This is a genomic window from Carboxylicivirga marina (assembly GCF_016612505.1).
In the GTDB taxonomy this organism is placed as follows: Bacteria; Bacteroidota; Bacteroidia; order Bacteroidales; family Marinilabiliaceae; genus Carboxylicivirga; species Carboxylicivirga marina.
Genome location: NZ_JAENRR010000038.1, coordinates 1 through 47,258, shown reverse-complemented (window position 1 = coordinate 47,258; position 47,258 = coordinate 1). Strand labels below are relative to the sequence as shown.

The 47,258-nt window shown below is 37.8% G+C and carries 47 protein-coding genes; 17 read left to right on the top strand and 30 right to left on the bottom strand.

What is annotated here, in order from left to right; all coding sequences use genetic code 11:
• Positions 1-299 precede the first annotated feature (299 nt).
• Positions 300-1,340 (bottom strand): WD40/YVTN/BNR-like repeat-containing protein, encoded by a 1,041-nt coding sequence (locus JIV24_RS15025; protein WP_200465883.1) that lies wholly within the window; start codon positions 1,338-1,340, stop codon positions 300-302.
• 356 nt (positions 1,341-1,696) lie between these two features.
• A complete protein-coding gene (locus JIV24_RS15020) occupies positions 1,697-2,338 on the bottom strand; it encodes a hypothetical protein (protein WP_200465882.1) in 642 nt (213 codons plus the stop codon).
• Between the two features lie 199 nt (positions 2,339-2,537).
• On the opposite strand from JIV24_RS15020, the gene JIV24_RS15015 reads away from it, so the two are divergent.
• The 10 genes from JIV24_RS15015 (at position 2,538) to JIV24_RS14970 (ending at position 10,442) form a co-directional block, all read left to right on the top strand.
• A complete protein-coding gene (locus JIV24_RS15015) occupies positions 2,538-2,873 on the top strand; it encodes a hypothetical protein (RefSeq protein ID WP_200465881.1) in 336 nt (111 codons plus the stop codon).
• A 90-nt stretch (positions 2,874-2,963) separates the two neighbouring features.
• Positions 2,964-3,197 carry a hypothetical protein gene (locus JIV24_RS15010; protein ID WP_200465880.1) on the top strand — a complete coding sequence of 78 codons (234 nt, stop codon included), beginning with the start codon at positions 2,964-2,966 and terminating at the stop codon, positions 3,195-3,197.
• Complete coding sequence (locus JIV24_RS15005) at positions 3,160-4,200, top strand: MFS transporter (protein ID WP_200465879.1); 1,041 nt, start codon at positions 3,160-3,162, stop codon at positions 4,198-4,200. The genes JIV24_RS15010 and JIV24_RS15005 overlap by 38 nt, the downstream gene beginning before the upstream one ends.
• Positions 4,182-4,691: a DUF6155 family protein gene (locus JIV24_RS15000; protein ID WP_200465878.1), complete on the top strand. Its 510-nt coding sequence runs from the start codon at positions 4,182-4,184 to the stop codon at positions 4,689-4,691. Before JIV24_RS15005 ends, JIV24_RS15000 begins: the two co-directional genes overlap by 19 nt.
• Before the next feature lie 17 nt (positions 4,692-4,708).
• Positions 4,709-5,008, top strand: a complete 300-nt coding sequence (locus tag JIV24_RS14995) for a hypothetical protein (RefSeq protein ID WP_200465877.1) — start codon at positions 4,709-4,711, stop codon at positions 5,006-5,008.
• Between the two features lie 49 nt (positions 5,009-5,057).
• Entirely contained in the window at positions 5,058-5,651 is a 594-nt protein-coding gene (locus JIV24_RS14990; RefSeq protein ID WP_200465876.1) for a DUF1287 domain-containing protein, read from the top strand.
• 254 nt (positions 5,652-5,905) lie between these two features.
• Positions 5,906-6,988: a radical SAM protein gene (locus tag JIV24_RS14985; protein ID WP_200465875.1), complete on the top strand. Its 1,083-nt coding sequence runs from the start codon at positions 5,906-5,908 to the stop codon at positions 6,986-6,988.
• 115 nt (positions 6,989-7,103) lie between these two features.
• Positions 7,104-8,102, top strand: coding sequence for a tocopherol cyclase family protein (locus tag JIV24_RS14980; protein ID WP_200465874.1), 999 nt, complete (start codon positions 7,104-7,106; stop codon positions 8,100-8,102).
• Positions 8,103-8,421: 319 nt separating this feature from the next.
• Positions 8,422-9,912, top strand: coding sequence for a hypothetical protein (locus JIV24_RS14975; protein ID WP_200465873.1), 1,491 nt, complete (start codon positions 8,422-8,424; stop codon positions 9,910-9,912).
• Positions 9,913-10,001: 89 nt separating this feature from the next.
• On the top strand, positions 10,002-10,442 hold the full coding sequence (locus tag JIV24_RS14970) for a hypothetical protein (protein WP_200465872.1): 441 nt from the start codon (positions 10,002-10,004) through the stop codon (positions 10,440-10,442).
• 201 nt (positions 10,443-10,643) lie between these two features.
• On the opposite strand, the gene JIV24_RS14965 is transcribed toward JIV24_RS14970, so the two are convergent.
• The 10 genes from JIV24_RS14965 to JIV24_RS14920 form a co-directional block, all read right to left on the bottom strand.
• Positions 10,644-11,666 carry a sugar-binding domain-containing protein gene (locus tag JIV24_RS14965; RefSeq protein ID WP_200465871.1) on the bottom strand — a complete coding sequence of 341 codons (1,023 nt, stop codon included), beginning with the start codon at positions 11,664-11,666 and terminating at the stop codon, positions 10,644-10,646.
• 2 nt (positions 11,667-11,668) lie between these two features.
• Entirely contained in the window at positions 11,669-12,739 is a 1,071-nt protein-coding gene (locus JIV24_RS14960) for a beta galactosidase jelly roll domain-containing protein (RefSeq protein WP_200465870.1), read from the bottom strand.
• 78 nt (positions 12,740-12,817) lie between these two features.
• Positions 12,818-13,180, bottom strand: a complete 363-nt coding sequence (locus JIV24_RS14955; RefSeq protein WP_200465869.1) for a hypothetical protein — start codon at positions 13,178-13,180, stop codon at positions 12,818-12,820.
• Between the two features lie 426 nt (positions 13,181-13,606).
• Positions 13,607-14,302, bottom strand: a complete 696-nt coding sequence (locus JIV24_RS14950; RefSeq protein ID WP_200465868.1) for a response regulator transcription factor — start codon at positions 14,300-14,302, stop codon at positions 13,607-13,609.
• A complete protein-coding gene (locus JIV24_RS14945) occupies positions 14,299-15,858 on the bottom strand; it encodes a sensor histidine kinase (protein ID WP_200465867.1) in 1,560 nt (519 codons plus the stop codon). Before JIV24_RS14945 ends, JIV24_RS14950 begins: the two co-directional genes overlap by 4 nt.
• 51 nt (positions 15,859-15,909) lie before the next feature.
• Positions 15,910-16,134, bottom strand: coding sequence for a hypothetical protein (locus tag JIV24_RS14940; protein ID WP_200465866.1), 225 nt, complete (start codon positions 16,132-16,134; stop codon positions 15,910-15,912).
• A gap of 43 nt (positions 16,135-16,177) precedes the next feature.
• A complete protein-coding gene (locus tag JIV24_RS14935; protein ID WP_200465865.1) occupies positions 16,178-16,633 on the bottom strand; it encodes a GNAT family N-acetyltransferase in 456 nt (151 codons plus the stop codon).
• 87 nt (positions 16,634-16,720) lie between these two features.
• Positions 16,721-17,611, bottom strand: a complete 891-nt coding sequence (rarD, locus tag JIV24_RS14930; RefSeq protein WP_200465864.1) for an EamA family transporter RarD — start codon at positions 17,609-17,611, stop codon at positions 16,721-16,723.
• 337 nt (positions 17,612-17,948) lie between these two features.
• Positions 17,949-18,671 carry a LytR/AlgR family response regulator transcription factor gene (locus JIV24_RS14925; protein WP_200465863.1) on the bottom strand — a complete coding sequence of 241 codons (723 nt, stop codon included), beginning with the start codon at positions 18,669-18,671 and terminating at the stop codon, positions 17,949-17,951.
• Positions 18,672-18,713: 42 nt separating this feature from the next.
• Entirely contained in the window at positions 18,714-19,772 is a 1,059-nt protein-coding gene (locus JIV24_RS14920) for a sensor histidine kinase (protein WP_200465862.1), read from the bottom strand.
• A gap of 221 nt (positions 19,773-19,993) precedes the next feature.
• Between JIV24_RS14920 and JIV24_RS14915 the strand changes: the two genes are divergently transcribed.
• A complete protein-coding gene (locus JIV24_RS14915; RefSeq protein WP_200465861.1) occupies positions 19,994-22,231 on the top strand; it encodes a DUF5916 domain-containing protein in 2,238 nt (745 codons plus the stop codon).
• A gap of 159 nt (positions 22,232-22,390) precedes the next feature.
• Here JIV24_RS14915 and JIV24_RS14910 read toward each other — a convergent pair whose 3' ends face one another.
• The 3 genes from JIV24_RS14910 to JIV24_RS14900 all read right to left on the bottom strand — a co-directional run bounded on the left by JIV24_RS14910 (position 22,391) and on the right by JIV24_RS14900 (position 23,957).
• Positions 22,391-22,708 (bottom strand): hypothetical protein, encoded by a 318-nt coding sequence (locus tag JIV24_RS14910; RefSeq protein ID WP_200465860.1) that lies wholly within the window; start codon positions 22,706-22,708, stop codon positions 22,391-22,393.
• 56 nt (positions 22,709-22,764) lie between these two features.
• A complete protein-coding gene (locus JIV24_RS14905) occupies positions 22,765-23,379 on the bottom strand; it encodes an NUDIX hydrolase N-terminal domain-containing protein (protein WP_200465859.1) in 615 nt (204 codons plus the stop codon).
• Between the two features lie 338 nt (positions 23,380-23,717).
• A complete protein-coding gene (locus JIV24_RS14900) occupies positions 23,718-23,957 on the bottom strand; it encodes a hypothetical protein (protein ID WP_200465858.1) in 240 nt (79 codons plus the stop codon).
• 308 nt (positions 23,958-24,265) lie between these two features.
• Between JIV24_RS14900 and JIV24_RS14895 the strand changes: the two genes are divergently transcribed.
• Positions 24,266-24,565 carry an RNA recognition motif domain-containing protein gene (locus JIV24_RS14895; RefSeq protein ID WP_200465857.1) on the top strand — a complete coding sequence of 100 codons (300 nt, stop codon included), beginning with the start codon at positions 24,266-24,268 and terminating at the stop codon, positions 24,563-24,565.
• A gap of 266 nt (positions 24,566-24,831) precedes the next feature.
• On the opposite strand, the gene JIV24_RS14890 is transcribed toward JIV24_RS14895, so the two are convergent.
• The 5 genes from JIV24_RS14890 to JIV24_RS14870 all read right to left on the bottom strand — a co-directional run bounded on the left by JIV24_RS14890 (position 24,832) and on the right by JIV24_RS14870 (position 31,430).
• Complete coding sequence (locus JIV24_RS14890; RefSeq protein ID WP_200465856.1) at positions 24,832-26,286, bottom strand: MFS transporter; 1,455 nt, start codon at positions 26,284-26,286, stop codon at positions 24,832-24,834.
• Between the two features lie 66 nt (positions 26,287-26,352).
• Entirely contained in the window at positions 26,353-27,810 is a 1,458-nt protein-coding gene (locus JIV24_RS14885; RefSeq protein ID WP_200465855.1) for a M28 family metallopeptidase, read from the bottom strand.
• 106 nt (positions 27,811-27,916) lie between these two features.
• The gene (locus JIV24_RS14880) at positions 27,917-28,501 is read right to left on the bottom strand and encodes a hypothetical protein (RefSeq protein ID WP_200465854.1); all 585 of its coding nucleotides are present in this window, start codon (positions 28,499-28,501) and stop codon (positions 27,917-27,919) included.
• 48 nt (positions 28,502-28,549) lie between these two features.
• The gene (locus tag JIV24_RS14875; RefSeq protein WP_200465853.1) at positions 28,550-28,960 is read right to left on the bottom strand and encodes a hypothetical protein; all 411 of its coding nucleotides are present in this window, start codon (positions 28,958-28,960) and stop codon (positions 28,550-28,552) included.
• Between the two features lie 58 nt (positions 28,961-29,018).
• Entirely contained in the window at positions 29,019-31,430 is a 2,412-nt protein-coding gene (locus JIV24_RS14870; RefSeq protein WP_200465852.1) for a DUF5916 domain-containing protein, read from the bottom strand.
• A gap of 245 nt (positions 31,431-31,675) precedes the next feature.
• Between JIV24_RS14870 and tyrS the strand changes: the two genes are divergently transcribed.
• The gene (tyrS, locus tag JIV24_RS14865; protein ID WP_200465851.1) at positions 31,676-32,968 is read left to right on the top strand and encodes a tyrosine--tRNA ligase; all 1,293 of its coding nucleotides are present in this window, start codon (positions 31,676-31,678) and stop codon (positions 32,966-32,968) included.
• Positions 32,969-33,019: 51 nt separating this feature from the next.
• Here the strand turns inward: tyrS and JIV24_RS14860 are convergent, their stop codons facing one another.
• The 10 genes from JIV24_RS14860 to JIV24_RS14815 form a co-directional block, all read right to left on the bottom strand.
• Complete coding sequence (locus JIV24_RS14860; RefSeq protein ID WP_200465850.1) at positions 33,020-34,252, bottom strand: PP2C family protein-serine/threonine phosphatase; 1,233 nt, start codon at positions 34,250-34,252, stop codon at positions 33,020-33,022.
• Between the two features lie 155 nt (positions 34,253-34,407).
• A complete protein-coding gene (efp, locus tag JIV24_RS14855) occupies positions 34,408-34,974 on the bottom strand; it encodes an elongation factor P (RefSeq protein ID WP_200465849.1) in 567 nt (188 codons plus the stop codon).
• Between the two features lie 111 nt (positions 34,975-35,085).
• Positions 35,086-35,895: a DUF3108 domain-containing protein gene (locus JIV24_RS14850; RefSeq protein ID WP_200465848.1), complete on the bottom strand. Its 810-nt coding sequence runs from the start codon at positions 35,893-35,895 to the stop codon at positions 35,086-35,088.
• Between the two features lie 79 nt (positions 35,896-35,974).
• Positions 35,975-36,676 (bottom strand): tRNA (adenosine(37)-N6)-threonylcarbamoyltransferase complex dimerization subunit type 1 TsaB, encoded by a 702-nt coding sequence (tsaB, locus tag JIV24_RS14845; protein ID WP_200465847.1) that lies wholly within the window; start codon positions 36,674-36,676, stop codon positions 35,975-35,977.
• A gap of 140 nt (positions 36,677-36,816) precedes the next feature.
• The gene (locus JIV24_RS14840) at positions 36,817-38,088 is read right to left on the bottom strand and encodes an efflux RND transporter periplasmic adaptor subunit (RefSeq protein WP_200465846.1); all 1,272 of its coding nucleotides are present in this window, start codon (positions 38,086-38,088) and stop codon (positions 36,817-36,819) included.
• 150 nt (positions 38,089-38,238) lie between these two features.
• Positions 38,239-39,600 (bottom strand): TolC family protein, encoded by a 1,362-nt coding sequence (locus tag JIV24_RS14835; protein ID WP_200465845.1) that lies wholly within the window; start codon positions 39,598-39,600, stop codon positions 38,239-38,241.
• A 103-nt stretch (positions 39,601-39,703) separates the two neighbouring features.
• The gene (locus JIV24_RS14830) at positions 39,704-40,798 is read right to left on the bottom strand and encodes an efflux RND transporter periplasmic adaptor subunit (RefSeq protein WP_200465844.1); all 1,095 of its coding nucleotides are present in this window, start codon (positions 40,796-40,798) and stop codon (positions 39,704-39,706) included.
• Positions 40,799-40,812: 14 nt separating this feature from the next.
• On the bottom strand, positions 40,813-42,069 hold the full coding sequence (locus JIV24_RS14825; RefSeq protein WP_200465843.1) for an ABC transporter permease: 1,257 nt from the start codon (positions 42,067-42,069) through the stop codon (positions 40,813-40,815).
• Between the two features lie 12 nt (positions 42,070-42,081).
• Positions 42,082-43,347, bottom strand: a complete 1,266-nt coding sequence (locus JIV24_RS14820) for an ABC transporter permease (RefSeq protein ID WP_200465842.1) — start codon at positions 43,345-43,347, stop codon at positions 42,082-42,084.
• Positions 43,304-44,011 carry an ABC transporter ATP-binding protein gene (locus JIV24_RS14815; protein ID WP_234445845.1) on the bottom strand — a complete coding sequence of 236 codons (708 nt, stop codon included), beginning with the start codon at positions 44,009-44,011 and terminating at the stop codon, positions 43,304-43,306. Before JIV24_RS14815 ends, JIV24_RS14820 begins: the two co-directional genes overlap by 44 nt.
• 322 nt (positions 44,012-44,333) lie before the next feature.
• Here JIV24_RS14815 and JIV24_RS14810 point away from each other — a divergent pair, with 322 nt between their 5' ends.
• Genes JIV24_RS14810 through JIV24_RS14795 form a run of 4 tightly spaced genes read left to right on the top strand, consistent with a single transcriptional unit; the run spans position 44,334 to position 47,050 of the window.
• Complete coding sequence (locus JIV24_RS14810; RefSeq protein WP_200465841.1) at positions 44,334-44,879, top strand: RNA polymerase sigma factor; 546 nt, start codon at positions 44,334-44,336, stop codon at positions 44,877-44,879.
• Positions 44,880-44,881: 2 nt separating this feature from the next.
• Complete coding sequence (locus JIV24_RS14805) at positions 44,882-45,427, top strand: hypothetical protein (RefSeq protein ID WP_200465840.1); 546 nt, start codon at positions 44,882-44,884, stop codon at positions 45,425-45,427.
• A gap of 10 nt (positions 45,428-45,437) precedes the next feature.
• Complete coding sequence (locus JIV24_RS14800; RefSeq protein ID WP_200465839.1) at positions 45,438-46,469, top strand: hypothetical protein; 1,032 nt, start codon at positions 45,438-45,440, stop codon at positions 46,467-46,469.
• A complete protein-coding gene (locus JIV24_RS14795) occupies positions 46,466-47,050 on the top strand; it encodes a peptidylprolyl isomerase (protein ID WP_200465838.1) in 585 nt (194 codons plus the stop codon). The genes JIV24_RS14800 and JIV24_RS14795 overlap by 4 nt, the downstream gene beginning before the upstream one ends.
• Positions 47,051-47,258 lie beyond the last annotated feature (208 nt).

The following is a 47,258-nucleotide window of genomic DNA, read 5'->3' as shown; positions in this document are numbered from 1 at the left end:
AGATGGGATGGTTTTTGGAAACATTTTTCTGACGTATACTACACTAAAAATGCTGCGTAATATGAGAACTGCACCCTATCTACTTTACCCCAATGAAGATAGTGGCACTACCTAACGTTCCCCGATGTTAGCATCAGGCTCTTTTTTAACCGTCTTTAATAGTTGTCTTTTTCAATACGTTCTAAATGAATGTTGTCCTAAATATTTTATCAATTGGGCGAATAGCCCATTCAGTACCTTTATTTTGCGACAACATTATTGTCAATATTAAAATCTGGTATAAATAGTTACCTCATTAACTATTGCATTTTGATTTGCATATGAGCCAGTCGTCCATTTGAGCCAGCAGTGTAAGCGCTCAGTTGACCGGGAATCGGTCGTATAGTGTAGTAGCCATTATTGTTGCCTGCATGCCAGCTTTGTCCATTATCGGTTGAATAATCAAAACCGGTTTTGCCCATGGCAATTGCTATTGACCTAGTGCCATCGCTAAAGTGTTGTACGCAGGAACGAAAGCCCTGTGGCATTTTATCGCATTGTTGCCAGTTACTACCTCCATCATTGGTAAAGGCAGCAATGCTGTCGTTTCGCTCGGGATGCTCATAATTGCCACCAACCATTATTCCATGCAGCTGGTCATTAAAAGCGATTGAATATATGCCATCCGCTTCATGCTGCACTTTTATAGGGGTATTGTAAGCCGTCCATGTTTTGCCATAGTTGTTGCTTGAATAAACTCTGGCCGTACTTCCGCCACTGGCCATCCAGGCTTTACCGTTTGGTAAAAACTCAATACAGGTGTTAGAAGCAGCAAAATTACTTTCGCCGGTAAGCGCCATTGGAATCGTTTCGCACTTTGTCCAGTTCATACCACCGTCTTCTGTCCTGATTATTAAAAAACGACCATCAATAGGATCGGAAACCGCCAGACCGTGCAAGTCATCGGCAAATTTTAGGGAGTTAAAAAATAAGCCATCGGCAACCAAAGTGTCCATGGTATTCCAGTTTGTACCACCATCGGATGTTGAATAAATTACAGCCGGGTTATTAATGCCAATTACAATGGCACGCAGCGAATCAAAGGCATGTATGCTTCGGAAATCATTTTTTGCTTCTGAAGCTATTGAACAATCCTTCCAGTGTTGTCCGCCATCCATGCTTCTAAGAACTGTGCCACCCGATCCCGACAACCAAAGGCACTGCTCATCAACAACGCATAAACCTCGAATGGAGGCCTGGGTAGGTGTTTCTATTTCGTTGAAGACAAACCTTGGATGCGATTGCTGCTTGCAACTATAAAATAGCACTATGCTAAGCAGAATATAAAAGAAGTGTTTCATAAAGATGGTGTCATTGAATAATCGTACCGTATAAAGGTGGTAAAAAAAAGCACAACACGAAAAGCAACTGCCAACCCGTCAGTTCAATCAGCCAACCCGTTAGGTTGATTGTACGATCCGCTATAAGTAATGTTCAATCCGTATACTTTGGTGGCTAGTCCGCCTTGTTGATTGTACAACCTGGTACTCGCGGGGTTTAATCCGTCAAGTGTTTTGTTTACCCCGTAATAAATGTTGGACGTTCCGGCGTTTTAATTGATTAATCCGTAAAGTTACTTGTGTAATAGTGCACTAAAAAACACCCGCAGAGCATCGTCTTTGGGTGTTTGTGTACTGTAATCGTTTAGAAGTCTGGTTTAGTTGACTATCACACGGGCACGCGTGTATAGATCGAAAAACTTAGGGTTGTTAATTTCAAACAGACGCATCACTTTATCCATTCGGTTACGAAGCAAGTTATTGGCTTCGTCAAATAGCTGGTCGGCCTCTTTGATGTTGGCGTATACATTGTTACGCACGTTACGCGCCTGGCCAATCAATGCGCTGAAATCATCCAGTGAGGTTTCAAGCTCAGTAATTTGCGGCTCTGCCACTGCAAAAGGCGCTAAAGCTTCCCGGTTTTCGTTAGCCGCTTGTATAATGGACTGAGTCGTTGATACCAACTCTGTTTCCTTCATATTATCAAGGTTCCACTTACTTACCTTTTTAAAGCTCTTTAGCACCTCATTGTTTGTCATGTCGCCATATACATAAAGCGCAGCTGCCAGAATAGAGGCTTTCATCATCAAGGCTTCTTTAATGTTGGCTTTATTACGGGTAATGGCGTTTGCATCAGCATGGTTATTGCCATATACCCCTTCAATGCGCTGGATGAGTTCATCCAGCAGGTTCTTCTGTTCCGTTATAATCGGAACCGGTGTCCAGACAGCACTGTTTTCATCCAGCACCGTCTCCACATTATTAAACATCCGCCAGTAGCGGTCGTGAGATTTGTTCATGAAAATTGTTTTTAGGCTAAACGATTACAAGGCGGCAAATTATGGGAGTTAATTGTGAATGTCAATATGATAAATGTCATGGTTTTATTGGGTGTGAAAAAGTATTCATAATATTTTAATACGTAAGAGGCTTGGTTAAGTGTTTGGTATTGTGCATTTTTAAGAAAGAGAAAAATCAGTTAGCTAAATTTATCTACCTATGCCATTTATCTATCTACCAGCCATTGCCATTATTGCCTACACGGTATTAGAATATTTAAAAAACAAGAAATACAATCAGTCAACCTTACTTAAGATACTGGCTATTTATGACATGCTCAACATCAACGCTTTTATAATCTATGGTTTTGTATTCGATGGCTATTTTGAGTTAATCGATGATGGGTGGAACACCACCGCCTTGATTGCAGGTTTGATTCTATTGGGTATTCCAAGTTCGATATACCATTATCACTTAATTAAGGTAAAGAGCAATTGGGTGGGTTTATTGACCTGGGGTATAGCACTGTTTCTGTTAATTAGAGCAGTCATGTAATGAAAATAATCTGGCATATCATACATCTTGCATTGAGCAACTTTTTGTTGTGCATCATTGTAATACATACATCTTTTTAATCGACCCATAATGAAGACAACAACAACTTTTTTAGTGTTTCTTTGCCTATGTATTATTCCAATTCTACAAGGATTTGATAATAGCGCATCCATTTTATACCGTCACTTATTATCTGATGAAGGTACATATATGTGGTATCAACAGCTTTTTAATTTAACCACTTTTTTAGCGAGTGCTATTGGAGTTTTAATTGGGGGCTTAGCCATTGATAAATGGAATTTTAAAAAAAATCGCCTTAGTTGATTTAATAGGCCTATCTGTTGTTAGCTTAATATTACAGTTTAATGATTCGTTCATTTTAATTATTCTTCAACGCTTCGTACTGTGTTTTACTTTTGGTTATCTGATGATTGGTTTCAAGGTTTTAATTACCGAAGTTGCCAATCCATTGCACCGAGGAAAGATTCTGTTTGGATTTCTTAATATCTCCATTGTTGGTGTATTGATTTACCGTTATTGGTATGGTTCATTCGAAATCAACATCGCTGAATTGGATATTACATATGCACACCTTCAAATACCCTATTTTATCCTGCCATTATTGATTTTGTTGGTGATAAAGTATCTGCCAGGTTCACGAATAAATGAGTCAAGAAACGCTTTAACATTTAGCTACTTTTTTAAGCCAATTAGGAAAAAATTATTACTTGCTATGATTGTATTGGCTATTCTGTTATCATTCGCTAATTCGCAACTGTTTTTTCTGATGTTACTCCAAAAATCCATAGATGTTCAAAGAAACTATATAGATACCATCTCTCTTGCTATTTGGCTTGTCGCCGCTATAACAGGCGTTTTATCGATAGATTATTTTGGTAGAAAAGGGCTTTTACAATTTGGAATGATTGCTCTTATGATATTTGCTGCCATAATTATTGTGGTCTCTTTGGTAGCAAATAGTCCGATGGTAGTTTGGGTCTCTATATGTTTATATTATTTCTTATCAATTTATACTATCACCACAACTGCAACAATCATTATATTAGAGTATCTGCCAAATGCGATTAGAGGACGAGGTATGATTTTATTTGCATTGATTTGCTGGGTGCCGAATACGATAAACAATGCAGCTATATACCCTTCAATTTTTGATTCAGAATACCTGGTTTATATTGTGTCCATTACTAGTTTAGTAGTCTTAATCACGAGTTATTTTTTATTTGAAAACCGATTGGTTGAAACCAAAAAAATGTCGCTTGATAAAATAGAAACCGCAATTATAGATCAATGGGATTCAGAGAAGTGAAATCAGAATTAAACAAACTGGATAAGGCTGAGCTAATAAAGCATATAGGTGAGCTCTATAAGAAATACAAACCCGTTAAAGAGTATTTTGATTTTTATGCCAATCCGGATGAAGAAGGGCTGTTGGAAGAGTATAAAATAAAGGTGCATGAAGCCTTTTACCCTAAACGTGGTTATGGTTACAAACTGTCTACTGCTCGAAATGCTATCACTGCATTTAAAAAGTTAGGTGTTTCGGTTAATGCGCAAATTGACTTATTGCTTCAGTATGTTGAAAGTGGAGTAAAGTTTACTTGCGAATTTGGAGATATTGATGAAGCCTATTATACGAGCCTGGAAAATGCCTATGTAAAAGCATTACAGGAAGCAGATAAGAATAGTATACTTGATAAGTTTCACGATAGAGCCTTAGGGATTGTTGATGATACAATTCATATGGGGTGGGGTTTTCATGATTATTTGAGTGAAGTGTTTTATCAGTATTATGAGTAAAATATAGTTATTGCCAGTTGATTACATCATGTGATATTGCATATACATTAAATGCCGAAGCTATGGAAGTGAATGAAGAATTAAGAGAGCAGATTTTTGAGATTGTTAATAACCAGCTCACTAATGATGATCCTCCTGAGACAAAGTTGACATACGACCGGTTAGTAAATCAAGGGTTTGATGATTTTCAAACCAGGCAGTTAATAGGGCAGTGTCTGGTAGTTGAGTTATTTGATGTGTTGAAATACAAAAAGCCCTATAACAATGAGCGCTATGTTAAAAACTTGAAAGCCTTACCAAAAGAACCATTTGAATAAAACCATTTAAGGAAAGGCTTTTTATTTCAATTCTTTAGAAATACAAATTATGAACATAAACACTATACTGGTTTTATTTCTCATTGTTATTGGCCAGAGTCTGTGTGCCCAATCTGCTTTTCAACAGCTATTAGCCGACTCCACTTTAACACTCACAAAGCAAAAAGTCATCTACGATCCTTCGTATTTTCGCCTCGACTACCCCAATGGCGATGTGCCAGCCGATCGAGGTGTGTGCACCGATGTAGTTATTCGTGCCTACCGCAAGCTTGACATCGACTTACAAAAAATGGTGCATGAAGATATGCGTGATAATTTTGAATTATATCCTCAAAACTGGGGCTTAACACGACCCGATAAAAACATAGACCATAGGCGTGTTCCTAATCTGATGGTTTTCTTTTCGCGCTATGGAAAAGAATTAGCGATGACCCAAAATGCAGCAGACTACCTTCCCGGCGATATTGTTTGTTGGGATTTGGGCCGTGGCTTAACGCATATTGGCATTGTGGTTCGCCAGAAATCAAGTGATGGCAGTCGTCATCTGATAGTTCATAATATTGGAGCCGGACAAGTTTTGCAAGACTGCCTGTTTGATTATAAGATAATTGGTCATTACAGGTATGGGGGATTTGCAAAATAGACGATTCTTCCAAGCCAAATAAATAATTTCATGAAGAAAACAGAATTGGTCTTAACCATTTTATTAACATTTGTAATACATTCAAAAGTATCACGTTATAGTTGATGTATAAATAAAGTGTTATGGCTAATTAAGTATATGTTTTTGTTAATTTCGAACTCCATTATAATCTATGGATAGGTGATTGCTGAAGCTATAATTAGCAAGTTATTAATGAATTTTGGGTTAGTGGAATGTGAACTATTGTGTCAATTATGAACAAACGTAAAGTAAAAAAAGCAATAAAAAGGCTTACGAATTTACCTAGAGGAAAATACTTCTTCTTATATGTTTTCAATAAGGTTTATCATTTATTTCTGAAAACTGTCAAGTCAACAAGAGTAGCTTATCCATCAACCATTATGATGGAATTAACTAATCATTGCAACCTAGAGTGCACCACCTGTCCTCGTGAATATGATTATGGACGGTCTATGGACAAAGGGAGAATGGATGTTGAGTCTGCAAAAAAAATAATTGATGAGGTATGGCCTTATTTAGATTCCATTGGATTGACCGGAATGGGAGAAACTTTTTTATATAATGACATTAAAGAAATTGTTGATTACATTAAAAAGAAGAATAAAGGAATAATAATTTCTGTGTCAACGAATGCAGTGTTACCTAATTTCATCGAAAGAGTTGATGATTTGTTAGGGCAAATTGATACAATTCAGGTTTCGATAGATGGGTTGTATGATGTTTATAACCAGATCCGTTTAAAATCAGATTTTAGGATTTTAGATAATAATCTTAGAATCCTTTCAAAGAAAGCAGCTAAGTCAGATACTGACATCATGTTAAATATGGTTGTAACGAAAGAAAACTATATGCACATGCCTTTGCTAGTCGAATATGCGCAAGAAATTAAAGTTGAATATCTGGATTTTACACTTTTCAACCTTGCTTCGGTTACTGATATAGAACAATCGTATTATAGTTTTTATCAATCTTCTGAGTTTAATTACGCATTAAATGAGCTTGAGGAGACAATATCAAATACCCCTGACGTTATTGTGACAAAGCGAAAATTTAGTACTGATAACAGTTTTCAAAAATGCTCATTCCCATGGACTCATTTCTATATTTGTTGGGATGGCTATATTGCACCATGTTGTGCGAAGCCTTTTCCTAAAGAATTAAACTTCGGGAATGTATTTAATACTAACGTTATCGATGTTCTTAATTCAGACAGTTACCAACGATTCAGGCAGCTATGGTTTAAAAACATTTCTCCGGAATTTTGTAATAAATGTCATTTTATCAATATAGAACCAATAAAGCAAAACTCTAAATGACTTGAAGGCATAATATAGTTTGTATGATTAGTGTCATAAGTCTATCTGCTTCAGTACAATGGTATTAGGATTATTGTTGTTGTATAATAACAGAATCTGATTACCTTTCATGTACATGATTGGCATCATTGAATTACCGAGTAATATGTTTATAAAAAAACTAAAAGCCTTATTTCACCCCGAGCGTTACCACGGCTGGGGTATTAATCGTAATTATTTTGAGGGCTGGTATTACAAAGTTATCAGTGCTGATGAGTGTCATGCCTTTGCTTTTATTCCGGGTATTGCCATGGATAAGCAGGGGCAAAAGCACGCCTTTGTACAAGTACTGGATGGTAAAAATTGCGAAGCCAATTATTTTCGTTTTCCGGCAGATAGTTTTGTGCCACGCTCAGATAGCTTTGATGTTCTTATTGATGATAATCGCTTCCGGTCATCAGAGTTGACATTGGATTTACCTGGATTGAAAGGGCATCTGCAATTTGAAAACGATGTTCCCTGGCCCAGTAATTGGTACTCGCCGGGCATAATGGGACCTTATGCTTTTATCCCTTTTATGGAGTGTTACCATGGTATTGTAAGCATGGATCATTGTATTAAAGGCGCACTTGAAATTATTGGGCAGCTTATTGATTTTACAGGTGGACGTGGTTATATCGAAAAAGACTGGGGGCGCTCATTTCCGAGTGCTTACTTTTGGGTACAGAGCAATCATTTTTCTAAACCAGGCATTTCCTTAAAAGCATCGATTGCTAATATTCCCTGGCTGGGCAGCTCGTTCGTTGGTTTTATAGCCGGCTTGTATTTTAATGGGCAATTGATTCAGTTTACCACATATAACCGCACCAAATTGCTGCGATCGTATGCCGATAAGAAGGTGGTTGAACTGTTCATGGAGAATAAGCAATACAGACTTGAAATAATTGCTCACCGACAAGATGCCACTGAGCTGGCTTCACCAATCAATGGTTTTATGGACGGACGTATCAGCGAGAGTATGACTTCCACTGTGGAAATATGGCTAAGTAATAAAAATGGTAGTTTACTTTTGCATGATATAGGACGTAACGTGGGGCTTGAAGTAGCAGGTATGGTAGAGCAGATTATTACTTAAAACGTGTGTTGATTAATGCTTTTTCGGATTACATTGGCTGATGACCATGCTCCGACTGAAATTTTCTAGCATCGAATGCCAATAATAGAGACTCTATAGTTCTCTTTTACCATTACAAAACAGGCAGGTAAATATGGTATCTATTGACTTAGAAGCGTTATGGTAGTAACTTGTTTACAACTGAAAGAAAAAGACCTGAAATCATTTCCCCGAGATGAAGAGTTCTTTCCTAAGATATGGTTTATTTGTAAGCGTTATTATTTTTTCATTGTGCAGTAAGCGTTTTGTCTCTCACAATCTAAGAACAAATTACTCTTCAATGAACGATTTGGTGCATTTGGATTCAACACAAGTGCCGTTTATAAAAGTTCATCTTAAAAATGGGGGTGTTAGTATTTTACAGAATTGGCAAGTTTATGCTGAGCAAGATTGCCTTAAGGGCATAGGTATAGAATGGGATTATAATCGAGAAGTTAAATATGAAGGGGATTTGGCATATGTCTTTGATGAGGTAACACTGCTTGAAACAAATAATTATTCAGTATTACAATCATTGGATCAAAGTAGGTTTAGCGCTTTAGCCTTAATAACGGGTGTTAACATGGCTCTAACAATAATGTGTGCCACTAACCCAAAAGCCTGTTGGGGCTCTTGTCCTACGTTTTTTATCGGCAATAATAATAAGCTTTTGGAGACAAGGGCTGAAGGATTCTCTAGTGCTATCACCCCATCGATGGAAATGAAAGATATTGATGCTTTGAGAACCGTAACAACAGAATCATATCTTAATTTAATCATGACCAATGAGGCTTTAGAAACGCATGTAGTCAATCAATTAAGTCTGTTGGCTGTAAAGACGGCTCAGCATGAATCTGCCTTTGTAGATCAAGACAATCGTTTTTATACGGCAGAACACCCCATGTCGCCTAGCAGTGTATCTGTTAATGATCACAATATTCTACCCCAACTTTGCGCCTCAGATGGAATTGAGTACTTCTCCGAATCAGATCATGATGACCTGTCAGTAAAGGAAGAAATCATTATGCGATTCAATACGAACAGCTCAGCACCGAAAGGTATAGTGCTGCAATATAGGCAAACCCTATTAACAACCTTCCTGCTTTATACAGGCTATTCGTACATGGGAAATGAAGTTGGCGATTTTTTATCTCAGATTGAAAGAGATGAAAGTAAACGTAAAATGGTTAGTAAACCATATGAGTTGTTGGGTGGTATAGAAATAAGTTATTATTGCCTAAAGAATAAGAAATGGAAGAAAGTGGATGAAATTTATGAAACAGGCCCCATTGCCAGTAATCAGGTATTAGTTCCATTACCAGATAATATGATAATAGGTGATGATTTGCATCTGAAAATTAATATGACACGAGGGCTCTGGCGTCTAGATTATATTGGATTATCACATAATATAGTGGAAGCAGATGCAGAAATAGTACATCCATGTGCATGCCTGTCCTATGATAAAAGTATGGACAAAGAATTACTATCATTGGTGTGCGACAATGATGCCGATTATCTGGTGTCATTACCTGGTGAACGCTATCATTTTGTGTTTGAATTACCTGCTTTACCTGCCGAATATTCAAATACTGTATTCCTATTGTCAAAAGGTTATTACCTGGAGTGGATACGAAGTGAATGGATGCAGTATAAAGACCATAAAAGGTTAAAGCGGATGTTAATGAATCATGCCGGAGAATGGAAAGCTTTGGCCCGCGAATTTAAGTTGGTAGAGGATGATATGGAAAGGGCGTTTTGGAACAGTAGATTGCGAGAATCTTTTAAATAGCCATCATGAATAAGGTTTTCTTCATAATAGCTCATTGTATAATATTTATGGCTTGTTCCCCTATGTGGCACTTGCCTAAACCCAACGAGATGGAACAGTACGTTTTTGGATCTTATTTTAAAGGAACAGAAATAGAAGAACGGAGATATGTTGAAGGGGAAATTATTTGTATTGATGATAGTACAATGACACTGATGACCTTAAACAATAAGAAAAACACGATTGTATTGATTAAGAAGCACCATGTTAAGGATGGTTTGATTTATGTTGCTTTATCTAGTAATAATGCGAATAGTATTAGTATGTGGAGTTCTGCTAACATGTTACTACCACTATCACATGGTGCGTATGGTGTTATTACATTACCTCTTAATATTATTGTTGGTGCTGGTATATCATACGATACAGCTTTAAGTCCTTATTCTATAATGTATCCTTCAGATATATCCTGGAATCAAATGAATAAATTCGCTCGTTTTCCTGGTGGTTTACCTGAAGGTGTTAAAATAGAGGATATTAAATTACGATAATACCTATAAACAATTGATAATTGAATGGGTATGGATATAGTGACTGATAAACTAGCTTGCAATATTTGAATATTTGCGCCCCATCCTTATAACTGCGTTATAGAACTTCGCTTAATGGCTAAAGTGAAGACGTTTTTATATCATTCGTCTCTCTCTTTTCAATAAAATGATCCGGATTCTGGACTTTGAGCTTCAGACTTATTATCTCCTTTTCTCGTTCCAATACTCAATGTATTTATCCATGGTGATAATACCCACCGGACCTTCATAAATACCCCCTGTTTGCGTTTGATCTTGCACTCTGACAGCAATCGTCATTTTCTGGGTGTTTTTATACAGATGAGGAGGAATGGTATACCCTCTTAAAGCGCGCCAGGCTTCACCATAAACAAAGAAGAAATTTTCACTGATTTCGCCCGTCTGACCAATTAACTCACCATTGACGTATACTTCATCTACATCATCAATTTTACCCAATAATATAACCAGGCGTTCATCCTTCAACTCGTGCGGAAGTGTAATAGTGTGACGATACCAGGCCATGCCATCGTAATTGTCGTAGCCCTGTGCTTCCCAGGCACCGGGTACCATTATTTCGTCCCAGTTGCTATCGTTGTAGCTGGCTTCTTTGTAATAAGATTTATCGCCTGTTTTAAATTTCCATTTGCCTTCTAGCGAAAGGTCGGGACGTAAGGGGTTTATTTCAGCCCTGAGGCGTATGTTGCCTGAAATAACACCACCTTCTTTATAGGCATCGTATATGCGTACGGCTATAACGTTGGTTTGTCCGTATTTTAAATGTTGCTCAGGAAGCTTGTACAGTCGATGGGCGTTATAGGCCGTTTCGAATTCAGGAGGGAACTTTCCTGAGCCGTTAATGAGTTCACCATTTAGATACAATTCGTCTGCATCATCGATGTAACCCAAATCGAGCCATAAGCTTAAATTTTCAGCGTCTTGCGGTATGTTCACTTCTTTACGATACCAGGCGAATCCATCGTAGCCATTAAATCCTTGTTGCTCCCACATGGATGGTACACGTATTTCTTCCCAGTTAAAATGGTTGTAGTGATAACGTGCCCAATCAGGGTCATCACCAATAGAGAAATACCATTTACCATTTAGCGACATATAATCGCGCAGGTTTTGCGCATTTAAACCGCTCAATGCTGTTGAAAGCATCAGTGCAACGATGGTGATGATATGTAGATGTCTTCTCTTCATAATTAGTTGTTTAGCCATTCCCAGAAAACATCAAAATAATTAGGTTCTTTACGAACTATCTCCTCAAACTTCTTGTATTGCTCTTTGGTCATTATCCCAACCGGACCTTCATAAATACCGCCGTCAAGTCCAGTGTCGACCACACGTACAGCTATGGTATTTGTTCCGTTATAATTAATAGCAGAGTCAGGTATTTTATAGGCACGTAATGTTCTGTGTGATTGATATGAACCCATTAGCCCACGGGCTAACGAAGAGCGTGAGCCACTAGGTGAAACACCCCCAATGCGAGTGCCATTAAACCATGTTTTATCTTCATCATCAATTTTACCGACTAGTAAAATCAATTCTTTATCTCTTAGCTCATGTGGTATGGTAAACGATTTGCGATACCATGCTACCCCGTCATAATCGGGCCAACCGGCACTTTTCCAATAGGCAGGAACCTCGATGGAACTCCAGTTTGAATCATCGTAATTGGGTTCATGTGCCCCTGCTTGATTATGCACAGCGAATTTCCAGTTGCCGGCCAGGTTGAGGTTTAATATTTTATTAGACAGGTTTGAGTTAAGTGTAACCGGACCGCCCATGATTCCACCGTTGTTATAAAGGTCATATACTCGTATAGCGATGAGGTTGCTGCCCTTTTGCCAGTAGCTTTGAGGAATAAGGTAACGCCGTTCTTGATTATAGGCAGTTTTGGTGTGAGGAGGAAGACCGCCGGTACGACCAACAAAGCGACCATTAATATATACTTCATCAGCATCGTCGATACTACCGATGATAAGTATTAAATCTTCTGAAGGAACAATGTCGAGGCGGATAGTTTTTCGATACCAGGCGAAACCGTTGTAGTCACTGTAACCCTGTGACTCCCACGAGTCGGGAACTCTGATGTGTTGCCAATGGCTATCATCATAGTCTGGGTTTTTCCATTGCTCATTGTCGCCGATGGAGAACTTCCAGTGGCCTTCAAGGGATTGTTCTTCCTGAAGTACTTGGGAGTTAACATTTGCGAACGAGAGTAGGAGCGCACCAATAACGGTGAAATATCTTAGTGTTTTAGCTATCATGTTGTATATCGACGATTAAAAGTAAGGATAATCGGTAATTTTCCAAAAAACAGTAAAAATCCAGGCGACGGAGATTGACTATTCGACATGTTGGAAGTTAACTGGGAAACGAACCATTTTTCCTTGTAGAGATGAGTTTACAGCATAAAATTCCTTGTCTTTAAGTGTATTCTCAACATACTTCATTAATTCTTCATCTTCCCCAACAATTTTATGGAAAATCAATTTGTTGTCTTTGTCAACTCTGAATTTTACAACCAAGGTTTCGCAACAATCAGGTTTTAAATAATCAAAGCTAGGGCCGCGTAAACTCTTTCTTAATTCTTTATTCAATTGCTTACAACATTTTTTCATGGCTACCTCTTCAGGTGTGCGTGCCATAGCGGTGGTACTTAATCCGATTAAAATCACCAATACTGAAAAAAGATTTCTTGCTTTCATAACTAAAGTTTTTATTGTGGTTATTAACTTATTTACAAAAGCAAATGTATGGGGGGCATAACACCGCATCGTCAAAATGATGTCATACGTTGTCATTAATTGTCATCAAAATGTCATCGTTATAGTCGAAGCGCAGAATTGAAGAACTGGTTAACTGGTTAAAAGTATAGAAGTTGAAGAGTTTACATGTTTGGGTTTTTGTGGTTTAGTGGCTTGATCTGGAGCGTCCTGAGCTTGTTGAAGGGTAAAAAGTTTCAGGTTCTTTGTTCTATGTTTCCGGTTTCTGGTTCACCAATTCACAGTTCATCTGATATTATTTAAACTCTTCAACTTGTAGACCATCAACAATATTACGATTCACCAATTCGACGGTTTTTTAGTTCGACAAAAGAACATCAAGTAGTAAATCTATTCTGTGTACAGCTTCTAACTTCTAACCAATCGATACCCCATGCCATGTACTGTGATGATGATTTCCGGATCATTGGGGTTATCTTCTATTTTATGTCGAAGTTTTAAAATGAAGTTGTCAATGGTACGCGCTGTTGGCTGAAAATCATATCCCCAAACATTATCCAGAAGGCTGTCGCGACTGATAGTGGCATTTTTGTGTTTGAGCAGGTATTGCAATATCTCAAACTCTTTACTGGTCATTTTTACAACGTCACCATTTACAGTGGCTGTATAGGTTTCAAAGTCAACCGTAAGTTTGCCAATTTCTATCTTTTTAGAAGAATTGCTGGTTTCTTTTTTTTCTGTCCGCCTAAGCACTGCCTTTACACGGGCTAACAATTCACGCAGACTAAATGGCTTGGTTAGGTAATCGTCGCCACCTGACTCTAAGCCGATAACCTTATCGATCTCTTCTCCTTTTGCTGTTAAAAAGATGATAGGGGTATCATTATCTTCATGGCGTACTTTTTTACATACATCAAAGCCGCTGATGAGTGGAAGCATCACATCTAACAATACTAAATCAAAGCTATTCGTTAATATCTTGCCTAAACCTTCTTTTCCGTCAGATGCTGTTTCTACTTCATAGCCTTCAAACTCCAGGTTGTCTTTAATGCCTGATTGCATATCCGGTTCATCCTCAACTACTAAAATGCGCTTTGTATTCATGGTTTTGCAGAGTTATTGATTGGTAATAATATTCTAAAGGTACTGCCTTTCCCTTCTGTGCTTTCAACTTCTATTTTGCCCTGGTGCCCCTGTACCAAATGGTTAACAATGCTAAGTCCTAAGCCTGAGCCTTTGGCATGATGAGCCAAGGCACCTTTGGTAACCCGATAGAATTTATCAAATATGTGCTTGAGTTCTTTGGGCGATATGCCAATGCCTTCATCACTGACTTCAATAAATTGGTAGCTTGCTCTGACTCCGGTTCGTAGATGTATTTTTTTTGTATCCGCACTATACTTAACAGCGTTATCAACCAGATTAATGACACATTCGGTAAGTGCTTGCTTGTCGGCATTAATAGACCTTAGCTCATGGTTGATGTCAGTATCTACTGTGAAACCTTTTTCATTAAAATGGTAATTGTAGTTGTTGTTTACATCTTCCACTATGTCGTTAATATTCACATTTCCAAAACTAAGCTTTTGCCGACCGCTTTCAATGCGCGAGAAATTAAGGATGTTGTTAACGATGCCAGAAAGGCGTTGGGTTTCGCGGTAAATGATGTTGTAATATTTTTGTCGCTTGCTTTCTTCTTTTAATCGGCCTAGCTGAAGTGTTTCGGCATACATACTTATTAAAGCAAGCGGTGTTCGGATTTCGTGGGATACATTAGATACAAAGTCGGATTTTACCTTAGCGAGGTGTAGCTCTCTTTTAACATTTCGATAAAACAGCCATGCACCAGTTATCAATAATATGTCGACTAATATTAGCAAACCGATGTTTTGTGTGGCTCGCTTGTTAGCCAGCTCGCTAATGCTTATGCCAACCGGTTGAATACCCAAATAATAGTCCGGTAGTAACCAGATGGCCTGTTCTTTCACCACTTCATCAGGTGCTTCATTAAGTAAGCTGCAAGCAATAAGCTCGTTTGTTTTGTTATGTCTAACGACGATGATTAAATCGTTTCCGGCCACCATTTGAATACGTGGCGAAAGTACTTCACTAATAAATTGGCGGGCATCTAATAATAAGATGTTGAGGAAGGTTTGCGTTTGTACCTGGCTAACATACACCAGCATCGAGAGATGTTGTTGGTACTCCAAATCAATACCTATAATCTTACGGTAACCGCTTTTAATGTATCGTTTTAGTTGTTCTATTTCGTTGTTGTGAGCTAATAACTGATTCACAATCTCCTTTTTTAGGGTGTCGTTGGATATAGAAAAACTCCCCAGGTTGAGTGATATTGAATCAATCGGGTGAAGTATAAAGGATCGGATGTATGGAAAGCCAGATAATGATTCTTCAAAGGTGCCTGTTAGCTTTGAAAGATCTGTATTTGATTCATGATCATCTATCCAATTATTGGCAATGTCATCAGTGTGTTGGTTGATGGAAGATAAAACTGATTCCAGCTGCTTGGTATAAATCGATTCAATTACTTCCTCCTGATCATTCAGTGTTAGAAGCTCAATGGCCGTAAAAAGTGATGTTGGGATAACCAGAAGTAATCCAACAATCAACCATGGTTTTATAATGAAACGTTTTGACATTTAATAAATAAGTCTTTTGTCTTATGTCTAAGTTCTAACAGTCTATGAAATCTAATCCGGCACCTTAATGTGTTCTGGTTCTTCGCTCTGGAACTGGCGCATTTCATCAATGACCAATTGCATGTCATCCAGAAACTCTTTACTACAACCTTTTTGCCTGGCAACTTTAAGGTAGGCCTCCATGGCTTCAACTGCACATATATCGGTTCCAGAAATGACAAATGCCGGCCAATCATTCTTCAGGCATTTGTGTAAGATGGCTTTTTGGTCTTTCATGAAAAGTTGTTTGACTTTAAAAATACAATTTTTTAGTTGTTAGCTACTGGTTATTAGATTTTTTAAGTTCCATTTTTAAATGCGGAATGCCATCTTCGAGGTATTCGTCAGAGACAATCTTGTAGCCAAGACTAGTGTAAAAAGCTTTTAAATATTTCTGTGCACTAATGTTAATACATTCGATGTTCCAGCTTGAAAAGCAAAACTTAGCTGCCTCTTCCATAATTTTGCGAGCGTGGCCTTTAAAACGGTAATCAGCATGAACAACTAATCGTCCAATGGATGCATTTTTAAATCGACTACCTGGAGGCAACATACGCGCATAGCCCGTTAATTTTCCTTCATCAAGTACTAAAAGGTGATGGGCCAATTCATCATTGCCATCCAAATCATTATAGACGCAATTTTGTTCTACAACAAATATCTCGGCTCTTAATTGTAGTTGTTGGTATAACTCTTCCAATGAAAGTTCTTTAAACGGAATGACCTTAAACTGCATATCTTATTATCAATTAAAGTGAACAATGAAGTTAAAACCTTTTTTGATGTGGGCGTATGAATTGAAGCTTTAAAAGTAACTCTTAATCTATGCTTTTCGTCTTCTGTATCCTGTCACAACGGAATAACTATACAATGCCAGTGCCACCCAAATTGCTGCAAAAGCAATCTGTTTTTCCTGAGGAAAACCTTCGTGGTACATGAAAATACCTAAAAACAGCATAATGGTTGGGCCAATATATTGCATAAAACCCACTGATGTTAGTGAAATACGCTTGGCGCCTATTCCAAACCAGTATAAAGGCATGGTTGTGACAACACCAGCCATTATAAGTAAAAAATCAATTGTTCTGTTTTCGGCAAACAAGGCCCCTGTGCCCTGTGCCATTTTGTAGATAATAAAAGCCAATGCCAACGGGGCCAGCACAAGCGTTTCAATTGCTAACGAAGGCAAAGCTTCAACGCCACTTAGCTTTTTTAATAGTCCATAGATGGCAAAACTTGATGCCAGTAAAATCGAAATCCATGGAAAACGACCAAAGTCTATTGTCAGATATAAAACCGCCGCAGCGGCCAAAATCAGTGCCACAAACTGAACCTTATTTAAGCGCTCATTTAAGAAGAGCATACCTAATCCCACATTTAATAATGGCGTAATGTAATAGCCTAAGCTGGCTTCAATAATATGTCCGGCATTAACGGCATAGATAAATATGCCCCAGTTGGCACCGATTAATATACCTGTTATAATCAGTGTTGAAAGCGCTTTTTTGTTCTTAAATATAGGGGTGAGGTGTAATTTCTTTTTCCAAAACAGGAGCAGTAATACAAAAATAAGCGACCAAAAAATACGATGTGCCAATACCTCCATGGCGTCAATATGACTTAACATCTTCCAATAAATTGGGAATAAGCCCCAGGTAAGAAAAGCCATAAATGTGTATAAATAACCGCTCGTTTGCTCTTGTTGTGAAGCCATATTTTTGTTTTGTGGCGGTAAAGATAATATTTAGAGATGAGAAGTGAGAAATGAGCAGAGAGACCTCTGTTGCATTGGTACATCGCTGTTTAATTTATTGCACCCTGAGCCTGTCGAAGGTTAGTTAAGTTAGAGAACTATAAAACTTATCAAATGTTGTGGAGTTGCTGAATTGTAGATTAGTTTAAGAGTTTAAAGTTTATAAAGCAGTGATGAACTGGTGAACTGCAAATTGAGAAATGATCTGGCAATCTTTTATTCAGGGCCGCAAATCGCCAACATCTCCTAAGCTTATACTCCGCTCGCCTCTCTTATCTCAATTCGCCTCTCTTATTTTTCACTCATCTCCTGGATGGTAGTTTAACTGATGAAACACCTGCTGCTTGTAGTTGCGACCAATGGGTAGGTTTTTGTCGGCAATGGCAATTGTGGTAGCTGTAAAGCCACTTATGTGGTTGATGGATACAATAAATGAGCGATGAATGCGCATAAAACGTTCCTCATTCAGCATGTTCTCAATTGATGATAAGGTTTGACGAGCCGTAATGGTTCTGTCAGATGTGTGAATATTCACATAGTCTTTAAGGCTTTCGACATACTCAATGTCCTTCAGCAAAACTTTGTGCACCATCTTACCCGTACGTATGTATAGAAAATTGTTATCGTCGCAGGCTGGTTTGGCCTGGTGCAATTCAATATCGCGAGGCTGTTGCTCAAAAAACTTATTCACGGCCTTAACAAATCGTTCAAATGAAATAGGTTTCATCAGGTAGTCAACAATATCTAACTCATAACCTTCCAAAGCATATTCTTTAAAAGCTGTTGTGAGAATCACTTTAGGCGGATGACGCAAGGAGCGTAGAAACTCAAGACCTGTCAAGCCCGGCATTTGAATATCCAGAAACAGCAAATCAATCTTTTTAGTGCGTAAGATGTCAAATGCTTCGGCTGCCCGATGACATGTGTCCACTACATTCAATGAATCCAGTTTGTTAATGTGGTTCTGAATGACTTCTACAGCTAAAGGTTCATCATCTATAATCAGGCAGTTGATTCGCATTGTTGATTAGTCGTTAGTTTAAATTTGTATCGATACGTTTTGTCAATCAGTTTTCAATTCTAAGTCTTTTCCTATTTGTCTAATCTCAATCATCACGTCAAAAAAGCCTTCATCGGTATTAATCTCAAATGCATGTTGATTGGGATAGATAAGCTCTAATCGTCGTCGTACATTACTAATGCCTAATCCGTCGGTAAAGTTTTTGATGCGCTCGTTAAGGGTATTCTTAACATGCATTGTCAGTTTATTTTCTTCGATGCTTAGTAATATTTGTATTTGCACTTCCTTATCGCCTTGCGTTATGCCGTGTTTAAAGCAGTTTTCGATAATGGGTAGTAAAAGCAAGGGAGCAATGACCTTATTCCCGGGTTCGCCAATGCGTTCGTGCTTAATGTTAACTATGCTCTTATCGTGCCGGATGCTTTGTAACTCTATATAATTCGTCAGGAAAGTGAGCTCTTTTGTTAAAGGCACAAACTTTTCACCACATTCGTAAAGCATATAACGCAATAAGTCACTTAGCTTAATAACTACATCGGGTGCTTCATCGGCCTTTTTTAAGGTCAGCGCATACAGGTTATTAAGTGTGTTGAATAAAAAATGCGGGTGCACCTGAGTTTTCAGAAAGTTGAGTTCTGCTTGTTGTTTTTGTGTTATCAGGTCTTGCTTCTTATTTTGATCCAAATACCATACTTTAAATAACTTAATTGTTGCAACCAATGCCGGAACTTCATAGTTGGTTAAGGCAGCTACAATAATCTTTGGCCAATAGAAAATCGGGTAGTCGCCTTCCAATCCGTAAAGAGGAACTTTGTAGTAGACCATCCAAATTATAAAGCCATAAAATATCCAGTGAAGTGCTGTTAAACCAAAAAACTGGTAATATCTGCGTTTTAATAAAAAAGGTATTACCAGGTAAATAAACGTATACGCACCAATCATTCGAACGGGTAAAAAGTACAGGTTCGATTGAAACTCAAAAGCATAGTTGTTGTTGTATTCGCCATACGATAGCGAGTAAAACAAATACGATACTACCCAAAAGATGACGTGCCATAACCAGCGGTACTTAAATAAAATATGTGTGTTGGCTTTGTTCATTCAACCTAATTTTGATTTAAAAATATTAATAAGACAGGCCAACTCCAACTCGTATCGACAAAATGCACTATTGAAGCGACTAACAACCCGATTCTTTCACTTTGAATCACTTTTGTATGGTTTTATACGGTTTATCATCTGTAGACATACGTTTGTCTACTTCCCGAATCACAGGCGAGTTTTAACCATACATTCGCTCATGAAATTTAAAAAACGATTATATGCGTCCTGTGCTAAGCCTATTAATGTTTATGTGTATATCTGTTTGGTCATTGGGCCAGGCACCCGGTTTAAACCGGATACATATTACTAAAACAGAGCAAGCATTCATTATTGATGGTCAGCTTGATGAGGAAGGATGGCGCAAGGCCCGCTTGATTGATGAGTTTTGGCAACACTGGCCAATTGATACAATTCCGGCGATGGCAAAAACAGAAGTTCGCATTACGTACGATGATACTCATATCTATGTTGGGGCCATCTGTTACGAAGAGGATCCAAAACCTGTAACGCTTTCAATGAGGCGCGACGATGAAGGTAATTATTGGAGCAGTGATGCTTTTTGTGTTTCCCTCGACCCAAATAATAATGATAAAAACGGTTATATATTTGGCATGAACTCACAGGGTGTTCAGCTTGATGGAACGCTGGCACAGCGAGGTGCCAATCCATATCTCGATCCTTTCTGGGATGAGTTTTGGGAAGGTGAAGCGCGTATAACAGATTATGGCTATGTATACGAAATGGCCATCCCATTTACGTCCATTAAGTTTAATGAAGAAAATGCAGATTGGGGCATTAACTTCATTCGGAATGATATGAAACGTGCGGCTTATGATATCTGGTCTCGCTTTCCCATGGCTTTCTCAGGTCTCGATTTTGGCTACAATGGTGAAGTGTTTTTCAAAGATGATGTGCCCGAAAACAATGGAGGACAGCTAATCATGATCCCATCTTTATCGGGAGGTTTGGTAAATGATTTTTTTGAAGGTACAGAGCTTGAGTCAAACATTACGGGTGGCCTGGATGCCAAAATGAGTATCGGCTCCGATTTATCACTCGACCTGTCTGTTTACCCCGATTTCTCAACCGTTTATGTTGACAGGCAGTACATCGATTTCTATCGTTTTGAATATTACTTGCCCGAAATGCGCTCCTTCTTTCTTGAAAATGGTGATTTGTTTTCAAGCTTTGGATCATACTCCGACCATACAACCGTGGCCAGCGATAATCGTATTAAATCTTTGTATACACGACGTATTGGTATGTACGAATGGGATTATGTACCCATGGTTTATGGAGTTCGCTTCTCTGGTAATGTAACTGACGATGTGCGCATTGGTTTATTAAATGTTACCAATGAATCTTACAAAGACCAGGCGTCTCAAAACTATTCAGCGGCTTCTTTTCAGTGGGGCGTATTTAAGCGCTCAGCAATTAAAGGCGTTTTTACCAATCGTCAGTCGCTATATGATGTGTACAAGTTTGATAAAGATGACTATAACCGCACGGCTGGTTTGGAGTTTGATTATATGAATGCATCCGGCAGCTGGACAGGTAGTTTGAAGTATCATAATAGTTTTAATCCGGAGAACTATTCCAATGCACATTTTGCCGGAGGAGAACTCAATTATGCTTCTTCAAAACTTCGCATCAACAATAAAATTTATCAGGTAGGTGATAATTACATTGCCGATATGGGCTTTGTGCCGCGTTTGTATCATAAAAATGATGTAGATAATACTGAGTTCAGGCAAGGGTTTACAGAGTTTACTAATTTCACAAGCCTTGTTTTTTATCCTGAAAGTGATGTATTTCTCTACTTCACACCCGGGCATCGTTTTAGTGTATTTACCAACCCATCGGGTGAGGTAAGCGATTATAGTGGAACGCTCAACTTTTGGGGTGAGTTTGAAAGCCGGAGTGCTTTTAATCTGTTTTTAAATTATGAAAAAGCAAGCCTTTTAGCACCGAGAGATATTTTACACAACGATAAGCCATTGCCAGCAGGCGAATATTATTATCAGAGTATTGGTGCATATTGGCGGAGCGACGGACGAAAACGACTTCAGGTATCCTCAACCTTGGAGTACGGTTCGTTTTACAATGGAAAGAAAACATCAGCTCATATGGGCTTGAGTTATCGCATTGAGCCATGGGGCCGCTTGCTGCTTGATTATAATTATTGTCGCCTCGATTTCCCTGAGCCACAAGGATTGGAGAATTACCATTTGGCAGCTTTTACTTCAGAGCTTGCTTTAAAAAAAGATTTAAACTGGACGACATTGGTTCAGTACAATACCCAACAAGAAAATATGAATATCAATAGTATGATACAATGGCGATTCAGACCAATGAGTGATTTTTTTATTGTCGTGAAAGAGGATTTTGAAGCCGGAAACTTTCGAAATAAACGCTTTCAGGTCAATTTCAAAATCAGGTATTGGATAAATATATAGTGAACACACAAGTTATATGTGAGAAGTGGCAACGGCTACTATGTAGTTTAATTTTGACCAGTCATCTTTAGTGGATTTTGATGCTTGGTATTTGGTTAAACGTTATTTTAAATCAAAATCGAAAACCTGTTCTCGTGGTGGAGAGCAGGTTTTTTCTGTTTAAAATCCATATCGTTCATTGATGACGTTTAAATCCATAGCATTATTCAACCACAAAAAGAATACAACGATAAAACCAATTACAAGGCTCAGAACAATAACTTTCTTGACGAACAATTGCCTGTTTTCTTTAATAAGTTTAGAACGTAATGCTTCAAGCTGCTCAGCACTCATCTTCTTTTGTTGCTTTGTATGGTGACGGTAGTTTTTTGAAATACGCTTGTTCAGACCGGTAAATAGTTTATCTCGTTTATGGACAAGATTTCGGTTATTTCGCATGGTTTGAATCATTGCTAATACATGGCCGGCAAATGACATAGAGTTTGTATTTAGTTGTTAAATATTGAGCGTTTAACTTTTAAATCTTTAATAAATCAATCACACACAATGGGAAGTTCAGGGTGTTTAGCTAGTTGATACAACTCTTTAATCTGAGATTTCAATATGCGATCTTCCGATAGCGGAGGTAGTTTATCAAGGGCAAACCAATTGGCTTCTTCAATATCGAAATTGCCCCTTAGTTCTCCACCAGTTGATTTACATAGAAACATGATTTTATAAACGTACCATGGCTGTGGCGGATGTGGATGACAGCGTTTATCATAGATGGCTAGTACACGCTCAACTTTTGATTCAAGACCTGTTTCTTCTTTCACCTCTTTGACAACAACTTCTGATGGACTGTGCCCTATGTCGGCCCAACCACCGGGTATCGACCACTTACCATCCATCATTTCTTTAGCCAATAAGACTTCATCCTTCTCATTTAAAATCAATGCTCTAACATCAACTTTTGGTGTGGGATATTCCTTAGGTGGTAAATAGAATTTATCTATTGCTTCAATGGGTTTATTGGCTATGGCAGCCATTAATTCTTTACTCAGGTCAACTAGCTCCTGGTTGCGCTCTACTTCATAGCCGTTTTGCGCATAAACCAATCCGGTTTCGGCCAGCGCCTTTATTTTTTTAATCGTATTGAGGTAATCCATGTTGTGAAGGTTTATTTAAAAGTAAGTTTATTTTTTGAATGATTGACCACGACCAAGCCTAAAGTCGTTCTGCTATGAATAAAATTTTTCAATAGGCTCGCGTTGCAATCATCGCTTGTTAGGTCCTTACAGTCTTCCGACCTTCAATTACACTTAAATGAGTAGGTCGACTTTGCTCTAATATCAAAAATACATTAACCATTATTAATGCTACATCCTCCAAATGATATGAAACAATGACTAAATAGCGAGTGAAGGTCAAATAATTGACATTGACAGTTGTAATATACGTGCTTACACACAAAAAAAATGTTGCTGACGTACGATAAATCCATCCATCACATGGCTGAATCCAATGTTGCAGTCTCTGAATCACAATCTACAGTTGCAAAATCGTTGCTGACAGTCGTTAAATCGTGTCTGACATCACCATAACTCCATGTAACACTCGAAATATCGTGTCTCACAATAAATAAATCACCACTTACAATGGTTAAAACGCCAGTTACAACGCTTAAAACCACATTAACATCCAATAATGCCCATCTGACATTAGCGATTACCCATCTGACAATCACTTAAAAACCTGTTACATTCATTGATACCTATCTGACAATGCCTGAAACCAATCTGACGATTGCTTTTGCTTGCAACTACTTGCTACTGTTTTAACACTCTTTATATTACCATTTTGCTGCACTCTTGATTATTTATCTACCTTTGTTGCATATTTAAAAGACAAGTTTTTGATAAATTCCTGAATACTAGTACATTCTTCGTTTCTTCTGAAGTCAACTACATTTCAAATCTTCAATTCTCCTCTTTTTAAATACAAAATAGTATGGTGCCTGGATGGTGCCGGGGTTTAATTTTTTAAATGTAATACATGAATATTTTTATTGCTGGTTTAACAGATAACATCTGGGATGAGGATTTGGTAGACCTATTTGAAGAGTACGGAGAGGTAACATCCGCTAAAGTTATCAAGGATCGTGAGACTAAGAAATCACGTGGTTTTGGTTTTGTTGAGATGTCTGATGATCAGGCAGCTCGTAAAGCTATTAAAGAACTAGATCGTGCTGAGTACGATGGAAAAATTATCAACATTAAAGAAGCCCGACCAAAAGAAGGTGGACAAGGTGGTGGTAACCGTGGAGGAAATCGCGGAGGAAACCGTCGCCGTTAATTAAGACGATTATATTCTTATATAATAAAGCCTGAGTCATTATAACTCAGGCTTTGTTGTATCTAATACCAATCAATTACAAAATGAGCTTTAAATCATTTTGCTTATAAGAATGGTAAATGCCGTTGGTTCAATAAAGAGTGTAGTTGAAAATGAGGCTCATTTTTACTGACCAAACGGTATAACTCACTATGGCGTTATTATATTTTTTGGCATTAAAAAAGCCCAAAGCAATGTGCTTCGGGCTTAAAGTCATATGATAATTTTTATGCTTTTGATTTAAGTATGAACTTATCGTAAATAAACAAAGCAACAACAGCACTAACGGCAATTCCTGCATAAAGCATCCATATTTTTGAAGGATTGTAGTTAACCCAAATGAAGTTTGTTAACTCAGAGTTATTCATGCCCATCATTTCAGCTGCTTTATTCCAATAGTCATTCTTAGTGAACGTGTCTGAAACTTCTGGAATTTCTAAACCTCGTTTGGCAACTTCTTGCTTTAATAGGTAAAGTTTACCTGCTGCTTTATCGTAAATATCTCCTGATACAACACCTGCTAATTGGTGCCCAACAGCAATTGGTAAAAAGGATGTTCCCATATACAGTGCTTTTTTATCAGCCGGAGCAATGCTACCAACGTATTCGGTAAACTTAGGGCTACTGGCCATCTCACCAATGCTAAAAATAAGCACACCCAATATTACAAAGAAACTGTTTTGGAAAGCGAACATCATACCAACACCAATGGCCAATACAAATATACCACTCATCATAGCATTCAATGGTTTGTAACGCATTACGATGCCTGAGATCCAAATTTGGAAGATAATGATGAAGAAGGCATCAAAACTACCTATCGTAACGGCAGTAATGGTTCCTTCAGGAGTGCCAATGCTTTCGGCCAACCATGGCCACACAGCATGCAGCGCATTGTATAGGTTTGATGTATCTACCCAATCATCAACAAATACCGGGAATGCATAATAAAGCTGGTTAAATGCTGTCCAAAAGGCAACCATTATTAATAGGAACAATACATACTTGAAGTTACTTAATGTAATAACAATGTTACGAAGTGATTGCAAAAATACTTGTCCTAAGGGTTCACTATCTTTGTTATCTTCTCTACCTGGTTCTTTAAAAAAGAAGAAAACGAATATGTAGTTGATGGAGATGGTAATCATAGAAATGTAGAATACCCAATCCCAACTTTTCTGGTAAATAGCACCGGCAATAAACGGACCTATAAAACCACCAATATTAATCATCATATAAAAAATACCAAAACCTATTGAAGCAGTTTCTGCTGTGGAAGTTTTTGATATCATAGCTGAAATGATAGGCTTAAATAATGCACCTGCAACCGCTAAATAGATGTACGCAGCAAATACCATTGTAAAGCTATTAAAAGTAGCCACCATCCAATAGCCACTTACGTACATGGCATAAGATAAGATGAGTATTTTTTTGTAACCAACTCTATCGGCAATGGCACCTGTAAATAGTGGTAGCAGGTATAAAAGCATTGAACCTGTACCCATTATTGTACCTTTTTCAGCTGAAGAAAAACCTAATGCACCTGTATCTTTTGAGCCCACAAGGTAAAGAGCGAAGGCCATGTAAAATCCATACCATGCCCATCGTTCAAATAATTCCATGGTATTGGATACCCAAAATACCTTTGGAAAACTCTTAATCGTCTTTATAATTCCCGACATATTTTATTAGTTTATTTTTTCTAGAAACGGCTAAAATAGTCTCTTTAGTGTATAAACCAAATGGAATTAGTCAGTTTGTGAACTAAAAGCTGTTTTTTGAGCCGCCAGATAGGCAGTGGTGAATATTAATTTAACACGCTTTTCCATTTCCTGGTAGTCTATTTTATCAGGTGTATCACTGGGTTTATGATAGTCGGCATGTAGTCCGCTAAAAAAACCCATAACGGGTACGTTATTGCGATGAAACGCATAATGATCTGATAAGCGTAAGAAATTTCCGAAGCCTTGTGACTTATTGTATTCATATTGGATAATGAGAGGTTCCACCATATTATTAGCCACATGCAGCAAGGAGTCAAACTCAGGGTAATGATTGTTGCCTATCGTATAAATATAGTTGGCTTTGTGGGTTGAATCTAATCGCCCAATCATATCAATATTGATATTGGCTTTTAAATTAAAGTGGTGTTCATCCGCATGATCGGCAAAGTAAAAAGCGCCTAATAAACCTTTTTCTTCACCAGAGGTGGCAATAAAAATAATGTTTTTATCGAGTTTTCCTTTTAATGGGGCAAAGGCTTTAGCCAGTTCAATAACAGCTGCTGTTCCACTGGCGTTATCGTCGGCCCCTAAGCAAATGCCATTATAGTGTTCACCAATATGATCGTAATGAGCCGATATTACCAAGGCTTCTTTATCTCTGTTTTTGCCAGGCAAGTATGCTACCACATTATTGGCATTGGCTTCTTCAACAATTAGTGGGCAATATAATTTTAACTTAGGAGAAGGCAGTTGCTTAATGTCCTTGGGCCGCCTTAGGTTTATTAGACTATCTATTGATAAACCAAACAATCGCTTACTTAGGTCGGAATTAACGGCAAAAGCTTTAATGGAATTTTCTGGATACTCAGGCTTGGAAGAGCCGATGGACGCCTTTTGGTGCATTACCTTCAAACGCTCCGAAATAGTATGAAAAGATGTGGGGTCGTTCTTATGTGCCATAACAACGGCAATTGCTCCATTTTGTCTGGCTTTATTTGCTGCCGAGTACCAGCGCTTTAAATTATCAATTAAGATAAAGGCAATTTTACCATCTAGCTTAATTTTGTTTAAAATGGTGTCAGATGCATTGCCAATAAAAACACATGGTGCCTGTATGGGTTCTGCTATCGGGCTTGAGCTGAGGTAAACGAAATCGTCATAATTGCTTAAGTTCTCATCGTTAAGCTCAAAAGTAAAATCATCCCATCGCCAGCTCCATAAACCAATGTTCTGAAAATAGGATGTATCGTTGTAAGGCAACAGTCCTGCCTCAATAAATTGGTTCCTTATGAATAGAGCTGCTTTGTGTTCGCCCTCGCTACCTGTGGCACGTCCTTTAAGACTATCAGAAGCCAATGCGTATACATTTTCTTTAAGACTAACAGCACTTATTGGTTCCAGATATTTTGCTTTAAATTTTGATTGCGCAATGCATGGTATCAAAGAAACAATTACTAAAAAAGAGGTAATATGTATTCTCATAACGATGAGGTTTATGAACTAAATCAACTAAAGATACTCTTTTTTTAGACGATGAAAACTAAAAAGCCGGCTATTTGCCGGCTTCTTTTTATTGAGCAATAATTTTTTAAAATCGCTTGCCAATGGTTATACCGAAGGCGTATGCACTATATTCTTCTTTTAAATCATAGGTGAATACAGGCGTTAATTCCCATCCTTTTTCGATGGCTACTTCGAATTCAATTCCGGTTTTTAAAACGAAGAAGGTCTTGGTGTCTTTTTCACCCATTTCCCATTCAACTCCAGGTCCAGCAATTAGTCCAATGCGATGTGTTGGTTTATATTTACCCACCGCTGAAAGTACCACCACATTATTACGAGCTAATTCTTCAAAACTATCTGATTCGATGTAGTATTCGTCAAGCTCCATATCACCAATAATACCCAGCTCCCATTTGTGACTTAAAGAGTAAAAATAATCAATACCAATGGTAGGCACCCATTTCCCAGTACTTTCTTCATGTGTTTCATGCTCATAAAAGGCCGAAGGGATATGGGTAAAACCCGTGTAAACAGATAATTTGTGTTTCCCATGAGGTGCATGTTCATGCTGGTTTTGGGCATGGTGTTCAGTCCCTGATTTGTGCTCCGAGTGTTGAGCATTAGCGCTGTAGCTAAGTGCCAACATTGCTAAAATAAATAGTTGTTTCATTCTTTAATAATTAATTAGTTAAGATGAAGGGAGGGGAAGGGAGCTTGCTTAATATTTATGGCCTAGCAGAATTCCATTAATGAATCCATTTAGGAGTGCACTGCCAATGTCATCTACACCATGTGGGTTAAAGCTGTCTCTACGTCGGTTATTCCCAACGTAACTTATTATACCTGATGGGTAATAGGCCTTGTATGGTATTGTTAATTGGCTTTTATTATCTAGTATATTGTAGTGCTCATGCATGCCAGCTTGATTATATACAAATATTGGCTGCGTGGCATGATGTATCTCTAGCGAATTGATTTGTAGCTGTAGTGGTTTGTATTCCAGCTTGAGACTTAGGTTTGTGGCGGTTTTGTTTATGAGGCTATCATTTACATGCGAATATTGGGCGTAACAATGACTGTTGCTCAATGCAAATACAATCATAACCATGATTAAAATAAGTCGTGGCATAGGTTATAGTTTTACAATTAGGAGCAGCAAAGTTATGCAATAATTGTCTTAAATGATATTATATCCTGTTTTTCCGAAGCGAATTAAAATCGATGTAATACAAAACTTTGAATGAAAGAGTGTTGGTTTGTGGGCTGTTTCGTACAATCTCAATGTTATCTTTATAGTTGTCTACTACGCTATCATCTAAGTTAAAGATCGAGTTTTTCCAGCCAAAGGTCATTTCTGATCCTGGAGCAAATACCCAACGAAGCACCATGTCAACATTAAATGCATTAAAATTATTATCATGCTCGCCCTCGTAGTCATCCTCTGGTTCTAATGTGCCATCGTCTTGTAATAAATAAAATGATTTATTTTCAACACTTGACCAATAATGGCGTCCCCTGAGTTGCAAACTCAATTTGTTATTAAACGTATAGGCCATTTGCAATACATTTTCTATTGTGCCCAAATCGCGTCTTGAAAAATGGATAGAGTCCTGCTCTTCGTTTTTACTAACATAGCCATAGTCATTATTTTCACCATTATAGCTCAATTCGTAGTCAAATGCTAGCTTTTGCCCCACGCGCAGGTCAAATCCGGTACCCATCCAGTTTCCACTTTGATCTCTGTCAGGCCTTTCATACCCTCCAAAATAGGCGTAAATGCCAAATCTTTTTGTGCGATCAGAGTGAAACATAGTACGGTACATGTATCCTTGTGGCTTATAGAAGTAACGATCTTCAACACGAGGCTCGTCATAGTTGTGTTCTTCACCCATATAGGCGCCATATAACGAGAAGCCATAATTGTTCATGAATAACCAATCGGTGTCCAACTCAACTCTTTGTGATTTGACCTCAAAAGGCTCCATCACCATATCATTCTTAACCGCCAGTTCAGCTGACATCTCTCTGAAAATGCCAAAAGGTTCAACCTGATTAAACCGTAGAAAGGCATCAGTATCGAATAAATTATTACGACGAAGGTAACCCATATCGTTTGGGTTGTAATCATCGGAATAAGCTTCTTGCGAAACACCATATTGCCATTTGCCACCATTTTTGGCTAGCTCAACTTCGGCAAACCAACCCGTTTCTTTCTCTGTGGCTCCTCTGTGGCTAATTCCTCCTTTACCGGTAAAAGCATACTTCAGACTTCGATCTCTTAATTGAAATTCAGTAGCTGTTACATTGGCCATAAAAGGATTATCATACATCGACATATTGGTGTTTATCAGACTGATATATGAGTTGTTTTTTAATGTTTGGTCAATAACAGATACATTATAATTGGTGAATGGTTGAATCAATACATTACGTGTTTCTCCGGTAATTGTATCTTGCAATGTGGCGTATGAATTGATCGACATGGCATTCAAAAAACCCACCGCAAAACCATTTTTACCACGACCTGATATTTTAGTGGCATTAACTAATTGCGTTTCAGATGGACGATCGCTGATGATTTCATCTTCTTCTAATACATCGTTGGCATCACCACCAAACTTAGGGCGGCTACCAATACGTCGCGAGTAAAAAACATCACCTCTATCAAACAATTCCATCCCTTCTGTGAAAAACTGGCGTCGTTCATCATAATAGATTTCATAAGGCCCAAGATTAAGCTGCTTGTCATCTGATTGAATCTGACCAAAATCGGGTATAAGCATCATATCAAGTGTATAACTCTCATTAATACCATATTTTAGGTCAAGGCCCCCTTTGTAGATGAAATCAGTTTCGCCATTTGCTTCATTGTGTTCAAGATAGGTTGCTACGTATGGCGAAAAGGATAGTCGTGTTGGCGGTTTTATATTTTCAATACCTGTTAACTCACCTTGTTGGTGGATGAAACCGGAAATATTTCTGTCGATAAAATTCCATGAGTTATTGGAGTTGTAACGTCTGATATTTCGGAACATGTTAAGTCCCCAGGTGTGTACATCTTTTTCTGGAAAACGCAGTGCCGAGTAGGGGATACGCATCTCAAAACACCAACCTTGATCGTTAATTTTAGTTGAGCTCTCCCAAACGGCATCCCAATTGCCATCTTCCCGATCCCGATCACTTTTAATCGCTTTAATATCTGTTTGAACTCCTGCTGGCGTCAAGAAGAATCCATAAGATAGCTGGCCTTCATTATACGGATCGATATAAATACCAATATAATCAGAACCACCAATGTTATCGCGTTCCGACAGAAAATTATAGATGCTATCCGGTGCTGTGTCGTATAACATGGCACCTACGTATATCGCTGATTGATCGTAAAAAAAGTAAGCTTCTGATTTCTGCATGGCCGGTTGACCATTATAGGGCTCTAGCTGAAGAAAGTCAGTGGCTGGTGTGGCTGTCTTGTATTCTTCTTCAGAAAGTATGCCATCAATTTTTAAGGGTTCATTTATATATCGGCTGGGCACCGATTTTTTTTGTGCTAAAAGTATTGTTGATAAACAGATGAATACCAATAGGTGTATGATTCTCATGGGATAAAGGAGATCTAGTTAGTGTGTTCATTAAGAGCAATAAAAATATTCAAAAAATAATAAATAAGTGGTTAAACACTTGTTAAAATTAACATATTGATAACGGATGTGTGTTTTTGCTGTTGTTTCGCAATATTTACATTAAAAAAGTAGGTATCTAGGCATGTGGTTTTTATTATCTTTGCGTTTGCAATTAATAAAAATGTATAATAGCGTCGTAAGCGACAATAAATAAAAGCACAAGCATGAATTTTGTTGAAGAACTAAGATGGCGTGGCATGATTCACGATGTTATGCCCGGTACCGAAGAACAATTAAAGAAAGAACTGACGTCAGCTTATGTGGGTATTGACCCAACAGCAGATTCATTACATATAGGTCACCTTGTTGGGGTAATGATGCTAAAGCATTTTCAGGCCTGTGGTCATAAACCATTGGTGCTTGTAGGTGGTGCAACCGGTATGATTGGTGATCCTTCAGGAAAGTCACAGGAGCGTAATTTGCTTGATGAAGCTTCATTGCGTCATAATCAGGAATGTTTAAAAAATCAATTGGCTTTATTTCTTGACTTTGATTCATCCTTGCCTAATGGTGCCGAGTTGGTGAATAACTATGACTGGATGAAGGATTTTTCCTTCCTTGAGTTCATTCGAGATATTGGTAAGCACATTACCGTCAACTACATGATGTCGAAAGATTCAGTAAAGAAACGCCTTGGTGAAGAATCACGCGTTGGTATGTCGTTTACTGAGTTTACTTACCAGTTGGTTCAGGGTTTTGACTTTTTACACTTGTATCGAGAGAAGAACTGTAGATTACAGATGGGTGGTTCTGACCAGTGGGGTAACATCACAACTGGTACTGAATTGATACGTCGTAAGGAGCGAGGTGAAGCCTTTGCTATGACCTGCCCATTGATCACCAAAGCCGACGGTGGTAAGTTCGGAAAAACAGAAAGTGGTAATGTGTGGTTAGATCCTGAAAAAACTAGTCCGTATCACTTCTACCAGTTCTGGATGAATACTTCTGATTCGGATGCTGAGAAATACATTAAAATATTTACAATGCTAACGCAGGATGAAGTGGCAGGATTGGCAAAAGAACAAGCCGAAGCTCCACATATGCGTGCGATGCAGAAGCGTTTAGCCGAAGAAGTCACCGTTATGGTGCATGGTCGTGAGGCCTACGATTCAGCTGTTGAAGCTTCACAGATTTTATTTGGAAAAGCAACAACAGATGCCCTTCGTAAAATTGATGAGCAGACCTTATTGGCTGTTTTCGAAGGAGTGCCTCAGTTTACGGTCGATAAAGCATTATTTCAAGCCGGTGTAAATGTAGTTGATCTATTGGCTGAGAAATCTTCTGTATTTCCATCGAAAGGTGAATTGCGCCGTACCATAAAAGGTGGTGGAATGAGTATTAATAAAGAAAAGGTGACAGATGCTGAACTAAGTATAAATGCATCAGCATTATTGAATGATAAATATCTATTAGTGCAAAAAGGCAAGAAAAACTATTTCCTGGTGATTGCTCAATAATATTAGAAAAGATATATTTGAAGAAAGCAGGCAGTGATGTCTGCTTTTTTATTATTTAAATTCAAGCCCGATGAGTGAGATGTCATCAAAGGCAGCGCCATCATTCTCGATGCGATCGATAATGGTTCTTAAGCGCAGGAAGTTTTGCTCTAAAGGATGGTTGTTATTCATTATCTCTTCTACCTCTTCAGCACCAGATTCTACATGGTGGCCATCATCTAACTCGACTAATCCATCAGTAAATGCAAGTAATTTAGAGCCTTTAGGTATGTGTACTTTTCCAACTTCTATGGATGGGATAAAATCAAGCATACCCAAACCAATACAACCATTTTCAAGGTGAACCAAGTGCTGTTTTCGCGCATCATATAATAATGGCGGCAGGTGTCCGGCGTTCACATAGCTCAAGCGCCTGGTGATAAGGTTATAGCGTCCGATGAATAGTGTAATAAACTTTTCATTATTGGCACTTTCATTCACGCGGGCATTCAATTGGTGAACCAGCTTTTTGAGGTTACAGCTGTATGAAAAAAGCGAACGTATTACTGCTTGAAAATTTGACATTAGCATGGCAGCAGATATTCCCTTTCCTGATACATCGGCAATGCAAAAGCCAATAGTGTTTCGCGATAGCTGAAAAACATCGTAATAATCGCCACCAACCCCCATGTGTGGCTCGTAATAAGTATGTATATCCAGCTTCGATGTTTTAGGTAACTGGTGCTTGTTGGGCACCAATTGGTTTTGAATACGCGAAGCCAATTCCATCTCTTTTTGTATGGCTTTTTGTTCAAGTAGTTCCTGCTGCATGCGTTTGTTTTCAACAAATACAATTATCAGGTTAGAAATAATTTGGATGAGTTTTAAGTGTTTAATTGTTGGGCTAATACCTTGCTGCTCTTCTTCAATATCGCCAATTAATACATAGCCAATTGCTTTATATCGATGAAACAATGGAATAACAGCATCAAACCCTTTTAAATTTGGTGGATGCGAAAGGGTAATGCTTTCAATCGTTTCGTATTGCAGCAAATCTTCTTCAACATCAATTGCCGATGCTTCTTGCTCTGTAACACCTGATACCAAAAGGTTTTTCCAGATATCATTAGAATAAGTAAAAACAAGTACTTTCCCTACTTCAAGCTCTTCACGCAGTAATATTTCAAATTCAGAGAGTAGATCATCAATACTATGATCTTCATTTATGGTTTGCGCAATATCAAGGATAATATTTAATCTATCCTTATATAATCGAAGTCTTTTCTTTTTTAATTGCGTAACCATAGGAGATAACTCTTTCCAACTAAGGTATTAAAAAAAACCTACAAAAGTCAGTATTTCTTATAGATGCCTTGGGGTACCAACAAAATACCCTGTTATATGTCTTAACTAACTGTTTAGTATTAAGATTATAACAGGGGTTAATATTGTGATATAAATTATTTTACACGCTCAACATATGAGTTGTCACTCGTGTTAATTTTAATTTTATCGCCTTCGTTAATAAATAATGGAACCATTATTTGTGCACCCGTTGTTACGGTAGCTGGTTTTAATGAGTTGGTTGAAGATGTATCACCTCTAACACCTGGTTCGGTATAGGTCACTTCAAACACCACGTTAGTAGGAAGATTAACCATTAATGGAGTTTCAGTATCGGCATGGTAAACGACTTCAACTTCCATTCCTTCATTTAATAATGCTGTATTACCAATTAGTCCTTCTTCGATAGGAACCTGATCAAATGTTTCAGCATTCATAAAGTGATAGCCCATATCATCTTTATATAAAAATTGATGTGGACGACGCTCTACACGTGCTTCATTAACTTTTACACCTGCATTAAATGTATTTTCAATAACCTTACCAGTTGATACGTTTTTAAGTTTAGTTCTTACAAACGCAGCTCCTTTGCCGGGCTTCACATGTTGAAACTGTACAATGAAAAATAACTGTCCATTGTACTCAATGCACATCCCGTTTCTAAAATCAGCTGTAGTTGCCATACTATTGAAATTGTGATTATTATTATCGTAAAAAACGCTGCAAAAATAAGCTAATTAGTGTAAAAAACGAATTGTATTAACTAAAAGCTCAAAAAGCAAAAAAAACATGTTTTAAAATTTAACACTGCTAAACGGGTGTTTCAATCCTTTAAACTCTTCGAGGTTACAAGTGAAAGAGCCAACTGCCAGGTCAAAGCGTACGCGCATAGGAATGCGGTTTTTATCCTTGGTAATCCATACATGCATGTCATCTTCGGTTTTGAAGGCCCGGCCCACTTCAGTTACCGGAGAAAACTTATAACATACTACTTTTCCAAAATTGGTTTTAATAACTTCTGTACCTCGGTATCGGATACGCAAAGGAAAGTTTTCATCAGAGAAATAGGTCATAAATTCAATGACTTCACCAACCTGCAGGTTGTCGTTGAATTTATGGTTGCGGGCAAAGTAAAAGGCAGATAGGATATCTAATATGCCTTCCTGCACATTGTGGACACCTGATTTTTTGGACATGACCTGCGATGAATCACGATTGTATTCTACTTCGTTATAATAACGATAACGTCCTTCACGAATGCTGCGAACAGCCTTTACCGGTTGGTTGGTTTCAACGTCGATGAAGCTTTCGTAACGATCACGTATCTTATATAATACATCTGCTATGCCAACTGTTACGCCGCGCCCAACAACATGGTGTATATGAGTGTTATTATAAATGGAATCACTGACAGTTAATGTCGCTTTACCTCCTGTTACAATCCCATAATTAAGTTTAAACACTAAGCGTTCGCCACCCTGATAGGCTTGGTGACTGGTGGTTGGGTAAGGAGCAATAAACACAGTGTCTTTTTCCTCTTCTTGTGCTGCCAGTAGGTTAGCACAAAAAAAGAATGCAGTTAGTATTGTCGTAAGCTTTCTCATAAGCCTTTGTTTTAGAGATTAAGTTATGATTACTTCCTCTATATGACAAACAAATACATGAGTTTACTTATGAAATCTGCTACAATACTTTTTTCTTCGGCGTTGTAGCCACAAAATCCTTCAGATAAAACGGTTCAAAGTAAGCTACGTCTTCAAACTTTTCCTCAGCAAAATATTGTTCAGCAAGAGGTGCCAGGTTTTTAGCAAGTGGATGACAGTCATCTACGAAAATAGCATTCTCGTGTTGAATGACTTCTTTACACTTATCAGCACCGTTGCCAAAAAATACAACCCGATTCACACTAAGCCACTTTAAGAAGGTTTCTTCATCAACAATTTTGGCTGATATTTCCTCAATTATATTTAGGTCACTATCGAATACAGCGGTGTATACTTCCATGCGGCGTGCATCCATTAAGGGACAAAACACAGTTGGCAGTTCTGACTTCTCCCATTCTTTATTTACCAAAGGCTGTGTTAAAATGTGCATCGAATCAATGGCAATCACCGGCTTATTGAGTGCGTAACAAATGCCTTTCGCCGTAGAAACACCAATGCGAAGGCCTGTGTATGAGCCAGGTCCACTGCTTACAGCTACAGCATCAATATCTTTCATGTCAGGTGTGTTGTTTTGAGCAAACAACTCCTCAATCAATACAGTTAAGTTAGATGCATGCGAATTGATTTGGTACAACTCTTTTGAAGCAACAACTTCTCCATTTTCACTGTAGGCTACCGAACATACGCCGGTAGACGTTTCTATACTTAATATCTTTGCCATGTTAGTAGATTATTGCGCAAAAATAATAAATTGTTTCGAAGATAGTAATACTAAAAAAGCTATTAGCTGATGCTTATCGTCTATTAGCTTTTGAAAGAAGATTGTATGTTGTCTTTTATCTAAAATCTGGTGTTTGATGCTTATGAATCTTTTTTCTCCTCGAATAATTTATCTACAACCTGAACTGCTGCTTCATTTTCTAATTTGCGAGAAATGGCTGAATAAGGTCCGCTAATAACTTCATCCTCTTCGGCAATGCCTTCCAATATTTCGATGTACTTAGTGTTTTGAATGCCTGGAACGACTTTCTTTTGAATAGCTTTGCCTTCTTGCACGATATACACTACTTCAATGCGCTTATCTTTGTCGACCTCAATTTTTGTAGAATCGGATTGAATGCTGTCAGGTCTGGTAGTAACAGATTGGATAGGAACCGTAAGTGTGTTATAGCGTGTATTGGTTTGAATGTCAACGGTTGCAGACATTCCCGGACGAAACGGATAAATGTTTTTGGCTTCTTTGGCAATCAAATGTTGATACGATTCAGGTAGAATTAAAACACGAACTTCAAAGTTTGTAATTTGGTCGGCACTGGCACCTTGCGTTTTTGCCGAGTTGGCAATTTGTGTAACAACACCTTTAAACTGCTTTTTTAAATAAGCATCAACCTCAATTAAGCAGGTGTCGTAATGACTTACGCGGATAATGTCGTTTTCGTTAACATCAACCAATACCTCCATTTGGTGCAGGTTAGCTAAGGTCATCATTTCTGTTCCTTCAAATTGAGCAGTACCTACTACGCGCTCACCTTTTTCAACGTTGAGGCGCGAGATAGTACCATCCATAGGTGCATATATGGTAGTACGATTGAGATTATCCTTTGCTTCTTTTAATGATGCGCGTGAATTTCGTAATGCCGCTTCTGCTGAGGCCAAGTTGGCACGAGCAATTTCATATTCTGATTCTATCTGTTCAAAGTCAGATTCAGAAATGGTCTTATCGTTCCATAGTTGCTTATTGCGTTTGTAGTTAAGTTCTTTTTGCTGTAACTGGGCTCTCGCTTGTTGTACGTTAGCTTCGGCTGATTTTACCGAGGCTTCCATTTTTTCGTAGTTTCGCTCATAGATATCTGGCTGGATGCGTGCCAATATTTGTCCACGCTTAACTTCTTGCCCTTCTTGTATCAGTAGGTCTAGAATTTCGCCCGAAACATCTGAGCTAATTTTTACTTCAACCATCGGTTTGATTTTTCCGTTGGCTGTAATGGCTTCTGTAATGGTTCTGAGTTGAGCTTTTTCAGCCAATACCTTTTCTTGGTATTCCTGGCCAACCCAACCTTGTTCTTTAGCCACTACCAATAAAACAAAAATAACAATGACTGCAACGATGGCAATAACAACAGGTTTCTTCATAGATTCGGTATTTTATATTGGCTAATTTAAGAAATAAGTTGATTAGAGAATGAGGTGAGAGGCAGAAGTTTTGTAAACATTAAAAAACCGGATATTTGAGTTGCAATATCCGGCTCTATAATTAAAGGGTAAAAAGGGTATTATGAAATTTTAAAGTTTTATAGGAATGCCTTTGTAGAAGTCAAGGATCTTCGTTCGTAAAATATATTCATATTTTGATTGAAGAAGATCAGATTGTGCTCTGGTAAAATCAGTTTTTGCAACATTATAATCAACTGAGTTTACTAATCCTACATTAAATTTCTTCTCGGTATATCGGAATGATTCGGCAAATGAACTAACTGCTTCTTCACTCGAAAGGTATTTATTGTATGCTGCAACAGCATCAGCATAAGCTTGTTGAATGCTTTTGCGTAAGCTTAGCTTTTCGGCCTTTAACTGGTATTGAGCATCCATTAAGCCAAGTTTAGCATTTGCCACGTTGTTTCTTGTTTGTAAACGATTAAAGATTGGAATGCTTAAGCGGGCACCAATGTATGTATTTTGGTTAGTCTTAAACTGTTCGTCCAAGGGGCGGTTTGAGTCATAAGGGTCATCGGCCAGCCAGTTGGCATTGGTTGATATACCTGCACCTACTCCTAAGGTTGGGTAGTAGTTGCCTTTTGCAATTTTTAAATCATATTCCTTACTCTCCGTATTGTATGTGGCACTTTTAATCTCTGGCATTATCTCTAATGCAACAGAATAAATATCAGCAGGAGGTTCAGGTGTGAATGCTGTTAATTCAGGAAGTTCTGGTGTTTGAATGTCAAATTCAATAGGGCGTTCTAAATCAAGTAATTGAGCTAAGTCTAGTAATGACATAGCTAAGGCATTTTCTTGTTGCGTCACATTTAAAGCTTCCTTAGCAGCCTGGGATTTTATCTCTAAAAAACTACCCATAGCCTGACTGCCTGCATCAACCAGTTTCTTGGTGCGATCGGCCTGCAATTTACTGGTTTCGTATTGTTCATTTGCAACATTCAACAACTCTTTATTAAATAGAATTTGTAGGTAATGACCTGTTATTAAAAGCCCAATGTCATTTTTAGTTTTTTCCATGTTCTCAATTGCAGCTAATAAGTCAACCTTATTGCGCTTTATTCTGTTGGAGTTGGATAAACCACTAAAAACATTGACATTACTGTTGGCGCTTATTCCAAGCGAACGGATGTTTTGGTCTACGTTTTGCGCTTCTTGCTGAACCCAGGTATACCCAAAACTCAGTGAGCCATTGGAGCTGGCACTTAAATCAGGCAGTCGGTCTAATTTGCTCTGTTTTAATATATTTTCCTGATATTCGGTATTAACAGCCTCGCGCTTAATCGTTATGTTATTTTCATGAGCATAAGTAATGCACTCTAATAGAGGCCATTGCTTTTTTTGTCCCTGCCATTCTATTTTCAGTGAATCCTGAGCTTGCATGTTGATTGCCATTAAAAGAATGGTGGCAATAGCAATTATTGATTTCATAGATAATTCTTTTGATTGGTGTGAGCTTAACTTATCTTCTGAAGAATATCACCTCTGCTATATACAGAGGTAATATTCAGATAATAAATGTATCAATTATTATTTAACTAGCCTGAGGAACTTTTACTTTATCTTTTTTTGTCAACCCTTCCTTAATTTCAATTTTGATTCCGTCAGATAAACCAGTAGAAATAAACCGTTTTTCAAATACTTGAGGTGCAGTTTCAATCTCAACATATATAGAGTCTTTGTTTTCGTTCTCAAACAGAATTAATGATTCAGACACTGTCAGGACGCTATCTCGTCGATCAAGTACAATGTTAGCATTAGCACTATAACCAGCTCTGATGAAATTGCTGGATGAGAGCTTTACTTTTGCTTTGATTTCAAATTGAACAGCTCCATTTTCTTCAACACCTTTAGGAGATATGTACTCAAGTTCTGCATCAAACTTTTCCTCTTCAATTGCGCCTATTGTCAATTCTAGTTTCATTCCTTCTTTGATCTTGCCTACTTCAGTTTCATCAATTTTACCTTCAAAAATCATTTCATTCATATCGGCTACCGAAGCTATGGTCGTTCCTTCATTAAAGGTGTTGGTTTGTATAACTGAGGTGCCGACTTCTACTGGAACATCCAGAACCATTCCTTCAATGGTTGAACGTATAAGAGTATTCGTAATCTCACCTGATTTTTTGGTGATACCTTCTTTAATCAATTGCAGATTGTTTTCAGCTGCTTCAACTTCCTCAAGAGCGGTATTGTAATCAATCCGATAATTTTGGAATTCTGCTTCTGCAATGACACCTTGTTCAAACACTCCTTTTTGTCGATCATAGACCAATTGAGCATCTTCTAAACGCAATTTAGCCTTGTTAAGCCTCGATTCGGCTGCATTAAGAGCTACCATATCTGGAATTATCTTAATTTTTGCCAATAGATCGTTCTTTTTGACATGGTCACCGGGTTCTACATATAATTCTGCAATAATTCCTGAAACCTGTGGTTTAATCAGAATCTCTTTACGAGGCGTAACAGAGCCTGTTGCAACTGTTTTTTGAATTACATTATCTACTGAAGGATTTTTTGTTTCGTAAATGATATCTTTTACTTTAGACTTGTTGTATAGGTAAACAAATCCGAATATTACTAATCCTACAAATAAAACGCTGATAAAAATTTTAACTATTTTTTTCATGATATGGAGAAAGTTTAATTTTCACTTCTGATTGCTTCAATGGGTTTAATAGAGACAGCTCTTCTTGATGGTATTATGCCAGCAAACATTCCTGATAGAATAATAATGATAAGTGCTGTAATGGCTAGCTGGAAATCAATCTCAGGATTTCTGAACATTTCACTCTCTGGAGGCAAAGCATTGTTTACTAGTTCAATAATAAAAACACCTATCATAAGGCCAGATATGCCGGAAATAGTTGTTAAAAAAATAGATTCTGAAAGTACACTACCTATAATTTTACGTGGACTGGCACCAATTGCTCTTTTGATACCAAATTCAACAGTTCGTTCTCGTAATATGATGAGCATAATATTACTAACACCAATAATTCCTGCTAATAATGTGCCTATTCCGACAATCCATATTAAGCCGCGGATGCCAAGGAAAAGTCCATTCATTTTTTTGAATTCTTCTCCTACGTTATTGTAGCCAAAAGCACCTTTATCATCAGGATGAATCTTATGGCGTTTGGCAAGTATGGCCATAACCTTTCCTTCAACAGGCTTAACCTCAAATTCAGGCTTGACTACAATTGAGAAATGATCAACCCGGTTAGGGTAATTATATACCTGTTGTGCTGTTGTGAATGGAATCCATACCTGAGAGTTCTGGTTTTCTCCCCAGCCACCAGAATGCTTTGACTTATATACGCCAATTACCTGGAAGTAGATACCATTAAGTCGAACATATTTATTAATTGGATTCTCATCTTTATCAAATAATTCTTCGTAAGCCCTATAACCAAGTAAAACAGCTTTTCGATTAAGTTTAAGATCAAATTCATTTAAAAAACGCCCATATTCCAAAATAACAGGGTCTATAAAGTTTTCGTCTGGTGTTTTACCAAGCACATTAAAATTCCCTTTTTTGTGGCGATGTACCAAAAGTGTATTTTCGCGATAGCCTCCTCCATTAACCGTAGGTGCTACAATTTCAATCTCTGGAATGTTTTGTTCTAATGCTTTCTTGTCACTATATTCAAAATAGTATTGTCTGTTTCGAGGAAACCCTTTGTAGGGCATAGTTGTTTGTTGAGCCCAGATAAACATACTGTTTCTTGAGAAATCTCCAAGGTTGGCGTACACAGCATTTTCCAATCCGCTACCTGCACCAAGCATGATAACCAACATAAAGATGCCCCAAAAGATACCAAAAGCTGTTAAAGTTGTGCGTAACTTATTTTGCTTTAAGGTGTGGAATATTTCTTGCCATTTATCTATATCAATCATAATCTTGTTGAGTTATTCATCGTGCAAAGCAACGATGGGTTTAATACGAGAAGCCCTTCTGGCTGGAACGAATCCGGCTAACATACCTGCAAGGGCAATAAGTATCGCTGAGCCTATGGCAATATTAAAGTCAACACCCGGGTTTCTAAAAAACTCAGAGGCTGGCATGTTTTTAGCAATGAGCTCTAGTAATGAGATGCCTGAAAGCATTCCAAGGTAGCCTGCAATTGAAGTAATTATTAGTGCTTCAAGAATAATCAAACCGATAATTGAACGAGGTGTTGCTCCTAGGGCTTTTCTAATGCCAAATTCCTTAGTTCTTTCCTTTACTACAATCAGCATAATATTACTAACGCCTACTATGCCGGCGATAAGAGTGAAAACACCTATAATGCCGACAAAAAGTTTGATGCCTGCGAAGAGAGCTTGCATTTGTTTGTATTCTTTTAAGGCATTGAAAGAGCCCAGTGCGCTTTGATCTTCAGGATCAACTTTGTGTTTATTAGCTAATTTAACTTTTATATCTTCAAGTAAAGCTTCACTTTCTTTAACCGATAAATCACCACAGGTGAATGTCATGGTACCAATTTGTGTGCCTGGTCTGAATGTTTTTTGAGCAACGGAAATTGGGATGTATAATCGCTCCACTTCTCCATCATGAACATCATCAAAGACACCGACAACTAAAAAAGGTATTTTGTTAATGTTAACATATTTACCGACTGGATTTTCTTCTTTGAATAGGCGTTCTTTTACAATTCGACCAATAATAGCAACTTTTCTGTATTTCTCAATATCAATGAAATTTAATAGCCTACCATTGGTTAGTTTTAAGTTTTCAGTGGTTTGAAAGCCAACGTTTATGGCTTGAATGCCAAAGTCACCATATTCATTCCTGTAGTTTGTTGAATAGGCACCACCCCAAAGGTTAATTCGGCCGGATATGTTCTCAAGAGCTTCATAATGATTAGAGATGAATTCAAGATCATCATTTTTAAAGCTTATCTGTCGACCAGTGTTATAGCCAGCGTGTGCTATCGTTGTTCTACCTCCCCAAAGCCATACACTATTCATTGCATCACTAAAGTTGTGCATAACTCCTTTTTGTAAGCCAGTGCCTGAACCTAAAAGTATCATTAAGATGAAAATACCCCAAAAAACACTAAAGCTGGTCAGAAAGGTGCGTAATTTGTTTTTGCGCATCGTGCTTAATATTTCTTGCCAAACTCCTAAATCAAGCATATCTAATACTATGGTTCTGTTTGTATTCTTTTTCAATCACACCATCTTTAAGGTGTATTATCCGTTCAGTCTTTTCTGCAATGTCGTTTTCATGAGTTACTATTATCATTGTGATTCCGCTCCGGTTAATCTCATGGAAAAGTTCCATTACTTCATAAGATGTTTGAGTATCAAGTGCTCCGGTTGGCTCATCTGCCAGGATTACTTTAGGGTTATTTATGAGGGCTCTTGCAATCGCAACTCTTTGTTTCTGACCGCCTGAAAGCTCGCTTGGCAAGTGGTGAGCCCATTCAGTCAAACCAACTTTTTCAAGGTATTCCATAGCAATACGATTTCTTTTTTTTCTTGAAACCTTTTGGTAGTAGAGGGGCAAGGCCACATTTTCCATGGCATTTTTGAATGTAATTAAGTTAAAGGATTGAAAAACAAAACCTATCATCTTATTGCGATACCAGGCTGCTTTCTTTTCATTTAAGTCTTTAATTAAGGTATCACCTAAATAGAACTCTCCTTTGTCATAATTGTCAAGAATGCCCAAAATATTCAAAAGAGTGGATTTTCCAGAACCCGATGATCCCATAATTGAAACCATTTCGCCTTGCTGGATGTCAATATCAAGTCCTTTAAGTACATGTAATGAGTTACTTCCTGTAATGTAGGATTTGTGAAGTTGATTCACGCGAATAATGCTTTGGCTCATAATATTTTTTTCTTAGATAAATCGATTCTAATGGGTAAAAACTACTTAACAATACCTGTGCCGATAAAATAAAATCACAGATAGTCAATGTGTTAAGGTGTTGCTTGTTAGCTGAATGATTAATTATGCCTATATTTTACCTGAATATTGTTCGTTTTCGAACAGATGATTTTTGTCATCCTTTGTTAATTGGACGATTAAGAGCATTCTTTGGTTACACTGTACGTAGTGTGCGTTATCGAACAATAGTATGTTTTATATATAATTCAGTAATTTCTTTTCGACCAATAGCCTGCTTAATCGTATAAGGTGTAAAGAATCTATGGAGTCACTATCAGATGAAATATTAGTAGAAAAAAGTAGAGCCGGCAATCAACAGGCTTTTGCTGTGTTGCTTGAGCGGCATACTGATTATTGCTACTCAATAGTTTATCGGATGATTAATGTAAAGGCTGAAGCAGAGGATATTGTGCAAGATGCATTTGTGACCGTTTGGCAAAAAATTAGAAGCTTTGATTCGCAAAAAGCAAAATTTACAACCTGGCTTTATAGTATTGCAACACGGATGGCGATTGATGCCTTGCGCAAACGAAAAAATCAGGTTGATGTGCATAGTGTTGCAATAATAAGTGAAGATCATAATGGGTTTACACAACTATGTAATAATGAATTGGAGGAGAGTGTAAGGCAAGCGACGAGTTCTTTAACTGAGTTGCAAAAAGCTGTTTTTGTGTTACGTGAAATTGAAGAGATGGAGGTTGTGGAAGTGTCGTATATAACAGGATTGTCGGCAAAGCAGATAAAAGACAATCTATACGTGGCGCGTAAGCAAGTAAGGGAACGATTGAAAAAAACATTAAGCCTGTAGAGATGGAAGCGGATAATTATAAAAAAATTATTGAGCAATTAAGGCAGCAGAAGCCTCAGTTGGAAAATGGACAAAAGCTTAAGCATGAGGTGATGAATAGGATTAGGACACAGAAATCTGTTTCTAATATAGCCTATCTAATTAGGGTTGCGGCAAGTATTCTAATTCTATTGAGTCTTGGAGCTTATGCTTGGATGGAGATTTATACCTGGGAGAATCGCTTAGCTATTGAACAACGAGTATCCCCCAATGAATTGCAGAATAATGTTGATTGGCAATGCCGGCAAACAGTTAATGAAATCGTAGCATCGCTTTTTGAAACGAATGCACTTGTTCGTCAAAACGATGGCGTTCTTATTAATAAGAGTAATATGAAGCTTCTTGAAGTTGAAAATGCAGAGCTATTTGCAAGGGTGAGTGATATGCTTGAACGCATCAAACTAATTTCACCAAATGATTTCCAAACCTATCAGTCTGGTGAGGATATTCATTTAAATGCATGGCAGCTCCGCCGTGAATATGGTTTCTGCGAATGGATAACCAAATAAGCTATTGACTATGAAACTAAAATGGATACTAATAATAGGTCTGTTCATCCTATCGGCGTGTGATGATTTAACTTACAGGTATTACACGCGAATAAATGCAGATGGAACAGTTTTTAAAAGAATTACAGCACAAGGGGATTCTTCTAGTGTTTATAATAAGCCGTTTTCATTTAATACTAATGAAGGATGGAATCTGAAATACGACAAGGAAATTGATGCAGAAAGTGGCGACACGATATTTTGTGCCGTTGCTGAAAAGACGTTTGTGTCAATTGAAGACATCAATCAAACACTTCATCTTAAACAGGATTCGGCATTTATGGATAATATTAAGGTGGAGTTAACTAGTCGCTTTGCCTGGTTTTTTACTTTTTACGAATACTCGGAGGTATTTTTGCAACGCTTCCCATTTAAGCATGCTTCCATCGATGATTACCTAAACAACGAAGAGTATGCCTATTTCTTTTTAGATGATACAACATGTGTTGCGTCGATGACAAAAGAAGAGGAAAACGCTTTTGATTCAAGAGGAGAAAAGAAATTTTGGAAGTACCTGTCAGTATCGATGGGGATTGAATTTTCGCAACTTTTAAACAATTATGCTGCTGAAAATGGAGTAGAGAAGTTATCCGATTCAGATTCTTTGTTTGTAATTCAACTATTCGATTCATCCATGGAAAATGGTCCCGATATTGATGAGATTTGCAACTTAGTGGATGAACATCTGAATGCCTCGTGGGTTTTTCAGGCTTATTGCGATGAATACTTTTCTAACTTTGAGAGGCAATTGGATGATGAAGTTATCTTCATTAGCGAATCGGATTATTTTGCTACGCTTGAGGTGCCAGGTTTGCCATACGAAACCAACGCCTCCTCAATAGAAAAAGATATTGCATATTGGCAATTTAAGCGAGGGCGCTTTTACTATAAGGACCATACACTTTATTTGAAGTATCGAACCATAAATTATTGGGCATTTATAATAGTCGGGATGATCCTCATTGCATTGGCCTCTTCATTAATATTAAAACGAAAACAATGAAATATATATTGATAATATCGGTTGTGATAACTTTTGTATCCTGTTGTTCTAATCCTCGGGTAGAAATAAAAACAACTAAAGGCGATGTAATTTGTGAGATTTATGAGGATCGAGCCCCGATAACGGCGTGTAACTTTCTAAAATATGTCGATGAAAAACGTTACGATTCAGCGATCTTTTATCGGGTTGTTACACTTTCAAATCAAAATAATAGCCCAGTTAAGATTGAAGTTATTCAGGGAGGCCTGTTTGTTGATGAGACTATCGAGCAGTTGCAGCCAATTCAACACGAACCCACAAATGTAACTGGAATCAAACATTTGGATGGAACAATTAGTATGGCTCGATTAGAGCCGGGCTCGGCTTCTTCAGAGTTCTTTATATGTATAGGTAGCCAACCTGAATTAGATTATGGAGGAAAGAGAAATGCAGATGGTAAGGGGTTTGCAGCCTTTGGACGGGTTGTTCATGGGATAGATGTTGTTAAAAAGATACATGTTTTAGAGAACACCAACCAAATGCTTGATGCAATGGTGAAGATTGAAAGTATAAGAAGGTTGAACGCTGAGGAAGTACAATAATAATCTGACATTTCCCATGTCTATTAGGCAGCTTTCAAGTGCTGCCTAATAGACATGGGAAATGTCAGTTAATAATTGCCTCCTATATTATTTAGAAGGTCTAAGGTCACCATCGATAGTCTATCTTTCGAAAATATCTAAAAAACTTTCCACCACCAACCCCCACCAAATCAATTCTTAAGCCATACTCTTCCAAGCTGCCTCATAA

What these genes read in the sequence shown, in the direction of transcription:
- JIV24_RS14990 (WP_200465876.1), top strand. Translation starts at nt 5,058, where the DNA reads ATGAACATAAACACTATACTGGTTTTATTTCTCATTGTTATTGGCCAG.
- JIV24_RS14920 (WP_200465862.1), bottom strand. Translation starts at nt 19,772, where the DNA reads ATGAACAAAGCCAACACACATATTTTATTTAAGTACCGCTGGTTATGG.
- JIV24_RS14970 (WP_200465872.1), top strand. Translation starts at nt 10,002, where the DNA reads ATGGAACAGTACGTTTTTGGATCTTATTTTAAAGGAACAGAAATAGAA.
- JIV24_RS14950 (WP_200465868.1), bottom strand. Translation starts at nt 14,302, where the DNA reads ATGAATACAAAGCGCATTTTAGTAGTTGAGGATGAACCGGATATGCAA.
- JIV24_RS14840 (WP_200465846.1), bottom strand. Translation starts at nt 38,088, where the DNA reads ATGAAGAAACCTGTTGTTATTGCCATCGTTGCAGTCATTGTTATTTTT.
- JIV24_RS14800 (WP_200465839.1), top strand. Translation starts at nt 45,438, where the DNA reads ATGAAACTAAAATGGATACTAATAATAGGTCTGTTCATCCTATCGGCG.
- JIV24_RS15015 (WP_200465881.1), top strand. Translation starts at nt 2,538, where the DNA reads ATGCCATTTATCTATCTACCAGCCATTGCCATTATTGCCTACACGGTA.
- JIV24_RS14905 (WP_200465859.1), bottom strand. Translation starts at nt 23,379, where the DNA reads ATGGATTACCTCAATACGATTAAAAAAATAAAGGCGCTGGCCGAAACC.
- JIV24_RS14945 (WP_200465867.1), bottom strand. Translation starts at nt 15,858, where the DNA reads ATGTCAAAACGTTTCATTATAAAACCATGGTTGATTGTTGGATTACTT.
- JIV24_RS14985 (WP_200465875.1), top strand. Translation starts at nt 5,906, where the DNA reads ATGAACAAACGTAAAGTAAAAAAAGCAATAAAAAGGCTTACGAATTTA.
- JIV24_RS14955 (WP_200465869.1), bottom strand. Translation starts at nt 13,180, where the DNA reads ATGAAAGCAAGAAATCTTTTTTCAGTATTGGTGATTTTAATCGGATTA.
- JIV24_RS14965 (WP_200465871.1), bottom strand. Translation starts at nt 11,666, where the DNA reads ATGAAGAGAAGACATCTACATATCATCACCATCGTTGCACTGATGCTT.
- JIV24_RS14825 (WP_200465843.1), bottom strand. Translation starts at nt 42,069, where the DNA reads ATGATTGATATAGATAAATGGCAAGAAATATTCCACACCTTAAAGCAA.
- JIV24_RS14810 (WP_200465841.1), top strand. Translation starts at nt 44,334, where the DNA reads ATGGAGTCACTATCAGATGAAATATTAGTAGAAAAAAGTAGAGCCGGC.
- tsaB (WP_200465847.1), bottom strand. Translation starts at nt 36,676, where the DNA reads ATGGCAAAGATATTAAGTATAGAAACGTCTACCGGCGTATGTTCGGTA.
- JIV24_RS14935 (WP_200465865.1), bottom strand. Translation starts at nt 16,633, where the DNA reads ATGCAGTTTAAGGTCATTCCGTTTAAAGAACTTTCATTGGAAGAGTTA.
- JIV24_RS14890 (WP_200465856.1), bottom strand. Translation starts at nt 26,286, where the DNA reads ATGTCGGGAATTATAAAGACGATTAAGAGTTTTCCAAAGGTATTTTGG.
- JIV24_RS14885 (WP_200465855.1), bottom strand. Translation starts at nt 27,810, where the DNA reads ATGAGAATACATATTACCTCTTTTTTAGTAATTGTTTCTTTGATACCA.
- JIV24_RS14875 (WP_200465853.1), bottom strand. Translation starts at nt 28,960, where the DNA reads ATGCCACGACTTATTTTAATCATGGTTATGATTGTATTTGCATTGAGC.
- JIV24_RS14980 (WP_200465874.1), top strand. Translation starts at nt 7,104, where the DNA reads ATGATTGGCATCATTGAATTACCGAGTAATATGTTTATAAAAAAACTA.
- JIV24_RS15020 (WP_200465882.1), bottom strand. Translation starts at nt 2,338, where the DNA reads ATGAACAAATCTCACGACCGCTACTGGCGGATGTTTAATAATGTGGAG.
- tyrS (WP_200465851.1), top strand. Translation starts at nt 31,676, where the DNA reads ATGAATTTTGTTGAAGAACTAAGATGGCGTGGCATGATTCACGATGTT.
- JIV24_RS14960 (WP_200465870.1), bottom strand. Translation starts at nt 12,739, where the DNA reads ATGATAGCTAAAACACTAAGATATTTCACCGTTATTGGTGCGCTCCTA.
- JIV24_RS14915 (WP_200465861.1), top strand. Translation starts at nt 19,994, where the DNA reads ATGCGTCCTGTGCTAAGCCTATTAATGTTTATGTGTATATCTGTTTGG.
- JIV24_RS14835 (WP_200465845.1), bottom strand. Translation starts at nt 39,600, where the DNA reads ATGAAATCAATAATTGCTATTGCCACCATTCTTTTAATGGCAATCAAC.
- JIV24_RS14830 (WP_200465844.1), bottom strand. Translation starts at nt 40,798, where the DNA reads ATGAAAAAAATAGTTAAAATTTTTATCAGCGTTTTATTTGTAGGATTA.
- JIV24_RS14850 (WP_200465848.1), bottom strand. Translation starts at nt 35,895, where the DNA reads ATGAGAAAGCTTACGACAATACTAACTGCATTCTTTTTTTGTGCTAAC.
- JIV24_RS14805 (WP_200465840.1), top strand. Translation starts at nt 44,882, where the DNA reads ATGGAAGCGGATAATTATAAAAAAATTATTGAGCAATTAAGGCAGCAG.
- JIV24_RS14940 (WP_200465866.1), bottom strand. Translation starts at nt 16,134, where the DNA reads ATGAAAGACCAAAAAGCCATCTTACACAAATGCCTGAAGAATGATTGG.
- rarD (WP_200465864.1), bottom strand. Translation starts at nt 17,611, where the DNA reads ATGGCTTCACAACAAGAGCAAACGAGCGGTTATTTATACACATTTATG.
- JIV24_RS15010 (WP_200465880.1), top strand. Translation starts at nt 2,964, where the DNA reads ATGAAGACAACAACAACTTTTTTAGTGTTTCTTTGCCTATGTATTATT.
- JIV24_RS14815 (WP_234445845.1), bottom strand. Translation starts at nt 44,011, where the DNA reads ATGAGCCAAAGCATTATTCGCGTGAATCAACTTCACAAATCCTACATT.
- JIV24_RS14910 (WP_200465860.1), bottom strand. Translation starts at nt 22,708, where the DNA reads ATGTCATTTGCCGGCCATGTATTAGCAATGATTCAAACCATGCGAAAT.
- JIV24_RS14880 (WP_200465854.1), bottom strand. Translation starts at nt 28,501, where the DNA reads ATGAAACAACTATTTATTTTAGCAATGTTGGCACTTAGCTACAGCGCT.
- JIV24_RS14975 (WP_200465873.1), top strand. Translation starts at nt 8,422, where the DNA reads ATGAACGATTTGGTGCATTTGGATTCAACACAAGTGCCGTTTATAAAA.
- efp (WP_200465849.1), bottom strand. Translation starts at nt 34,974, where the DNA reads ATGGCAACTACAGCTGATTTTAGAAACGGGATGTGCATTGAGTACAAT.
- JIV24_RS14870 (WP_200465852.1), bottom strand. Translation starts at nt 31,430, where the DNA reads ATGAGAATCATACACCTATTGGTATTCATCTGTTTATCAACAATACTT.
- JIV24_RS14795 (WP_200465838.1), top strand. Translation starts at nt 46,466, where the DNA reads ATGAAATATATATTGATAATATCGGTTGTGATAACTTTTGTATCCTGT.
- JIV24_RS14860 (WP_200465850.1), bottom strand. Translation starts at nt 34,252, where the DNA reads ATGGTTACGCAATTAAAAAAGAAAAGACTTCGATTATATAAGGATAGA.
- JIV24_RS14895 (WP_200465857.1), top strand. Translation starts at nt 24,266, where the DNA reads ATGAATATTTTTATTGCTGGTTTAACAGATAACATCTGGGATGAGGAT.
- JIV24_RS15025 (WP_200465883.1), bottom strand. Translation starts at nt 1,340, where the DNA reads ATGAAACACTTCTTTTATATTCTGCTTAGCATAGTGCTATTTTATAGT.
- JIV24_RS14925 (WP_200465863.1), bottom strand. Translation starts at nt 18,671, where the DNA reads ATGCGAATCAACTGCCTGATTATAGATGATGAACCTTTAGCTGTAGAA.
- JIV24_RS15000 (WP_200465878.1), top strand. Translation starts at nt 4,182, where the DNA reads ATGGGATTCAGAGAAGTGAAATCAGAATTAAACAAACTGGATAAGGCT.